This is a genomic window from Levilactobacillus hammesii DSM 16381 (assembly GCF_001434395.1).
GTDB lineage: Bacteria > Bacillota > Bacilli > Lactobacillales > Lactobacillaceae > Levilactobacillus > Levilactobacillus hammesii.
The window spans coordinates 1-46,262 of the sequence record NZ_AZFS01000052.1; the positions used below are offsets into that span (position 1 = coordinate 1).

The following is a 46,262-nucleotide window of genomic DNA, read 5'->3' on the forward strand; positions in this document are numbered from 1 at the left end:
TGAATAAAGAACTGGTCTAGTAGAGCAGGTGTTGCACTTCAATTTTAAATCGAGGTGCATTTTATTTTTAATATTCTGTGTCTTAACTCTTTTCTCATCAGCAGTCAAATTGGAATTATTATTAATGCTGTCTAATTGATCTTTCCATTTATCCTTTCTCCGCTCCAAGTTCTCAGCATAATCTGTCTTATTTTGATCTCCCATCGACCTGTTAATGCTACGATCCGTCAAGTGCAAATTCGAATCATTATTTGCTAGACTATCCGCATCAATACCAGCAAGCTTTCTTCCAAGATCATCATTAATTTCTTTTGTCGAAATTGTATGATCTAAATCTGCTTTTGCATTTCGTTTTAATATCTTCCCTGTATTAACATCTTTCAGCACACCATCTTTTTTTTGCTCCGTTAATTTGCTATTAATTGAGCGATATGTCTCACTGCCACCATGCAGTTTTTGTTGTGTCTGCTTGTCATACGGATCATCATTTGTAAGTCTATCCTTCTCTTGCTCACTGCTAAACACGCCATTTCTTACATTATGAACCGTATCAACTCCACTTCCTTGTTGATAATGATCAAAAGCTCTTCCAAGTGCAAATTGAGTCATTAAATTACTTTTAATTTGGTCTTCAACTTCATCGATCATTTCCCTTTCATGAATGTACGAAGTATCGGTATTATCAAGCGTTGCTAACTGACTAAGCTGATTTTTAGCTTGCATCTTACAATCACCCCACAATTATTTTTGTTGCTAAATTTTATTATAATCTTTTTTTTACAGACTTTGTTACCGCTTTCATTATTTGTGGTTAAAATTTTTTAACCTTCATACCCCCTCACAACATATTAATTAAATCAAATTATCTTCTTTGATTTAGGAAAATCATACCGCAACACCTAGATGAAATACGTCTATTTACAACAATTAAATAATTTAGCAAAAAAGCCTGAGACATTTCGTCCCAGACTTCTTAATTCACCTGTTTAAGCTTGACTCGTCTTCAACTTCTCAACCAGTGCCTTAACCTGATCGCTGCTTTCACAGTCATTAATGGCTGCTTCCGCCAAATCGGTCAGGGTCGAGGCATCGAGGTGCTTCATCAGGTTCCGCGTCTTCAGTACGGACGTGGCGCTCATGGAGAACTCATCGAGTCCCATCCCCATCAACAGGGGTACCGCCGTTTGATCCCCAGCCATTTCCCCACACATGGCAACACTCGTCCCATGACGGTGTGCCGCCTTAATCACGTGGTTAATCAGGCCCAGGAGACTTGGGTGGTACGGTTGATAGAGGTAGGAAACCCGTTCGTTCCCGCGATCGGCCGCAAACGTATACTGAATCAGGTCGTTGGTGCCAATACTAAAGAAGTCAACTTCCTTAGCAAAGTGATCGGCAAAGATGGCCGCGTTAGGAATTTCAATCATCATGCCCAACTTAATCTTCTCGCCAACCTTAACGCCAGCTTCAACCAACTTTGTTTTCTCTTCGTTAAAGATGGTCTTGGCCTGCCGCAATTCCTCCAACGTGGCAATCATAGGGAACATAATCCCCAAATCACCAAACGCTGAGGCCCGAATCAAGGCGCGTAGTTGCGTTCTGAAGATATCTTGGCGTTTCAAGGAAATCCGGATGGCCCGGTATCCCAAGAAGGGGTTCATTTCCTTAGGGAGTTTCATGTAAGGCAGGTCTTTATCGCCACCGATATCCATGGTTCGGATAACCACCGGCTTGCCATCCATTTGCTCAACAGCGGCCTTGTAGGCCTTGAACTGCGTCTCTTCGGAAGGTAACTGATCGCTATCCATGTAAAGGAACTCGGACCGGAATAAACCAATGCCCTCGGCCCCCGACTTCAGAACCGCTGGCAGATCCGCTGGCGTGCCAATATTCGCTGCCAACATGAAGGATTGCCCGTCTTTAGAAACGGTCGGCTGATCCTTCAGCTGCTCCCAAACGGCCTTCTCTTCAGCAAAGTCCGCCGCCTGCTTTTGGTAGTCCGCCAATTCAGCGTCATCTGGCTCAGCCAAGGCGACCCCATGCAGACCATCCAAAATCACGGTTTGGCCATCTTGAACCGTGGCCGTCGCCTTTTCCGTCCCCACCACTGCGGGAATTTCCAAGGTCCGTGACATGATGGCCGAGTGACTGGTCCGGCCACCCAAATCGACTAAGATTCCTTTAACAAACTGGCGGTCCAACTGTGCCGTATCCGAAGGCGTCAGGTCATGGGAGACCACGACTACCGGTGAGTTCACCAAGGCCAGGTTAGGCAGTGGCCGATTCAAGAGGTGACTCAGCACCCGCTTCGTCACATCCCGCACATCCGCCGCCCGCTCTTGCATGTAGGCGTTGTCGGTCATCGCTTCAAGCATAGCGGAAAATTGATCGGCAACGTCCTGTTGCGCCGTTTCGGCATTGCAAGACTTCTGCGTGATTTCATCTTCAACTTGCTTGATAAAGTCGGGATCATTTACCATCGCCAGGTGGGCATCAAAGACTTCGGCTTCTTTAGGGCCTAAGTTCTCCAGTGCTTTGGCTTTGATTTCTTCCAATTCGGAGACGGTAATCTTTCGGGCTGCAGCTAGCCGATCGATCTCCGCTTGGGGATCCGTTACCGTCTTTTTCTCGAAACTCAAATCTGGGTCAACTAACGTGTAGGCTTTCGCGATGCCAATCCCATCGCTCGCCGCAATTCCTGTAATTTTCGTCGACATACGTCATTTCTCCTTGAGTAATTCAGTCCGTCATCAGCGCTTCTTTTCCAACACCTTATTGACCAAGATGCTCGGGTTGTGTTGCACCCCTTGACGTTGGAGTTCTTCGAAGATGTTGAGAAACTGCTTCTGGCGGAACTTAAACCCATCGATCATGATGGAGTAGAAGGCCATGTTCCCATTGCTCACCAGGTTCCGGGCTAAGACCACACTCTTCTCGTCCTGACTGACTACGGTCTTGCGGGCCAGAATACCAATCTGCATAACCGCATTGTTCGGGGTCATTTCAATCTTTAAAATATCCGACCACGGGACCACCACAGTGGGTTCCTGCGTATTGTCCGTAATCCCCCGGTCATCAAAAATGTAATCTGGCCGTTTACTCAGCCCCTTCTTCGCCGTCTCAAACGCGGCGTAAAAGAAGAGCAAGCCAAACCCGACCGCCACAATCTTCATAATCAGCCACGTTGCCGTGAAAACAACACCACAGATGGCGAGACCAAACAGAATAAAGACAATCGTTGTCATATAGATTCGTAACCGACTGGGATAAACTTCGTACGCATCTTTCATTAGCAATTCCTCAAATCATTTCTGAACTAACCCACCACCAAGTGCTACTTGATGGCTGAGTCGTATTCTACACGCTTAGAGTCTGGCACCGTCTGGAAGAAGATTTCCAAACCATTGTCATGGAATTCCTTTAAGAGTGCCTTTTCAGCGTCGCCAATGGCAACCGTTGGGATAACGAACTTCGTGTTGGCCTTCTTGGAAACCCCACCAACGTTCAGGGATTCTAATTCCAAGCCGGCGTCCAAGGCTTCTTTAACTTCCTTGATGTACTTGAAAACGATCACAACTTTATCGTCGCCAAATTGGTTTTTCTTCCATTCTTCAGCAACTTCAGTGGCACTGTAGACTTTGATGCTCAGGCCACCGGTAGAGTTCGTGCTGACGTAGATGTCCTTCATGAAGTCATCAGCAGCCGTGGCGTTGTCCACCACGTAAACAGAGTTCGTTCCAAAACCCTTGGTCCACTTGGTCATAACTTGGCCGTGAATCAAACGATCATCGACCCGTGCTAAATTAATTTGTCCCATAATATTTATCCTCCAATTTTAACGTACTTAATTTTTTATGATTGGTATAAGAAGTTCTTGTCGATTAACTTCATCCCTTCGGTTGCAACACCGATAGAATCCGTAATCAATTTGTCAGTATTTTCTTCAGCATCGGAGAAATTCAGGATGTTGACTAGTAGTGGCAAGCTTAAGCCCGTCACGATCTTCATGTCGTGATACTTGGCTAAAGTTGACAGGGACACGTTAGAGGGACTCCCGCCTAGTAAGTCGACCAGCAAGACAGTCTCATCGTAATCGGCTTCGTTGGCTTGTAAGATATCATAAACTTTTGTCCGCAAATCATCAACCGATTCGCCGGGGTGTAGGCCCAACGCCTTCACGTTTTCCTGTGGTCCCATCAACAATTCCATACTTTTAACTGTTTCAACACCCATATCACCGTGGGTAATGACTAGAAATGCACGCTTCGCCATAATGATTTCCTCCTTTAGATAACGTAGAAGATACTAAGCACAACCAACGCGATGGTTAAGTAAACCAAACCACGGGTAATCTTGAGACCCTTCTTCTGGAAGTACCAGTACAGCATCAAGACGGCAAACAGTGGTAAGATCCCTGGTAAAATCGTGTTCAAAATATCTTGAACGTCGAAGGTCTTCTTACTAATCGTGAACTTCAGGTAACTTTGAATCTTGATATATTGACCGGCTAAGATCCCCATCATGTAAAGCCCGAGGACCCCTAAACCATCAATAATTCCAGCCATTCGACCACCAGTCATGATTTCCTTGGCGGCTGCCCGTCCAAGAGAATACCCCATCTTCGTGAAGTAATAACCATAAGTGAAGGTTGCAATCGCGAAACAGAGGAATGGGAGTAACGCCCCCATGAAGTTCCCCTTCTGGGCGAAAGGTAAGAAGATGGCGATGAAGATGTATTGCACCGTCCCAGAGTCAATGGAGTCCCCAATACCAGCCAGCGGACCCATCAGCCCAACCTTGGTGTTGTTGATCATGTCTTCTGAGATTGGTTCTTCACCGTTAGCTAAGGCCTTGGCCCGCGCTTCTTCTAGTGAAATCGTCACACCGGTTAAGGTCCCACCACCCCAAGTCGCTTGGGTGTTAAAGAATAACAGGTGACGTTGGAAGGCCTTGGCCAATTCGGCTTTGTCCTTGTATAACTTCTTTAAAGTTGGAATCAGCCCGAAACAGAAGGCTGGTGCCAGCATCCGGTCAAAGGTATGAGGAACTTCGTTGGCCCACCACCAACCGAACCAGGATTTCATTAAGTCTTTATTCGTAATTTTATCGGGTTGCGGAATCCGATGTTCTTCAGCTTGAACGTCTTCAGGTGCTTGAACGTCAGCGTTAGTTGCAGCTACTTCTTCACTCATTGATTTCTACCTCCTTAATCCTTAGTTTTCTGATTTCTTAGATGTAAATGTCACGTAGAGGATGGCGAAGATGGCACCAAAGATGGCGTAGATCGTCATACTGATGTCCAACTTGGCAAAGGCCACACTCATGAAGTAAGCCAGGAAGAAGAATGGTAAGAGTTGTTTCTTCCCAATAACTTGCATGATTACGGCAATCCCCAAGGCGGCCAACCCACCACCGACACTGTTCAAGACGTGAATCAACGTCCCGTGTTCGATGTTGGCAACTAAACCAGAAATAACGGGTGCCCCGAAGTAAAGGGCGATAAACATCAATGGAATAAATAAGGCGAAGGAAATCAGTGTTGGAATCCCCATGATAGCAAATCCTAATCCTCGGGCATTCCCTTCCTTAGCGTATTTGTCCATCGGCTTCAAGGCGAAGGTGTTCAGGAAGAATCTGAATTGGTAGAGGTAACTACCGAGTAACCCCACAGGCACCGCAATCGCGATGGCCCCTTGAGGACTCATATGACCTAACAACGCAACGGGCACCGCAATGGCCGTGGCAATACATGGTTCGGCAGGTAAGGCTCCCCCTGGCGCAACGAATCCCATGTAAACTAATTGAATAGCAGCGGTTACAATCATGGCTTGTTTGATATCACCCATGATAAAACCAACCATCATCCCTGTCATCAGCGGACTAAACCGCATCGTCAGAGTTGAGAACCCTAAAATCCGTGATTCTACCAAAGCGACCCAAAGTGCAATCAGTAACGCTTGCCAGATAGATAACGTCACATGCATTATAAATGCCTCCCTAAATTAAAGATATAATGGCTACAAGAGATAATCATTCTTACCTGTCCGGTAAAAACATCTGCCTCTATTATAAATGAAATCGGTTTCATTACAACCTTGAATATAATCTTTTTTTCGAATAGAATGGAATCAAACCATAATGGGGGTAAAAATAGCATGACAGAAATCACAATCTACGTTGTCCGCCATGGTGAAACCTTACTGAATTCCTTTGATCGGATGCAAGGCTGGGTCGATTCTGAATTGACCGCTAAGGGCCAACAACAGGCCGTGGCTACCGGCAAGCATTTACAACAGATTCCCTTTGATTATGTTTGCTCGTCAGACCTGAACCGCGCTATTCAAACGCGTGACCTCATTCTCTCGCAGCTACCCAATCAGCCACAGGTGATCGCCCCGAACCGCACCTTTCGTGAGGTGATGTTCGGCTACTACGAAGGCTTGAACGCCCCTGCCACTTGGCGCGACGTTGCGAAGTCCACCGATTATACCGGACAAGAGGCGCTAATCCAACACCTGGGGTTCCCGAAAACCCGGCAACTCATGCACGACGCGGACCCTGCCAACATGGCAGAAACCTATGATCAGGTGATTGCCCGCTGGCAGCACGGGTTTGACGTCATTCGTGACGCCTGCCCGGAGCGTGCCACCGTGCTCCTCGTCACCCACGGCACATTTATCCGTACTCTGGCGGATCATCAAGGGATCGACACCGTTGGTAACTTTCCGCTTAATGGCAGCATTTCGGTTGTTAAAGAAACCGATGACACCATCCAACTGGTAAGCTATAATCAAACTACAGATACGGATTAGGCTCTTGTCCCACCTGGGCCTAATGAAACAGCTTCTATGACAAAATTGGAGATAGACTCATGAACTCAGAGCTTTTGCAGACCTTTTTAAAAATTGTAGAATACCGGCAAATCTCGCAGGCTGCAGATTCTCTGTATATTACGCAAGCCGCCGTAAGTAACCGGTTACACCGGATAGAGAGCCTACTGGGCGTCAAGCTCATCAACCGGGTGAAGGGTAATAATACCATCTCGCTGACCCGCTATGGCGAGCGATTGGTGCCCATTGCCCGCCAATGGATTCAGCTCAACGATCAGGTTGATAGCCTCAAGGAGATGGGTGACTACCACGTTCTGAGCGTGGCCACTTCCCTGGATATCAACACGGCCATTCTCTCAGAAATTGCGCCCACTACATTGATGGATGATTCTTTGCTACGATTCAATATTCACACCACTGATGATTTGAATATTTACGACCTGATTGATAACGATCTCGTGGATATTGGATTTTCATTTGTCGAATCCACTCGCCACAAGATTGAGACCCGTAAGATTGGTCAGGAGCGGTTGGTCTTGGTCACGAACCCCAATAGCGCTTACCCAGACTTCGTGGGGACCACGATGCTCTCGCGCTACGATGAGATCATGATTCCTTACAACGACAGCTATCGCAAGTGGCACATGCTGTGCTGGGAAGATAAAATTCCACCATTCGTGCGCCTCGATGCCAGCCTGCCCGTTCCCCAATACCTGGTCAATGACCGGAACTGGGCGCTGATCCCGGAATCCATGGCTCGGTTCTTCCTGAAACATGGCCAACCACTACGCATCCTACATTTACTGGAGAAGCCACCGGTATTGCCACTGATTGCGGTCAGCCGCCCTCAACGGCTCAACGCGCCGGAAGCTAAAAAATTAGCGGTGAAGTTGCAGTCTGAACTGTTTAAGCTGCAACAGGACGACGATTTTATTTAAGTAAACCAAGAGAGCTGGGTACCTGCCGAAAATGGTGTGTGCCCAGCTCTTTTTGGGTGCTTAACTAAAAGGCTGAAAACACCATCTAAGCCGACCGGTAAGGCAGCAGTTTTCCAGCATTACCAATACCAGGCACTTCAATTATTTTCATTTTTAACCAATAAATGACATCAAAAAAGCAACGGCCTGACTAAGTTCAGCTTAGTCGGCCGTTGCGTCATGGTACATCGTTTTATTCTTGATTGTCGCTGGTAGCTTGATCATCTTCAGCGGTGTCGGTCGCTGTATCACTAGCAGCCTTGGCTGGTTCGTCAGGTAGGTCGGCGACTTGATCACTGCTTAAGACAATATCATCGGCGGGTTCGTCGGTAACATCATCGGGCACCGTCTTCCAAGCTGGGGCATCATTCTTGGCTTCCAACTTATCATTCAAGGCTTCCTTGAAATCATCGGCTGCGTCAGCCGCGTAGAAGGCATAATCAACGGCACGGTCTTTGAAAGCATTGTAGCGGTCACGTGCGGCGTCTTTTAACGCTTCACGTTGTTCCAAATCTAAGGCGTGATAGGCGGCGAAGGCTGCCCCACTTACCAATAATCCTGCTAATAACTTGTGTTTTGCCATAGTCATGACTCCCTTTCCGTGATTAGTCTCTATTTTTGTGACTTCGATTTCTGTAAAGGTCAAATGCCGTCTTGCCCATTCTAGCGGCTAGCGACGTCTTGGCCGTCTGTTTGGCTGTATCCGATACCCGCCCCGTTAGGTTACGCGTCGCCGTATTCAAATCAGAGACACTTTCACCCAAATCAGCTGCGGCTTGGAAGACCGGATCGATGGTGGCCACTTTCTGGTTGACGTCTTCCAATAATTCATTTGCGTTGGCCATAATGTTTTCAGCCTGATGACTAATGACATCTAAATCCGACGTCATGGTCTTCACAGACTTATTCACTTCACCCAACGTTTTATTCATCTTGACTAAGAACATGCCAATGAAGAGGACCAGAATCAAAAACGCAATCGCTGCGATCAGGCCCGCTACTTGTCCACCGGTCATGACAACCCCTCCTTGTACTCAGTTACTTACCAATAGAATAGCATTCTCAGGGGACAGGTGCAATTAAAACCCCAAATCTGACCGGCTTTTCTCGCCCAAAGGTGGGCGCCCTCTCCAAAATCTGCTAAACTAAGACTTAAACACGCTAGAACGGGAATACTGGTTAGCATTTGCCGATTTTAAAGGGTATTCTCGTCTATTAAAGGAGACACGTTTCTTGATGGATTTAGTTACAACTACGGCCACTTCTTCCAAGTGGTTTCAAAACTACGTTAGTTCCTTCGACTGGGAAAAATTCGGCCACTTAATTGCCAGTCGTTTCATGTCCCTACTCTTTCTAACGGTTCTCTTCTTTGCCATTAATATCGTCGGCAAGTTCATTCTGCGGCGGAGCTTCAAGCGCTACCTCCAGCCCGACGCGGGATCCAGCAACCGGATGCAAACCATCAGTATGCTGACGATGAACCTTTTCCACTACACCATCCTCTTCTTCTGGATCTACGCCATCCTGTCCACGCTGGGTGTTCCCGTGGGTACCCTGATTGCCGGTGCTGGGATCTTCAGTTTAGCTTTAGGGCTCGGTGCCCAGGGGTTTGTGAGTGATTTAGTCACTGGGATTTCCATTCTGTTCGAACAACAGCTGGATGTTGGCGATGTCGTTCAGATTGGGACCATTGAGGGCACGGTCACCTCGGTTGGTCTGCGGACGACGCAGGTCACCAGCACCGATGGAACCCTCAACTTCATCCCCAACCGCAACATTACCATTGTCTCCAATCGGTCGCGGAACAATATGCACGCCGTGGTCAACATTCCCATTGCCCCCACAACGCCAGTCGAAAAACTACCGGCAATTATCCAGGATGTTAATGCGAAACTGCTCCCCCAGCATCCCAGTGTGATTGGCGACCCCATGATCACCGGGGTCGTCACTCTGCCACCCAATGAGTTGGTCTTCCAAGTTGGCCTCACCTGCAAAAGTGGCACGCAATTTACACTACAGGCCACGTTCCTAACGGCCTACCTCAAGGCCATCCGGCAGGCGGGAATTCAATTACCCACCCACGCCACGATGCCAAATAGTAAGTAAAAATAGCGTCTGAATCCCAATTTACGGATTCAGACGCTATTTTGATTAACGCTTACTTTTCCACTTCATCGGACACCGCTTCTTTAGGCGTCACCGTGTAATATTTGTGCAAGTTATGCGCCATGAAGTTGATGCGCTTCAAGAGCTCGCGCCGTGTGATGATTCCCTGGAAGACTTTTTGATCGTCTACCAATGGGATAAATGGCTCATCCACTAAGTAGTTTAAAATGGTTTCTAATTTCGTCGGATCACTCACCCACCGGTTAACCGGCAGCATGGCATCGGCCACCGTATAGCGGCTCAGCTGATCCACTGCAGCGCCTGGAACGTGTAACAGATACTCCGAGATTGCGGCCAAGGAAATCATCCCCTGTAAGCGATCATCGGGGGTCAACACCGGAATTCGGCTATAGCCGACTTTTGAAAGAACCATAAAAGCATGCTCCAACGTATTGGTTGCCGTGACGTTCGCCACCACATCCGCTGAAATCACGTAACTCTTAGGGTCTTTAAGCAGCATCTGCTCAACGGCTGGATCAATCATGCCTAGTTCATCCTTTCTGCGTTTCTGAGCGGGAAAATGTGAATTTTAAAGCTGGCACGGGCTGCCCATCCCGTGTGACATACTGCACGACCCATTGCGTTTCGGTCACCGTAATCACGGCACAGGTTCCCCCGAGGCGTTGAAATTCTCCCCGTGGCTGACTGATGCTGCCAGGATTGACGAACAGGTGGCCGCCTACCATTTCCGCAGCCAGCTGATGGGTGTGTCCGTAGAAAACCGCTTCAGCCTGGGCGGCATCCGCCCGAAGTTTGAGTTGCGTTAAATCCCAGTTCACCCCATCGTGGTGGCCGTGGGTCAACAGCACTTGTCGACCGGCCACCCGCGGCGCCAGCACCTGTGGCAAGTTCTGGTCAAAGTCCATATTCCCCTGAACCACGTAAACACCTTGAAACCAGGGATCGTCAGCCGCCATTTCTGAATCGCCACAGTGAAAAATAGCATCTGGTTTGAGCTGCTGTTTCAGGCTGACCAGAATATCGCGGTCCCCGTGATTGTCGCTCACCACTAACCAACGTTCCATGCTAATCCTCCCACCAGGCGTCAAACTGCGGCAACATAGCGGCCGTAGCTTTTGCCCTGTGACTGTGTTGATTCTTCATCGCGAGTCCCATCTCGGCAAAGGTCAGCTGCTCGGCTGGCACGTAGAATAAGGGATCGTAGCCGAAGCCATCAGTTCCCCGTGGCGCCGTTAAAATCTCGCCGCGCACTTCACCCGTAGCCACCAATTTTTTGCCATCCGGTTTGATTAAGACCAACGACGTGTGGAAAGCTGCCCCGCGCTTTTCGGCAGGTACCCCGCTCAAATTGGCCAGTAGCTTGGCGTTGTTCTTGGCATCATCATGGTCCCCGGCATACCGAGCGGAATAGATCCCAGGTTCACCGTTAAGGGCATCGACCATTAGCCCAGAATCATCCGCTAACACGGGAAGCTGGGTTTCATGGGCGACCGCCGTTGCCTTTAGGGTCGCATTTTCAGTGAAAGTTTTCCCCGTCTCAGCAACCTGTTTTAAGTCAGGAAAATCCGCTAACGTTTTAACCGTCAGCCCCTTGGGTTCAAAGATAGCACGAAATTCACGGGCTTTGCCGGCATTTTTAGTCGCAATGACAATCGTGTTTTCCATTCGTTATTCAACCTCCGTTGTTTGGATCAAGTCTGCAACGGGTAGATGGTGCGCCCGCACTGGTGTCTCCTCTAACCAATTATCGGCTAGTTTGTTAAAACGGTCAACGTCGCCCGTCGTGTAATAGTCGCCTTGAGGATGACGAACGCCACTTGGATTGGCTAAATTCCAATAATCCAGTAACGAGGTCGCCATATCAGCCGTCGCGGTGCCGGGGTCAACCAGCGTCACGTCAGGCCCCATGACCTCTTGGATCAGCGGCCGCAGCAATGGAAAATGCGTACAGCCCATGACCAGCGTATCAATATTCCGATCCAACAATGGCGTCAGACCCGCCTTGACGACCGACCGCGCGTGCTCTGAGTCCAAATCATTGGCTTCCACCAATTCAACGAAGTCTTGGCAGGCTAGGCTAAAGACCTGGTTGTTGGGATCCTTAGCTAAGATGTTTTGCCGATACTGGTCGCTTTTAATCGTCCCCGTCGTCGCAATCACACCGATTCGGTGGTTGCGCGTCGTCTGTACGGCTGACCGTGAACCAGGGGCAATCACCCCGACCACCGGAATCGTCAGCTCTTGCTGCATGGTCGCTAAGGCCGCTGCCGTCGCCGTATTGCAGGCGATAATCAACATCTTAATATTAGCCTGTCGCTGTAAGAAACCCGCGATTTGCCGCGTGAAGGTTGTGACCTCCGCCGCATCCCGTGGACCATAGGGTAACCGCGCTTGGTCTCCTAAAAAGACTGTCTTTTCGGTAGGCAGTAACCGTTGAACTTCTTTTAATACCGTTAAGCCGCCGACTCCTGAATCCATTAACCCAATTGGACTGTTTTGCATGAATCAACGCTCCTCTCGATTACTTGAAACTATATTATCGCCTTTTTATGAAGCGGATTCAAGTTTCTTGCTATGAAAAAGGCCAGCAGGTCATAAAAAAGCGTTAAATTTAGGGTGACGTCGGTGTTGCCACCTTTTTAAGGTATAATAAACGTAGTATATAATTCGGACAAAGGAGCCAACTATTTTGAAAAACTTATACCAGACCGTCATGAACGATGCTCACGGGGCCGCCTACCTTCCCCAGATGATTCTTCGTGACGCCCTCATTCCAGAATTACTCGGTGAGGACAAGGGTGCCATCGGCTATTGGGCGGGGAAATCCCTGGCACGGCGGTTCCCTATTGGCAATCCCACCGACGCGGCCATCTTCTTTGAACAAGTTGGCTTTGGAACGCTGACACTCAACAAACAGACGGCCCAGATGACCCAGTGGCAACTCAGTGGGGACCCCGTTCGTCTCCGTCTCAAGACCATCGGTGACGCTGACTTTACCCTCGAAGCCGGCTTCCTCGCGGAAATGATGGCCCAACAACTGGGCGTTGTCACGGAGGCCGAACTGGTAGAAACCGGTCGCAAGCTCAAGGATCACGCTGTCACCTTCGCCGTTTATACCGACCCCGAAGACGTCATCCCGGAATACGATGCGCCGGAACCCCTAAAGCTGGTTAAACCAGCCGAAGCAACTGATGAACCGGAAAAGTAGCTGGCTTCATTGACGACTAGGCGCCGACGACCATTCTGCTTAATCAAATAGACTTATTCAAAAAGGCGACTGCTGCGGAAAATCCGTAGTAGCCGTCTTTTTGGCAACCAACACCCTAAGCTTCAACGTATTGGTCTAAAATTTTCTTCAATTGATCCTTGGAGTGGTAACCCACGATGGAGTCCACCACTTCGCCATCCTTCTTAACCAGTAAGGTTGGAATACTCATGATACCAAAGGATTGTGGCGTGTTAGGGTTGGCATCAACGTCCATCTTGTTAAAAGTGACGCTGTCCATTTCCTCAGCCAATTGTTCAACTACTGGTGATTGCATCCGACAAGGACCACACCACGTTGCCCAAAAGTCAGTCAGGGTAACGCCCGTAGCAGTATCTTGTTCAAAGGTTTTGTCCGTTGTTTCCGTAACCATTGTATTGCCTCCTTATCAAATTCGTCATTTAACTACCAGCAGCATGCTTTGTTGCTTCACTGTTCAGTCTACCAGACTTCAGTAAAATCACAACTAAGTTGCTCACAATCTAATTGCCGCTTTATTTGAAACGAACAACCGTTGACCCATCGCCCCCGGCATTCGCCGGAGAAAAGCCAAAGCTCTTAATTCGATTATTGCGTTTCAGGTAATCCGTGACGCCCTTACGCAAAGCCCCGGTACCCTTACCGTGGATAATCGTCACGGATGGGTAACCAGCGAGCAGTGCGGAGTCAATGTAACGGTCCACCTCGGCCATGGCTTCTTCGTAACGGTGTCCTCGCAGATCCAAGGTTGGTGACATCCCACTCGAGCCAGAGCGACGAATTGACGCCCGTGGTTGTTTCTTGCTCTTCGCTGGATCCTTGGCCTTTTCAAGATCATTGTTCGCAATCTTCATCTTCAAGATTCCCAGTTGCACTTCCCAGTGGGCATCGTCCAATTGCTGCATCAAGACCCCGATCTGTCCATAAGACTTGACCAAGACACTGTCACCCTTGTGGAAATCATGCTTCTTCTTTTCATGCCGCAAGACACGGTTCTTTTTCAGCTTCGTGTCTTGTTGCAGAGCATTTAACGCCCCTTGTGCGGCAATCAACTCGTCTTCCTTCACCACACTGTGGCCGGCCGCCAACTGCTTCTTACGCAGATCGGAAATGATCTGGTTGGCCCGCTTCCGTGACTCATCGACCAAGCGATTGGCATCCCGCTTGGCATCCGTCATCAGTTGATCTTTTTGCTTTTGATATTGTTCGAACTGCTTCTGCAATTGGTCGTGAAGTTCATTGGCTTCCTTTAACTGCGTCTGCATTTCTTCCGCGTCACGATCGGCCCGCCGCTTTTGTTCCGTCAGGTCGCTAATCATGGCATTCAAGTCTTGACTATCCTGGTCGGTCAATCCCCGGGCGGCGTCAATGACCTGCGCCGGCATGCCCAAACGAGAGGCAATGTCGAGGGCATTACTACGTCCAGGAATCCCAATCAATAGGTGGTACGTGGGTTGCAGCGTCTCACCGTTGAATTCCATACTGGCATTAATCGTATCCGGCCGGTTGTACCCGTACGCCTTCAACTCAGGGTAGTGGGTCGACGCCATCACGTAACTGCCCAGCGTCCCAATCTCATCCAAGATGGCAATTGCTAAAGCGGCCCCTTCTTGGGGATCGGTCCCCGCACCCAGTTCATCGACCACGATAAGGCTGCGTTCATCGGCCTGCTGAAGAATGGCGACAATATTTTCCATGTGCCCGGAGAACGTACTCAGGCTCTGTTCAATGGATTGTTCATCCCCAATGTCGGCAAAGATGTCATCGAAGACCCCAATCACACTGTTTTCATTCGCCGGGATAAATAATCCCGATTGCCCCATCAGTTGGACCAGGGCCAACGTCTTCAGTGTGATGGTCTTCCCACCGGTGTTTGGCCCCGTGACGATGATGGCCTTGTAGTCGCGACCAATGGTAATGTCGTTGGCCACAACCTTCTTTTGGTCGATCAACGGGTGGCGCGCCTGACGCAGGTTCACGTGATTTTCTAGCGACAACTTGGGTTCACTCGCCTTAAGCTGATGGGCGTACCGGGCCTTCGCGTTCACAAAGTCAAAATGACCTAGAAGCTCGGCGTTACGCAAGATCTCATCTTGATATGGTTCCAGCAGTGCCGTCAGTTCGGCGAGAATCCGCTGTTCCTCGTGGCGTTCGTCAATCTGGTTTTGCCGGAGCCGGTTGTTGAGGCCCACTACCGCCTGTGGTTCGATGAATAACGTTTGCCCACTGGCACTTTGATCGTGAACAATCCCACCGAATCGTTGCTTGTATTCGGCCCGAACGGGAATCACATACCGATCATCCCGAATGGTCACGATGGTTTCACTCAGATACTTGGCGTCCTTACCGCGGGTGTATTGATCCATGGCACTACGAATAGCCGCCTCGGTCTGCGTAATGTGCTGCCGAATCTGTCGCAAAGCCGGTGAGGCCTCGTCGGTGATATGGCCGTCGCCCTCCAGTGACGTCCGTAACCGCCGCGTCACGTCGGGTAAGGTCACGAGCTCCTTCACCACGCGGTTCAACCGGCGCAGGTCAATTTCCTTGTCCTCTAAGTCCCGGAAAAACTTAACCACGGAACTCGTCGTCCATAAGACCCGACTGATCTGGGCCAATTCAAGTCCATTCAGCGCGGCCTCCATGGCTAACCGATGCAAGTGCGGCCGAATATCATCGAGTTTTGGTAATGGAATCCCGTTTTCTAACCGGTAAATGTCCGCACCATCTTTGGTTTCATCGAGCCAAATTTGTAGTTGCTTTACATCCGCCGTCGGCTGTAACTGGTTTAGCTCATGCTGTCCAGCCGCGGAGACTAAATACCCGCGCAACGCCTGTTTAATGCGGTCGTACTCCATAATTTTTAACGCTTTTTGATTCATAGGATGCTCCTCTCTAACGTATCGTCAGAATTAATGTTCTGTCAGCCACCAGTTATAAACCTGTTTTGATAGGACCGGTGTTTGCTTAACAATCCACTGGGCAACTGGTGACGCCTGATAACTATCTTGGAATCCCTTAGCTGGCAACAGGACCATTAAATTTAAAATTAAGAAAATAACCACGTACCGAATCAGCAAATTAATCAGCCCACCGGCCAGTGAATTCACCTGATGGATCACGGGTAACCAGGTCACTTTATTGACCCCATACGCGATACGATGGACGATAAAAAAGCCCACGGTTAGAATCGCTGAAAAGGCTAGCCCGTTCAAAAAGAAGCTACTGCTCTGAGCTGCCGTCACCGCACTCGCCGAACTGTCTAGCGATAGGTTGCCAATAAATTGACCAATACCAATGGCCAAGGGTTTAGCCAGAAACCGCGCCACAACCCAGACCACAATGTACCCAATCGTATTGAGAATCTGTAGAACCAGCCCCCGGCGATAGCCCCGCCGGAACCCAAAGATCAGGACAATCAGAATAATTAAGCTTAAAACCAAACTACTCCCCCGTTTCCGGTGAGTCGGTAGTCTCAGTATCCGCGGTGGCCGACTTCGCTTCATTCGCCGCCGCTAACTTCAACTGATCCGAGATGGCATTGAAGGCCATCAAAATAGCGGCATCTTCCTTCGACAAGTTCGGTGAAAGTTGTTTTAATTGTGAAAATTGTTGGTTTAATACTTCAGTAACCGCACGCATATGTTCATCGGAAGTCTGGCCCACGATGGTGTAGGTCTTGCCGGCGATGACGGCCTTGAAGCGGTGTGTTTGTTCCGTCATTTCTCATTCCCCCTGCTTTTGCATTGGCTGCTTGGCAGACTGGTCGTTGGCCTTAGCTAAGCTTAGAACCAACGACGTCACCGGCTCAAGTGGCACAGTGCACAATACTTTATTTTACCATTGTTTCCCACGATGTTGCACGTTTTGCATCCCGCTTCACGGTAAACTTCACGTTCCCACCGACACAATTCGGCGTAACAAAAAAGAGCGGAAAACTTCCGCCCTTTCATCTCGTCAATGACTAGCCTTGCTTACCGGCGTTAGGATCAATCGTCCCGTCCGCTAAGAAGGTGTTTAATACGGATTCAACCATATCCCATTCTTCATCGGATTCGATCAATTGTAAATCGCCACCAGATGGGTTAGCTGGATCATCGTCGGCTGGTAAAGCGTAGGCTTGAATATCAACTTCTTCGTCTTCGCTCTTGCCGGCTGGGTAAATCAAAATGTATGACTTACCAAAATCGTCAGATTCAAAGGTAAATAGGACATCGTATAATTCTTCGTTGCCATTTTCATCAACTAATGTGATTTGTTCTTGGTCGTCGTTCATGGGAAACCTCACTTTTCTCGGGTTAATTTACCCTGCCGATCTAAATAGTTCTGCAGAATTAACCCGGCTGCTAATTTATCAATTACTTTTTTTCGCTTGCGGCGTGACGTATCAGCCTGTTCCACTAACATACGCTCCGCCTCAACGGTTGTCAACCGTTCGTCTTCGAAGTCAACGGGTAAATGGAAACGTTCCGTCAACATCTCGCCGTACCGTTTAGAAGCTGCTGCCCGTGGGCCTAACGAATTGTTCATATTCTTAGGTAAGCCGACAACAAAGCCATCGACCTCATGCTCGCTGACCAATTCGGCCACACGATCCAACCCAAAAATCTCGGACTCTTCGTCAATAGGAATGATTTCAACCCCCTGAGCCGTCCAGCCCAGAGCATCGCTAATGGCAATCCCTACCGTACGTGAACCGACATCTAACCCCATTAATTTCATGAAGGCTTCACCGGTCCATTCTGGTTCAGATAAACGCGAACCAATTCTTCAATAATCTCGTCCCGTTCATGCTTGCGAATCAGATTCCGCGCATCATTGATCCGCGGAATGTACGCAGGATCGCCTGATAGTAGGTAACCGACAATCTGATTAATTGGGTTATAACCCTTTTCTTCTAGTGCTTGATAAACCGTTACCAGTGTATCATGGACGTCCTTTGGCTGGTTAGCGCCAAAGTCGAAATACATCGTTTTGTCTAATGAACTCACTATAAAACACCCCCGCACTTCCTCACTTAGCCTCAATTTTACTCGATAATTCGGCAAACTACAACGACCGACACCCAATGTAATCTATTCGTAATACTGTCGCTATCAAAGGAGCCGCCCATCACGGACCGCTCCCTCGTTAAAAGACACTTTCAACTACTCACGATAGTCGTTGTCAGCGCCTACCGCTTACACTGAATCATGACGATTTGACGGAATCGGTTGCGATGCGGCGTCACTGCACGCCAGTCGGGCCCGTTTCAGACAGAAAGACTAATTAGTCTTGGTCCTTCAACCAGTCGACCGCTGCCGTCATTGCGTCTGGTAAACCTGCTGGGTTCTTCCCACCGGCTTGTGCCAGATTTGGACGACCACCACCGCCACCGTTGATCTTAGGTGAGATGGCCTTGATTAAGTCACCGGCCTTGACTTGCTTTTGCTTGTCTGCGCTCACAGCGACGATCAGGTTGGCCTTGCCGTTCACTTCAGCCCCTAATACTAACACATCTGAAAGGGCTTGGTCACGCCAAGTGTCCGCTAAAGCCCGCAGTTGATCCATCTTAGACACTTGAACCGTCCCGCTGATCAGCTTGTAGTTACCGGCTTCCGTGACTTGATCAAATACGGCACTGGCTTCTTGACTCGCCAACTTGCCTTCTAAGGCCGCTTGCTTTTGTTCTAAGCTCTTGACTTGGGCTTGCAGGCTCGTCACCTTTTGTTCCACTTCGGCGTCCTGAGTGACCTTTAAATCACCGGCTACGGCGTCTAAGATTTCACTACGTCCTTGTAGGTACTGGTAAGCCGCTGCGGAGGTCACGGCCTCAATCCGCCGAACACCGGCACCGACTCCGGATTCTGAGGTAATCTTGAATAACCCAATTTCGTTGGTGTTCTTGACGTGGTTCCCCCCACAGAATTCAGTGACAAAGTCGCCAGCACTCACAACGCGGACCACCTTACCGTATTTTTCGCTAAACAAGGCGATGGCGCCCATCTTCTTAGCGGATTCAATATCGGTTTCCACCGTGGTAACGGGCAGTTCCGCAAAGATCTTCTCGTTCACGATCGCTTCGGCCTTGGCTAAATCAGCTGGATCAACCTGACCAAAGTGGGTGAAGTCAAAGCGCAGGTAATCCCCTTCAACCAATGAACCGGCCTGTTGGGTGTGTTCGCCAAAGACTTCACGCAAAGCTTTATCCAACAAGTGGGTTGCGGTATGGTTCTTCTCAACCTTGCTATGGAACTTGCGGTCAACCTTCAATTCGTAAGTGGTCCCCTTCTTCAAAGGCGTTACCACCGTTAACGTATGCAGGTTTTGGCCATTAGGCGCATGTTGCACATCGGCCACGTGAGCCACCACGTTACCTTCAAGGTCGTAGATATCTCCCTTGTCGGCAACTTGGCCACCCATTTCGGCGTAGAACGGCGTGGTATCAAACATGGCTTCAGCGGTTCCCGCTTCAGCTTCATCAGCCAATTGGTCATCAACGACTAACTCCGTCAATTGACTCTTGGTCTCAAGCTGCGTGTAGCCCACGTATTGACTAGGTGTCGTCACGTTGATGAGTAGATCGTGTTGTAAGCCCATGGCCTTTTGCTTGCCACGCGCATTCCGGGCACGGTCCTTTTGCTTTTGCATTTCGGCCTTAAAGCCGTCTTCATCAACCGTAATCCCTTGATCGTCCGCGTATTCTTCCGTTAACTCTACGGGGAAACCATACGTATCGTAAAGCTTGAAGGCATCGGCACCAGCAATCTGGCTCCCGCCTTGCTTCTTCAAGTCAGCAATTAAGCTGTTTAAGAGGTTCAACCCGCCGTCCAGCGTTTCGCCAAACCGGTCCTCTTCGGAACGAACGACCTTGGCGATGTAATCGCTCTGCTTGAGCACGTCAGGGTAGTAAGATTGCATGATCTTACCCACAACGGGAACCAGTTGATCGAGGAAGGCGCCTTCGATCCCCAGCTTTTGACCATTAACGATTGCCCGCCGAATCAGACGCCGAATCACGTAACCCCGGCCTTCGTTACCAGGTAATGCGCCATCACCAATGGCAAACGTAATTGCCCGTGCGTGATCGGCAATCACCTTGAAGGACACATCGTCTTCGTGGTTTGCGCCATACTTCTTACCCGCGCTGAGTTCAGCGGTCTTTTCAATGATTGGCAAGAACAAGTCGGTTTCAAAGTTCGTCTTAGCGTTTTGGAAAATAGAAACGACCCGTTCCAGGCCCATCCCCGTATCAATGTTTTTCCGGGGCAGTGGCTTGTAAGTGCCATCTGGTTCATGGTTAAACTGGGAGAACACAATGTTCCAAACTTCCAGGTAACGTTCGTTTTCCCCACCAGGATAGTTCTCAGGGTCATCGGCAGCCAAATTGTTGAAGGACTCGCCTCGATCGTAGAAGATTTCGGAATCGGGACCCGAAGGACCTTCACCAATATCCCAGAAGTTATCTTCCACGGCAATGATGTGGTCTGGCGCAACACCAGCGGCCTCCCAATCTGCCTTGGCATCCGTATCCTTAGGGTAAACCGTCATGTACAGCTTATCGGGATCCCAACCGAACCAGTCTGGGGACGTCAATAATTCCCAGGCCCACGTAATGGCTTCCTTCTTGAAGTAATCACCGACAGAAAAGTTCCCCAACATTTCAAATAACGTGTGGTGCCGTGCGGTCTTCCCCACGTTTTCAATATCGTTGGTCCGGATACTCTTCTGTGAACTGGTCAGCCGTGGATTTTCGGGAACCACTTGGCCGGAGAAATACTTCTTCATGGTGGCAACCCCGGAGTTGATCCACAGTAACGAGGGATCATCCTTTGGGACTAATGATGCACTGGGCTCGATGGTGTGGCCCTTGGACTTAAAGAAGTCCAGGTACATCTGCCGGATTTGACTACTACTTAGCTCTTTCATCTCTAAATACCTCCAAAAAAGTATAAAAAACACCGTTGCCCGTAAAGACGCCGAAGCGCGGTACCACTTTACTTGCAACGATGTTTTAATCGTTTACCTCTTAAACTCATAACGCTGAGTCGCGATGTAGCTGAGGGAGCGCCAGTAACCAACCGAATCGTTTTTCGCAGCAACCAAAACGTTTCTGAAAATCGGCGGGTTACGGTATGTCCTCAATTTATTATTTAAATGTCCAATAGAAATTATAGGTGGCGACCGCCGCCTTGTCAATCAAGGTTTCCGATTAACTGAGATTCCCTAATTATTTAAGGCTATTGTTGTCGTTACAGCGCCTCCGGGATGGTGAAAATAGGCCGGAACGCTGAGGGCGGACGTCTAAAGCCACAGAGCGGTCTTTAGACTTGGCTTCAAGCCTCAAAGAACGAGTCTCGAAACCACCAATGGGCTAATCGGCTACGCCGCTAAGCCCATTCCCACAGCTGGACCTATTTTCACCATCCCTTCACCTAGCTGACAAGCGTCAATGCGTCACGACATTTCGCAACCAAGTCACTAGCCTTCCACCGTTACCCCAAATTTTATTGGTAACGGTCTGACTCGCGCTTGCGCCGTTTCCGTTCGTTACGGGCACTTTGACGTGCTGCGACTCGTTTTTCTTGGTCCTTGCGACGGTGAATTTCTTGCTTGATTTGGTGCTTGTACCCAGGCTTGATCTTCTTTTTCTTCTTCATCACGTAACCGATCAAAGATGGGTCTAGCTTTTCCGTACTCTTGTTCCGCTTCGTCCGCCGGTTACGGTCGTAGGAATCCACGATTTCACCGTTGCTGATGCGCTTTGGTTGGAACTTAATGCCCATCGCTTCGATTTCGGAAATCTTGGCTTCCTCATCGGGTGAGTAAAGGGTAATGGCCGTTCCTGGCATACCCTGACGTCCCGTCCGGCCAACCCGGTGCACGAAGAAGTCCAGGTCTTCCGGAATGTCATCGTTAATGACGTGAGAAACCCCTTCGATGTCAATCCCCCGGGCAGCCAAGTCAGTGGCCACGACGAATTGGTACTGGAGGTTCTTCACTTCACGCATGACACGCTTCCGTTCACGCGGCTTGACGCCCCCATGAATCATGGCGACCTTTAACCCTTGCGCCTTTAAGAAGTCGTTGATCTGTTCAACCCGCGTCTTGGTGTTCGCAAAGATGAGGACCAGGTAAGGTTCCCCCATCGTGATCAACTGCAAGATCAATTGATTCCGGTTCTGACCCTTGGTTGAGATTAACCAATTGTCAATCGTTGGCGAAATCACGGTCGTCGTTGGAATCTCCTCAACAACGGGATGGTTCATGTACTTTCGCAAGAACGGATCGAGCCGTTGTGGGATCGTGGCTGAGAACACCATCATCTGTAAGTTCTTAGGCATCCGACCGGCAATCTTATCGACTTGATCCAAGAAACCTAAGTCCAGCGTCATGTCGGCTTCATCAACCACAAACTGACGCGTCGTGTGCACGTCCAGCGCTTGTGACTGGATCAAGTCCAGCACCCGCCCTGGCGTTCCGATGATCAGTTGGGGTTGGTAATGCCGTAATTTGTTGACCTGGCGTTGCTTATCCGTTCCCCCAACGTAGTTTCCAATCCGAATCTCAAAGGGGGCCTCTGCGGCCAATTGTTCAGCCGCTGTGTGAATCTGGTAAGCCAATTCACGGCTAGGCGTCGTGATGACGGCTTGTACCTGATTTTCAGAGGTAAGTTGATTAAAAATTGGCAGTAAGAAAGTGTGGGTCTTACCACTCCCGGTTTGGGATTGGCCAACCACATCTTTGCCGGCCGCAATGGTCGGAATTAACTTTGACTGCACCGCAGTAGGCGTGGTGAAGCCAATCTTTTGCAAGGCCGTCATTAAATACGGTTGCAAGTTGAAAGCTTTAAAGTTTTCGGTCATTCATTTTCTCCTTTATACTTAGCCACAAGCTCGTCGAGTTCGTGGATTACCTGATCGATTTCGGCCTGGTCTTTGGCACCAGCACCGCTGGCTAGGGCGTGACCGCCCCCGCCATGATTCTTGGCTAACTCGTTGATGGAAGGGCCCTTCGACCGCAAACGAATACGGTAGGTGTGATCCTTCGATTCCACAAAGATCGCCCAAGCGACCACTGAGGTGATCTTGCCTGGCAATGGCACAACGGCGGACGTTGAATCCCCTTCGCCTAAGCCAAAGGGTTCAATCACCTCGTCACTCAACTTGAGGTAGGCGGCCCCACTGGGTAAGATCGCCAAATTTTGGTACACATAGGCGGATAACTTGGCCACAGCAGGTGACACTTCATCTTCGGCCTGGTTAACATCGGTGGCCGAGAAGTTATACGTCATTAATTTGCCAGCAACGGCCATCGTGTTCGCCGAAGTTGCGGGGTACATGAAGCGTCCCGTATCCCCGACAATCCCAGCGTACAACAAGCGGGCAGCGTCATCCGGCATGGTTAAGGCGTCTGCGTTCGCCGCAAACCAGTCGTACAACATTTCGGATGTGCTGGATGCTTGGTCCAGTACCCACTGCAGGTCACCAAAGGCATCCTCGTTAGGATGATGGTCAATCTTGACCACCGCTTTACCCGTTGACCACCGTTCGTCGTCAACCCGTGGCTGATTTGCCGTATCAACAACGATAACTAAGGCATTCTGATAAGCGTCATCAGGAACATCCTGGTCCGCCTTCCCCATCCAGTCAAAACCCGGATAGTGCTTGCCGACCGCATACACGGTCTTGTCCGGAAAACTCGTCCGTAAGATATCCCGTAAAGCCAATTGTGCGCCAATACAGTCGGGATCTGGTCGTTGATGCCGATGAATGATGACGGTTTGATACTTTTTAATTTCTGCTAAAATCGCATTTTCTATAGCCATTTTGGTGTTCACCCATTTTCTATCCGATTTTCCAACGCAACTGCGTTCATACCGCGTTTCAGTATACAAGTTTTACGGGGTAATTTCAAAGGAAGTCTTTCACCGTGGCTGGTCACCCTCGAATAAGGGCAGCTTCAATTCTTCAAATGTTTGCGGTGCCAACCCCGTCAGCGTAATCCCTAGCAGGCGTACCTGTTCGTCGTCACGCGCGACACTTTGATAAATTTCCAGCGCTAATTCGTAGTAAACGGCCGCCTCGTTGGCAATGAAATCGGCTTGGGTGACCCGTTTGGTAATCGTATTGAAGTCGCTGTCCCGCAATTTCAGCACCAGCGTTTTGCCATGCCGCTGCTTTTGCCGAACCGTCTGTGCCACCATCTCTGCCAGTCGCCGTAGCTGATTTTCCACCTCACCGGTCGTCGTCAGTGGCGGCCCGTATGTCCGCTCCTTACCGATAGACTTGCGTTCACGCTGATACTCTACCGGCCGCTCATCAATGCCACGGACCCGCTGATAGAGGACGTAGCCGAACTTACCGAAGTCATGAATTAACGACAGCTGACTGCGCTGATACAAGTCGGCCCCGGTCAGGATGCCCAACTCATGCATTTTGGGCACGGTCTTCTTACCCACTCCCCGGAAACGCGCGATGGGGAGAGCCATTAGGAAGTCATGGGCGTCCTCGGGTAGGATCACACAGACGCCGACCGGTTTACGAAAATCAGAGGCCTCCTTAGCCAAGAACTTGCTATAGGAAATTCCCGTCGAACAGGTCAGATGGGTCTGATCAAAGATCTCCGCCTGAATGGCATGGGCCACCTGCACGGCCGAGTGAATGTGATGCTTATTCTCCGTAATATCCAAGTAGGCTTCATCAAAAGCCACCGTTTCGATCTTATCGGTATATTCATGGAAAATCGCATGGATCTGATCGGACACCTGTCGATAACGCGGAAAGTCCGGCGTCTTAAAGATCGCGTTGGGACAAAGCTTCAAGGCTTCATTGGCGTTCATCGCGGAATGGACGCCGGTCTGGCGGGCAATGTAATTGGCGGTCGTCACGACACCCCGTCCCCCGGTCTTCCGCGGATCCTGCGCCACAATCAGGGGGTGGCCCTTGAATTCCGGATGATCGCGTTCCTCAATGGATGCATAAAAAGCATCCATGTCGACGTGAATAATCTTACGTTGTGTAAATTTAGCTGCCGGCTGCATCAGGCCACCTCCTCGAGTAAACCAATCTCTTCTAAATTATAATCGAACAGACGTTTGTTCTCAACCAAAAGTGATCGGCAACGCGTACCTTCCGCCTTACCGTTCGCCAAACGCCAAGTTCAACTAAACTAAACTGGGAGAACTAAGTGAGATATGGATTCTCACCTGCGGCTGCCAGAGATTCCAGCTGCTGTGGGGACCGCCTGCGGCCTGAGAAGCGGTCCTCCGGCTCGGTTTGAAGCCTGGCAAAATTCGCCGGTCTCCAAACACGTCCCACGCTGTAAGCCGAAGAATCGGCTAACACCGTTGTCACGGCTGCCTCCATCTCTGGCCTCCTCCGGTTAAGAAAGTTCTTCCCCCTAACATTGGTGTAAACATCGTTGAGCTGGCAACGTTCATCCCAGGTTATGGACAACATACCGTGGAGCCGTGAGTGAACTAAATTGGGGCTCAGCCGTGGGATTTTTGCGACTTCAGGCAACACAGTCGAAACGTGTTCCAGCAGGCAGCTGGTTGCGCTTAACCCCACTAGACTAAAAATCCAGGCCCGGGATTTTCAATCTAGCGACGTTAATGCTCGCCAGCTAATCGCCTTCTTCCACACTCTTTTCCGTTCCAGCCCAAATTTGGTGAACGGTAAGGCGGCATTTTTTCCACAATATGGCAGCACAAATCTGACCAAAAAAGTGAGACTGAATCGGCCGAATTTTCGTTAGTACTAGTGGGGGGACCCATTCCGAGCGACAAAAAAAGACCAACTCGTCATGAGTCAGTCCTTCAACTCCGCCGACAACCCCGTTGCCAGTGAGTCACTCTAAACCTTATTTAGCTGCGTCGTCCTTGTCAGCACTGTCATCAGCGGCTGCACTGTCGGCCGTGTCTGCTGAATCATCAGCAGCACTTTCAGCAGGTTGGGCTTCACTGGTAGCTTCGCTCGTTGCAGCGGCAGCGGGTGCCGTTACAGCAGCGGGTGCTTGGGCAGTTACTGAAGAGATTGCCCGCAAGTCGAAGACCAGATAGATCCCGTCACAGTCTAAGGTAACGGTCTTATCAGTATCGTTGATTTCATCAATCACACCATGTAAGCGACCAATCGTTACAACATGGTCACCCTTCTTTAATTCACTCATCATATCACGGTGCTTCTTTTGTTGCTTTTGTTGTGGCCGCAACATTAAGAAGTACATGAGGCCCAAGAAGATAACTAAGATACCGATTGTGTAGACTTGGCTACCCCCGGCAGCGGCAATTACAAAATTCTCAAACACTTTCCTTCACTCCTTCGTATTCTCTACTGAACCACTTTACCAGAACCAAGGGATTCCGTCCAATTATTTCTAGAACTTCTCCGGATGTTCGGCATTATAATTATATTTTTTCAAAATAACTGGTTACCGTTCCAACGGATGATCATTCACGCAAGCCACCATCGTAGAAGGCTCGCACTTCAAATCAGATTCGGTGTCCCTACGCATTATTCTGGGGTGGCATCGCCAAGCCCAAATGTTCGTAACCCGCAGCCGTAACCACGCGCCCGCGCGCCGTTCGTTTCAAATACCCCCGTTGCAATAGATAGGGCTCATACATCGCCGCAACCGTTTCGGTCTCCTCACCGATGTTGGCCGCCAACGTGTTCAAGCCCACGGGACCGCCATCGTAATAATCGATCATCGTGCGTAACAGCTTGATATCGGTCGGATCGAGGCCCGCTGAGTCCACGCGTAACAGCGTCAATGCGTGATCCACGATCGCTCGGTCAATGGTCGAGTGATCCGGTGAAACCTCGGCAAAATCCCGAATCCGTTTCAACAACCGGTTGGCAATTCGTGGGGTCCCCCGCGACCGCAACGCCACCTCATGGGCGCCCTCGGTGGCAATCGTCGTGTTGAAAATGTCGGCCGACCGTTCCACAATCTCCTGAAGATCCTGTGTCTGGTAATACGCCATGTGTTCCACGATGCCGAACCGATCACGCAGCGGTGCCGACAAGAGGCCGGCACGTGTCGTGGCCCCAATCAAGGTAAACGGTGGTAGTGGAAAGTGAACGGGATGTGCCGTGGGACCCTGTCCGACCACAATATCAATGTAAAAGTCTTCCATTGCGGAATAGAGCATTTCCTCAACAATCTTCGGCAGACGGTGAATTTCGTCAATGAACAGGATGTCCCCCGGTTGTAACTCGTTTAGGAGAGCCACCAAATCACCGGGCTTCTCGATGGCCGGCCCACTCGTGGTCCGAATGTGCACCGCCATCTCGTTAGCAATCACCATCGCTAACGTCGTCTTACCCAGGCCCGGTGGCCCGTACAAGAGGACGTGGTCCAGTGACTCCTCACGCTGTTTGGCTGCCTGAATGTACACGTGCAATTCATGCTTGATGGGATCTTGCCCAATGTATTGCGCTAACGTCTGGGGACGCAGTGATTTTTCAATCGAGTCTTCGTTATCGTCCTCGGGTTCGGGCGATACGAGACGGTCGTCATCAGCCATCGTTCAGCCTCCTTTCAGATCATTCCAGCTTCTTCGCTAGACGCTTCTTTTTACTTGGTTAATAATCGCAAGCCTTCACTCAGGTAATCATTCGTCGATTTTCCAGCAAATTGTTTGAGTTTCGGTGTGACCTTCTTCACGGCGGCTTCACGATAACCCAGGGCAGTCAACGCAGCCAATGCATCGTCTAGCTCTGGGTTGGTACCATCGGTTGTGGCCACTTCCGGTGTAAAGAGCGCACCATCATCAGCGGGCGCCAGGTCATCCAACTTGCCTTGTAGATCCAAGACAATCTGCCCCGCCGTCTTCTTACCCACTCCGGGAAACTTGGTCAGGAAGCTCACATCGTTCGTGCGAATCGCCTGCATCAGCCCCTGGTGGTCGGGATTGGCTAGAATCGCTAAGGCACTCTTGGGACCAATTCCGTTCACATTAATTAATTTCAAAAATAATTGTTTCTCCGCAAAATCTAAAAACCCATAGAGGGTCTGCGCGCTGTCACTGACGGCTTGGTAGACGTAAATCGTCACAGCCTGCCCATCGGTGGTCACTTGATAACGATACGGATTGGCCGTGTTGACCAGATAACCCACACCGTTGACGTCAATCACCACATGGTCAGGATACACCGCAGCAATGACCCCATGAAGGTATTCGTACATGACCAGTCTCTCCTTTAAGAAAACATATGTTTGCCTGTTAAATTGTACCATATTCCCTACACGCCTGCAGCGAAATCAGTGAAAACTTGAAAAGATCCTATTCGCCCCAGTCATCGCCACTGTGATGCGGATCCTGAATCCGCTTGAACAGCTTTTCCAAGTCTTGATCCGTCAAATGAACCAAGACGGGCCGACCGTGGGGGCAATTGAATGGATTCTCCGCCGTTGCCAGCTTCTTCAACAGGGCTCTAGCCTGCTGATCGTCCAGGTGATGGTTGGCCTTGATGGCGCGTTTACAGCTCATCATGATGGCTGTCTTTTCCCGGAAAGCCGCCACGGAAATCTTGCCATCCTTGAGCACCCAATCGACCATTTCCTTAATCGTATCGGTCTCCTGACCTGCCTTGAACCAAGTCGGATGTTCGTGCACGATGAAGCTGTTGGGCCCAAATGATTCCAAATGAATGCCGACACTTCCCAGCGTCTCAATATGATTGCTCAACTCCAAGACGTCGGTCGTAGGGTAGTCCAAAACAATGGGCACTAGCAACTTTTGCTCGTCATCGCTGACCTCACCAATGGCCTGACGATAAAATTCATAGTTCACCCGTTCCTGCGCCGCGTGTTGATCGATCAGATACAGCCCATCGTCGGCTTCCGCCAGCAGATAGGTACCGTGAACCTGACCCAAATAACGCAGTTCGGGGAATCGCTGCTGTGGCTGCGCCTGAGACAACTGCGTCGCTTGCGGCACTGTCTCTACCGATTGTGTGGCCATCTCAGGTTGCGTGGCGGCCGACTCGGCGGCCCCGCCCAGGGGTGCCGCCGGTTGTTCCGTCCGGTATTTTTCATCAAACGCCTGCATGGCGGGGAGCTTGAAGTCCGTCCGTTGGTGCACGACGACTGGTTCGACGGGCACCTCTTCGGGCGTTTCCAGCGGTTGTGGCCCCGCTGCTGGCGCTGGTGTCGTTGCCGGCTTAGACGCTGCCGGTGCGGACCGCGTGGCACTGGGCTGACTGGCCATCGTTGTGCCCAACGTATTGGACCGGTCATACTTGGCGGAAACGTCATTTAAGGCCATGGTCAGCTGATCGGTCGCTGGTTCCGATGTCTTTTGCTTCGGTAACTCGTTGTAGACATCCGGAATCAGATTCTCCGTCGAGAGGCGTTTGAACACGGTCTCTTGAATCAGCTGCGTCAGCTCCGGTTCCTGACTGATCCGAACTTCCTGCTTGGTCGGATGCACGTTCACATCGACCAGCAGTGGGTCCATCTTAATGTCCAATACGGCCAGCGGATAGCGACCAACCATCAGCTTCGAGCCATAACCGGCGATCAACGCCTTGCTCAGCTGAAAGTTGTGGATATAACGGCCGTTCAGTAACAGTGAAATATACTGTCGACTGGCCCGCGTCAGCTCTGGTAGGCTCACGAATCCGGTCACCTTAAAGTCCGGATTCGATCCGTTGATGGCAACCATCTTCCGGGCACTCTGAACACCGTAGATTCCGGCAATCACCTGTTGGAGATCGCCACGTCCCGCCGTTCGAGTCAGCTCACGGCCGTTGTGCACCAGCGAGAAGGCGACGTCCGGATAACTCAGCGCTAATCGGTTCACGATATCCGTAATCCGTGCCAGCTCGGTAGCGGGTGACTTCAGGTATTTCAACCGTGCCGGCACGTTGCCAAAGAGATCCTTAACCGTCACCGTGGTGCCCTTTCGAGCGGCCGCGGCGGTATGTTCCTTAATGATGCCACCCACGTTATGAATCAACGTGCCGACACCCCCGGTCGAGGTGGTCAGGGTCACATCAGCCACGGAGGCAATACTAGGCAGCGCCTCACCCCGGAACCCCAAAGACTTGATCCGAAAGAGGTCCTTGCGATCCGTAATTTTGCTGGTCGCATGGCGTTTAAAGGCCATTTCGGTATCCTCATCGGCAATCCCATCCCCATCGTCAACGACGGAGATGCGTTGCAGACCGGCCTCCTCCACGGTAATGTCGATCTGCTTACTATTCGCATCAACGGCATTTTCGACCAATTCCTTGACCACGGATGCGGGCCGTTCGACCACTTCACCCGCAGCAATTTGGTCGGCCAATACCGACGCTAGTTCATGAATTTTTGGCATGTACGACCCTTCCTCTCTGCTGTATGACGCGATTACTTAGACAACTTTTGCTGCCACTTGTAGACCTGACTCATCACATCCATTGGGGTCATCCCCATCAGGTTCAACTGGCTTAACTGTTCGATCACCTTCGCCTGGGCGGGATTCATCTCCGGCTCCTCGCTAAACAGGGACAACTGTTGATCCGTATCCGTCGGTGTAACTGCGGCCTTAGTCGACGTATCCGGTAAGGCTGCTGGCTCTGGTGTCGTCTCCTGTGAATCAGCGGCCGGTTGTTCGGTCGGCTGTGTTGATGCCGTCTGACTCGGTACCGCCACAACGGGTTTGGCTGCAGCCTCATCTTCCAGATCGGTTAAAATGACTTCTGCGCGCTTCAACAGCGGTGTCGGCATTCCCGCCAACTTGGCCACGTGAATCCCGTAGGACTTGTCGGCCGGTCCCGGTTGCATCTGATGCAAGAAGACCAGATCGCCGTCCTGCTCCACCGCGCCAACGTGCACGTTTCGCAATTCCTTTAAGGAATCCTCAAGCGCCGTCAACTCATGATAGTGAGTCGAGAACAGCGTCTTTGCGTGCACCTGATCGTGAACGAACTCAATGATTGCCTGGGCCAGCGCCATCCCATCGTACGTCGCCGTTCCCCGGCCAATTTCATCAAATAAAATCAGACTGTTCGCGGTCGCGTGACTTAGCGCCCGATTGGCCTCCTGCATTTCAACCATGAAGGTACTCTGACCGGAAATCAGGTCATCGGCCGCCCCAATCCGGGTGAAAATCTGGTCAAAGACGGGCATCTGTGCAGACTCTGCTGGCACAAAACAACCCATCTGCGCCATGATCACGGTCAGTGCCAGTTGCCGCATGTAAGTACTCTTCCCGGACATGTTGGGTCCCGTAATCAGAAGAATATTCGTCTGCTCATCCATGGAAACGTCGTTGGGCACGTAGGTTTGCCGACCCAACACCTTTTCCACAACCGGATGCCGCCCTTGCTTGATTTCCAAATCATGACCGGCAATCAAGGTTGGCTTGACGAAGTGATAGTCCTCACTGACAACGGCAAAACTTTGCAAAACATCCAGACTGGCAATAATCGCCGCTAGCTTTTGTAACCGTGTAATGGCCTTCTTGACCTGTTCTCGCAGATCAACGAATAGCTTGTATTCGAGTGCGGTCGACTTCTCCTCGGCTTCAAGAATTAACCGTTCCTTTTCCTTGAGCTCGGGCGTTGAGAACCGTTCGGCATTGGCCAACGTTTGCTTGCGTTCATAGCGATCGGCTGGTAATTTGTTCAAGTTAACCTTGGTAACCTCGATGTAGTAGCCAAAAACGTGATTATACCCAATCTTCAGGTTATTAATTCCCGTCACTTCACGCTCGTGTGCTTCCATCTCGGCGAGCCATTGTTTCCCGTTGCGCATCGCGTCGCGGTATTCATCGAGTTGATCGCTGTAGCCATCACGAATCACGCCGCCATCCGTGACGGACAGTGGGGGTTCAGGAACGATGGCATCGGCAATGGCCTCCGCAACGTCTTCCACGGGATCAAGATGCTTTAAGGTCTCATCGAAAACCGGTTCACCGAGATCGCCAAGCGTATGCGCAATCTGGGGCACCTGCTCCAGTGAGGTTTGCAGTTGGATCAGGTCGCGCCCGTTAACACTGCCAAAGGCGACCCGACCGGCTAGGCGTTCCAGGTCATAGACTTTAACCAATTCGGCTTGCAGGTTACTGCGTTCAAAGTAGTGGTCGAGTAACACCCCCACCTTTGCCTGCCGGGCCTCGATTTGTGCACGATCAATCAGTGGCCGGTCCAACCATTGTTTGAGTAAACGCCCACCCATGGCCGTCTTGGTCTCATCCAATAGCCATAGCAGCGTGCCCGATTTCTTTTTAGTTCGTAAATTTTGTGTGATTTCAAGATTGGATTGTGACGAATGGTCCATCTTCAAAAATGCGGTGGGTTGGTAAGCCACGGCTCGTTGCAAATGCGCTAGGCTACGCTTCTGTGTCACCGTCACGTAGGTCACCAACACCCCAACCACCTGCGTTAACCGGTCGCTGGTCAGGTCTTGTTCCACGTAACTCAACTCTGAACTGGCCTGAATATCGGCCTGCGTTGAGATCATCATGCCCAGTTGTTTGATCCGGTCCTGCAAGTCTTGGGCCACCGTGGTGTCCACCACGACCTCTTTGGTTTGCAAGCTCATGAGTTCGTTAATCACCGTATCGGTCGTACTCAGTTCGGCGGCCTTAAGTTCCCCCGTCGACAGGTCGGTATAGGCCAAGCCGTAGTGCGCATCATCGGTCTGAGTCAGCGCCGTTAGGTAGTTGTTGCGCTTGGCCCCAGCGGCCCCGGTATCCGTTTGCGTCCCAGGCGTCACGAGCTGAATCACTTCTCGCTTAACCATCCCTTTGGCCAGCTTAGGATCTTCCATCTGTTCACAAATGGCGACCTTATAGCCCTGATCGACCAGAATATCAATATAATTCTGAACGGCCTTATGAGGCACCCCACACATTGGGATGGGATTCTTGGCACTGTGACTCCGCGTGGTTAACGTGAGTTCCAACAATTGGGACCCCTTCACAGCGTCCTCATTGAACATTTCATAAAAATCGCCCAGTCTGTAGAACAGAAAGGCATCGGGATACTGATCTTTAATCTTTTGGTATTGGGCCATCATGGGCGTCGTTTTCGTCATGGAAATTGGTTCATCCTTTCACTTCACTAAAAAATTAACTTTGATAAGGGTGTTGCGGGCTGATCAGGATCGGATGAATCCGCGTGGCATGACCGTTCTTATCATTCAAGTCGATCACACAACCGGATAGTAATCCCGCGCCCTTTTCTTGCACAGTGTAACGGGTCGGTCGTTGATTTTCAAAGCGTTCAATCACGCTGTCGGCCTGCATCCCCAGGACACTGTCGGCTGGACCGGTCATCCCGGCTTCCGTCATGAAAGCCGTCCCGTGCTTGAGGACCTGCGCATCACTAGTCTGAACGTGCGTGTGCGTCCCCACCACTGCGGACAACTGTCCGTCGTAACGCATGGCAAAGGCCCGTTTCTCACTGGTCGTTTCGGCATGGAAGTCAACGAAAACAAAGTCGGTATCCAATTCTGGCAGCAGATCCTTCATCATCGCAAAGGGATCATCCATGGGGTTCATGAAGACCCGGCCCTGCATGTTAACGACGGCCAAGACCTGTTGGTTCACTTTGACTTTCGTCCAGCCCTGTCCCGGTGTATCGCCGGGGAAGTTAGCCGGCCGGACCAAGCGGTTGGCACCACCAATAAAATCATACAGTTCGGCGTTGTCCCAGGTATGGTTCCCCATGGTTACCACGTCCGCACCGTCTTTTAACAATTGCTTATAGATATTTTGGCTAATGCCCCGACCAACGGGGGTTGAATTTTCCCCGTTGACGATGGTGACTTGTGGCTTCAGATCTCGCTTAAGCTGTGGCAGGTACTCGTGAATCATGTCCACACCAATATTTCCAACAACATCACCAACAAAAAGAATACGCATCTTCGTTCCCCTATCTGTGACCCCACGTGGGTCCTCATTGACCGGCATTGCCGATTATTTTAATGATTGCACACCGTCATTCGGCTATCGTCGCCGGATGACCGCAATCTCACTAATTCTGTCAATTACATACGGTCTATTTTACCATGGATTCAACCCGAATGACGTAAAAAAGCTAGGACCAAATTGGCCTAGCTTCTCTGACTTATTTCGCATATTCAACTGACCGGACTTCCCGGATGACGGAAACTTTGACGTGACCTGGATAATCCAAGTCGCCCTCAATCTGCTTCTTAATGTCTCGTGCCAAGACAACGGCATCTGTATCGGAAATCTTCTCTGGCCGCACGATGACTCTCACTTCACGTCCTGCTTGGATAGCGAAACTGTGGTCAACCCCATCAAAGGCGTTGGCAATCGTTTCTAACTTGTCTAAGCGGTGGATGTAACTTTCAAGAGAATCAGAGCGTGCGCCTGGACGGGTTGCTGAAATCAGATCAGCAGTCCCTACCAGTTCCGCAATCACAGACTGCGGAGCCGTTTCATCCGCTTGAGCGGCAATAGCATTGGCAACCACGGCACTCTCACGATATTTCTTCGCGAGTTCCGTTCCTGTTGCAATATAGGAGCTATCGTCCTCATGTTCAGCGGCACGGCCAATATCATGTAATAATCCTGCACGTTTTGCTAACGTAACATCCTCACCGAGTTCAGCGGCTAAGACCCCAGTGATCTTGGCAACCTCAATTGAATGGGCTAACGCGTTTTGCCCATGAGAAATTCGGAAATTCAAGCGGCCGACCAACTTAACTAATTCGGGATGCATGGAATGAATCCCGAGGTCGAAGGTCGTTTGCTCGCCAAGCTCCCGGACATGCTCGTCCAGTTCTTTCTTGGCTTTAGCCACCATTTCCTCAATCCGTGCCGGATGAATCCGACCGTCTTGAATCAACTTCTCTAAGGCAATCTTCGCAACTTCTCGCCGTAAGGGGTCGAAGCCGCTTAAGACGACAGCTTCCGGTGTATCATCGATAATTAAATCAATACCGGTCAACGTTTCCAGCGTCCGAATATTCCGGCCTTCACGACCAATAATTCGACCCTTCATGTCGTCATTTGGTAACGTCACCACAGAGATTGTGGTTTCCGTCACCATGTCGGCGGCACTGCGCTGAATCGCTGACACAATCAGGTCTTTGGCATTAGCCTCGGCCGTCTTGCGTGCTGACTCTTCGCTTTCCTTGATCATCTTTGCCCGTTCGCCTGCCAGAGCCGTCTTGGCCTCTGAAATAATCAGGTCCCGTGCATCGTCCTGGGATAAGGCGGCTACAGCTTCCACTGCATCCTGCCGTTTTTCAATCAGTGAGTCTGCTTGTTGCTGCTTCTTGGCTAGATTCTGTTCTTCACCACTAAGCTTCTTGTCCCGGCGGTTCAACGAATTTTCCCGTTTTTCCAGAGAGTTGTCTTTCCGGTCTAACGTTTCTTCCCGTTGAATCAAGCGATCTTCTTGCTTCTGAACTTCGGCACGTCGTTCTTTCAGCTCCTGTTCAACTTCCGCACGGTACTTATGACTGTCCTCTTTCGCCTCTAAAAGCGCTTCTTTAGTAGCAGTCTCAGCTTGTTTTTTGGCTTCGGCAAGCACACCTTCAGCAGTGTACTTTGCAGCATCTAGCTTCCGTTCGTGGACCGATTTACGATAATAATAACCGCCCACGACACCAACAACGATAGCGATGATTGCGAGGATTATAATTGGAACAACCATGATTCCACCTCCGCATCATCAAAAATGACTAATTTAAAATCAGACTTTTCAAGATGTTGATATGATAACTGACGCAACTTCAATTTTAATGGTTGCCATCAACGCTGTCAACTAAACTCCTCGGAAACTGGCGTCAATTTCAGCCCCACCGATTACCCGACCTGTAAATTGCCCGATAGCGCATTCAAATTAGCCATTTAAGTCCCCAATTGGTCCAATGAAAAAGGCTTGAAGTCAGCACTTCAAGCCTCGTCCTTACTTGCCTTGCGGCTTGTTCGGAATTAATTCACTTTGTTGGTTGGTTGTTTTCTTGTTGTCCTTCTTGGACTTCGCGTCGTCCTTAGTGGCGTCATCTTTCTTCGGTGCTGGTGCTTCATCACCGTCAACATTAACACCATAGGCCGTCCGAACCCGAGTGTTTACCTCAGCCATCATGTCCGGATGATCAGCCAGGTACTGCTTAGCATTTTCACGACCTTGACCGATTCGGTCTTCACCGTAAGAATACCAAGACCCACTCTTATCAACGATATCTTTTTCAACCGCCATGTCTAAGAGTTCACCGGTCTGAGAAATCCCTTGACCATACATGATATCGACTTCGGCCCGCTTGAATGGTGAGGCCACCTTGTTCTTGACCACTTTGATCCGCGTACGGTTCCCGATGACATCGGTCCCGTCCTTAATCTGTTCAGCCCGGCGAACTTCCAACCGAACCGTGGCGTAGAACTTCAAAGCCCGACCACCAGGCGTGGTTTCGGGGTTACCAAACATAACCCCAACTTTTTCCCGAATTTGGTTAATAAACAGGGCAATGGTCTTGGTTTTATTAATGGAACCTGAAAGCTTCCGCAAGGCTTGTGACATCATCCGTGCCTGTAACCCCACGTGAGCGTCACCCATTTCACCTTCGATTTCAGCTCGAGGAACCAATGCTGCAACGGAATCCACGACGACAATGTCAACGGCACCACTAGAGATCAGTGCATCGGCAATTTCTAGACCTTGTTCCCCAGTATCTGGTTGGGACAAGAGCAAGCTGTCGATGTCGACCCCTAATGCTGTGGCATAGGCAGGATCTAAGGCGTTTTCAGCATCAATATAGGCTGCTGTACCACCGCGCTTTTGCACTTCGGCAACCGCGTGTAGAGCAACCGTGGTCTTCCCTGAAGATTCAGGACCGTAGATTTCTACGATTCGTCCACGTGGATAACCACCGACCCCTAAAGCCACATCAAGGGCTAACGAGCCAGAAGGCACGGTCTCCACCTGCATATTAGTATTGTCACCTAACCGCATAATGGAGCCCTTACCAAAGTCTTTTTCAATTTTCTTCAGCGCTTTATCTAGCGCCGCTTGTCGTTCGTCAGCCATCAAAATCCTCCTTAGGTGCGTTACATTTCAAGTAACACTATACCGATTTGTTGGGAAAAAAGCAAGCAAAAAGAGAACAAAAGTTCCCCTTTATTTTTGATCACGCAGAATCCGCCGCAACCAGTCTAACGCCTGCATCACGGACCGTTCCCGGATCTTTGCTCTGTTTCCCGTCAAGTGCAGTTGCTTCGCCTGGGGCGCCCGATCACGTTGTGCCAATCCGAGCCACACCGTGCCGGCCGGTTGCCCTTCCAACGCATCCGGACCGGCCACGCCCGTAAAGCTAACCGCAAAATCCGTGTCTAATTTCTGGCGAGAGCGTTCGGCCATCTCCTTGGCGGTCGCCTCACTAACCACGCCGTCCGTCGCGATCACCGCTTGTGGAACCCCCAGTAGGTCATGTTTGGCGGCGTTCGCATAGGTCACAAATCCCCCCGGGAAGATTGCAGAGACCCCGGGGACATCCCCGAGCGTACTTTGAAACTTCCCCGCGGTCAAGCTTTCAGCGGCCGTAATCGTCAAGCCACGGTCAATCAGTGTGTTAACCACAACCTGAGCCAAACTATTGTCGTCACCATACCCGTAGAGATAATCCCCAACGCGGTCTTGAATCGTGGCCGTCATCTGATCCAGCAAGTGTTGACCAGCCGTCTCAGAAGAGGCAGCCGCCGTCAAACGAAGCGTGACCTCATTGACCTTTGCGTACGGTGCAATCGTCGGGTTCGTCTGCTGATCAATCAGATCGGCAAGTTGCGTGACCAGCTCTGCTTCCCCAATGCCGAAGAACCGCAGTACGCGTGAGACCAGAAACTCTTGCCGGTGGTAAGCCGCCTTAAGTCGTGGCAACGCCTCGTTTTCAAACATGGGTTCCAGTTCACTGGGTGGTCCGGGCAGTAACATGAGGTCAGCCCCATGAGGATCCCGATAAAATGACCCCACAGCCATTCCAGTCGTATTCTGGAGTCGTTCACTCCCAGCTAGATAAAGCGCCTGTAACCGGTTGTTAGGCGTTAATTTCTGCCCCGTTGTTGCAAAATGTTGTTGAATCTTTGCCATCGCTGGCTGATCCTCAACGAGTTTGACCCCCAACAATTGGGCCACCGTCTGCTTAGTCAGATCATCTTTAGTTGGTCCCAAACCACCGCTGATCACCACTAGATCACTCCGCGACCGCGCCTGATTCACCACGTCCGTCAGTCGGTCGGCGTTATCACCGACCAAAGAATGGTAATAGACTTCGATCCCCGCATCTGCCAATCCCTGTGCAATATAAGCTGAATTCGTATCAACGACCTGGCCCAGCAGGATTTCCGTTCCCACCGCAATAATTTCTGCTTGCATGTTACCCCTCCTGGAGGTTCCTTAACTTAACTCCGTAAAAAAGTCGGAAATATTTGTCAAAACCTCAATATTTTTTAAAAGTTTATTTCTCATTTGCTGTGACACGAGCCAACCTCAACGATTGCCGCCAAGGATTGCACGCTTTCAGTGACGCATTCAACAACCCCTGACTCGTGTCCTATTTTTTGACTACAGTTCCCAGCATACCACCGGATGGCCAAATTGGCCGCCAATTACCTTTGAAAATTGCCGAGCAAAGACCGGTCATTTCGGTCCTTAAGCCAAGACAACCCCCGTCGCTCAAGCAACGGGGGTTGTCAAAACTTTATTCAGCTGATGAGTCCGCGAAGACTTGCCGGTTTTGCACGAAATAGTCGATTCCCGAGTAAATCGTGAAGAACAAGCAAATGTAGAAGAAGATCAGGGCCATTGGCACGTTAATCGCACCAAATCCAATATTATTCAGCAGTAGCAGAATGATCCCAACCATCTGCGTCGTCGTCTTAATCTTACCCGGCCAAGCCGCAGCCAGGACACGGCCACCCGTCTCAACCACAATCAGACGTAAACCAGTAACCGCCAGTTCCCGGCAAACAATGATGGCCACGCCCCAGGCGGGAACGGCACCCATGTTCACCAACAAGATAAAGGCCGTCATCACGATCATTTTGTCCGCCAGCGGATCAGCGAACTTACCAAAGTTCGTGACCAAATGTTGGCGCCGCGCAATCTGACCATCCAAGAAGTCCGTAATTGAGGCCACGGCAAAGACGATCGCCCCGAGAACCTGCGTCACGGGAATGGTGGTTCCTAGCCACACAACACTTCCCCACTGCAAAGGCAGGACCAGTAACAACAGAAAAATAGGAATCAAGATGATACGCATAATGGTTAAGCGATTTGGAACATTCACAACGTTTTCCTCCTTAAACATATCTCACGAAAAAAGCGCGCCAGTCGCAACGGACCGACCCGCTTCTACATTATTTAAATTCTAGAGTAACCGTCTGAACTTGGCTAGTCGTGCTCGTGCTGGAGCTCGTCGTAGTCGTGGTATCAGAGGTTGAACTGCTTGAAGCCGCACTCGTAGCGGTTGCCGACGTGAAGTCAAACGTCTTGCCGTCAACCTTAACCTTGGTTTCTGGGGCATTCCCGAACTTAAAGGTCACACTGGTTGCGGAGCTTGGAATGGTCATCGTGTGTGACGTTGACGAAGACAGCATCCCCTGCCAACTCGTGGCACCATTAACCGTCACTGAAGCCCAAGCACTGCCACTAGCAGATAAGGCAACCTTTGGCTTGGAAGCCGCGTTCTTCATTTCCCAAGTTGAGCCCGAAGTCGTCGTGCTTAATTGCTTGAAGCTAGCCGTCTTCTTCTTGGAAGAGGACTTCGATGACGTGCTGCTCGACTTCGATGAACTGCTGCTTGAAGTCTTGTTGGAGCTGCCAGAAACACTGACCGAACTACTGTCAACGTTATCTTTCTTGGTACTGCTCCCATTATGAGAAGCCGCCACCCAGATTCCGACCAATACGACCAGCACCACGATGACAATCCCAACCACGGGAATCGTCCGCCGTAGCTTGACGTAGCGGTCATCGACCTTACGTTGTTGCGAACGTGTCTCCGGATTGTTTTCATTAACCTTATCCACATATTCTTGTGTCTGGGTACTAGGTAACGCACTATCAAATTGCTTTAACAGTTCAGCCCCATCCAAATCGACCATGTCAGCGTACTGCTTAATAAAGGCCCGCACGTAGAAATCGCCGGGAAGTTCATCAAAGTTTTGATCCTCAATCGCAATGAGGTAACGCTTCTGAATCTTAGTCGTCTGTTGCAAGTCGTCTAACGTAAAGCCCTTAGCGATCCGGGCATCACGCAGTGTTTTCCCCAATGTTATTTTATTTTCACTCATTTTTAATTCTCCACCTGTTCAAAATTTCTCTACTAGCAGTATAGCATAGGCATCCCGTCATTTTCAGCGACAGGCCCCAGAATTCATGATTTAACTGTTTCTTAACTAAAGGTTTAAAGATGAAGCATCCACCATGTCCCAGTATTGGTCAGCATTTGCGCCATTAAATTCGCCTAAGTTGGCCGCACTCCGGCCGTCAGGGATTCCACCTGCTGTGGGGACGCTTCCGCCTGGAAGGTCGCCAGTCTTCTCGCTCGGCTGGGGCCATTCCAGGCCTCCTCCGGTTAGGGCAGAATCGTATAAACTGTCTGCTTACTCTGCGCCAAGAAATCATGGGCAGCCGCCAACAGTTCGTCAAAACTCAGCTGTTCCAAGACCGCTAACTCATCGAAAATCGTGGCCTCATCAAATAGTGGGCCATCGTACTGGTTCGCGATCCCCTCAACTGAATTAATGGCACCCACGATCCGGCCCACCGCTTCCCGCTTAACCAGGTCAAACTGTGGTTTAGCCGCTGCCAATTGAGCCGGGGCGTCCGTTAAGATCGCCGTCAACTCGCTGGCAAACTGCTCCGGCTGGTCGGTATCCCCGGCCAATTGGGCAAAGTGCGCGCCCCGCTGGACTTGGAAGTCGTAGCCAAAGCTATCGTCAATCACATTGGCATCGTAGAGACGAAGATAATTATCGCTGGTATCGTTAAAGAGCAGGTCAAACATGAGCGATACCGCCACGCTATACCGCAGCCCTGCCCGACCGGCGGGAATAGTATCAAACCCGCGTAGGCCGATGCTGACCTTAGGCCGTGAAACCGTGAGCTGCCGTGTGGTTGTGGCGACAATATCACTGGGTTCAGCCTGAGGCGATGGTATCCGCGTAATTGGCTCATTGGGCGCAAACGTCTTGCCCGCCTGATTAGCCGTAATCCAGGCCAACGTCTCTTCTGGATCCAACTGCCCCACTACAATCAAACTCATATTACTAGGATGATAGAAGGTGTTGTAAGCCGCATACAGGTCATCGGTCGTGATTTGATCAATTGAGTCGACCGTCCCCGCAATATCAATGTGTAGGGGTTCCTTGGGATACAAGTGCCCAATCATCCCAAAGTAGCTCTGCCAACCCGGATCATCATCGTACATCTGAATTTCCTGGCCAATGATTCCCTTTTCCTTGTTCACCGTCGCCGGCGTAAAGTACGGGTCCTGCACAAAGTCGAGTAAAATTTCTAAATTCTCTTTCAGATGGCTGGTAGTCGCAAATAAGTAGCTGGTCTGCGTAAAGCCAGTGAAGGCATTCGCACTCGCCCCATACTTCCCAAATAAATCGAAGGCGTCGTGATCCTTCTTTTCAAATAATTTGTGTTCCAAGAAGTGGGCAATTCCATCGGGGAACCGCACCGCTTTTTGCTGACCACGCGGTACGAATTCATTGTCCATGGCCCCGTAATCCGTCGTCATGATGGCAAAGGTCTTGTGGAAACCGGCCTTGGGTACCATTAACACTTTAAGACCGTTGGTTAAGGTCGTTTGGTAAACCGTTTCGCCTAACCGGTCATACTTTTTCTTACTTAGCACCCTGCGCACCTCCATGTAAACAATACGTCGCCTGCAGGGTCACCTGTTGGGCGACCCGTGTGACATCAGCAACGGTAATCGCATCCAGCTTTTCCTGCCAGGATGTCAGTGGCTCATGTAAATGGGTCAACTGGGTGTTGAGTAACCCTGTTAACCGCCGCTGTGGACTATCCAGCGCAGCTAACCGCGCGTTCAAGAGACCCGCCTTCACTTCGGTCAGCAGTTTCTCAGACAGCTCGCCGTTTTGCATCGCCGTTAATTGCTCCGCGATAATGGCTTCCACACGTTGCTGGTTCTCCGCCTGAATCCCCGTCTGGACGCTCAGCGTTCCCGTAAACGGATTGTACCCGCTGCTAGCGTAGTAGGCCAAGCTGGCCTTCTCACGCACATTGGTAAACAGTAGGGACAACGGGGTGCCCCCAAAGGCCGCATTAAAGACCACCGCCGCCATAAAGTCAGCGTCATCGCGATAGATTGGCAGTTGATAAGCCAGGTTCAGTTTAGCCTGAACCACGGGTGCTTCGTCGTCACCAACCTGCACGTGGTCGCGTAACGACCACCGGTAATACGGCGTGTCGTCGGTAATCGTGCGATCGGCTAATGGCCAGTCCGCGATAGCGGCCTGTGCCCGTTCTTCAGTCACGTCCCCGACCACGGCAACGTGGACCGCATCGTGGGCCAACATGTCATGATACGTGCTGAGGACGTCCGTTGCCGACAACTCATTTAACACGTGAATATCACCCAAAGCACTCATCGCCTGCGTGGGCTGTCCCGTAAATAGAAGTTCCTGCAATCGGCGGTTAGCCAAATATTGTTTGTCATCATCTAATGACTTAATTGCGGTTAATAAGTTTTGACGTTGTTGCGTAAACGTCGTGGGATCAAAGTTCCCCTTTGGCAGTAACGGCGCAAATAGGACTTCCTTTAATAGCGCCATGCCCTGTTCAAACAGCGGCTGTTGTGTCCAAAAATTGTTGAGGTACTGCTCATCAACTAGCGAGCACGTCAAACGAATCACGTGCTTGGTCCCCAGCTTAATGACGCTAATGCCAAAGCTAGCCCCATAAAGCCGCGATAATTCGCGGGCCAAGGCCGTCTGCGTTGGATAAGCTGCCGTGCTGGTTTCTAACACCTGAGCCAATAGTGCACGAGCAGTGATGGCTGTGGCCTGCAATGGGGCCACAAAGTCCACCTTGATTCCAATTGTCTTAAATTGTTTCGTGGGCAACAAGTCCAAGGTTACCCCGTCTTTTATGCGAAAGTGCACGTGCAATTGCCTCCTCTAGCAAAATACTAATCGGTGTTTAATTCTAAAGGAACCGCGCGTTAAATACAAGCAACGACTGCGGTGAATTACGGGTTATAACACCCATTAAACAACCCGATGACGCCTCAGTGGTGGTTAACAATCTCACCCGGACATTCTCAATCAACTTTTTTACGGCACCTCCTAACTAAAAAACTCGCCGCCGACAGGGCAACGAGTTCTTAACTATTTAGTCTTCAGCAATGGCGTATCCACATGGCTACCGAACCATTTTTCATTAATCTTCTGTAACTGACCGTCCGCTGCCAATTTTTTCAAACCGGCATTAATCTTTCGACGCATGGTCACATCACCCTTGCGCATCCCCACGGCAAACTTTTCCTTAGGGAAGCTGCCGACCGTAACCCGGTAGTCACCGGGGTGAGCCTGGTGTTTGATGTAGTAATTGGCATAGGTGCTATCAATCAATAACCCCTTAATCCGCCCCACATTCAAATCAATGAAGGCATTGGTAAAGGAATCGTAAGTCACGGCATCGTGATTCTTGATACGATTCTTCAACAGCTTGGGATAGGTGTCAATATCATTAGCGCCAGACGAACCCGTCTGTGCCCCTAGCACCTTGCCCGTCATGTCTTTATAAGAAGTAATGTTATTCTTCTTCAGCGTCACCAACACCTGATCGTTGTTCAGATAGGTATCCGAGAACGCCACCTGTTTGGACCGCTGCGGCGTGATTGAAAAACCATTCCAAATGAGGTCAATGGTCCCGTTGTGAAGCTCCGTCACGTTCATGTTCCAGTCGATGGATTGGAAATCCACTTTGATCCCGTACTGTTTAAAGACGGCTCGAGCTAAGTCGATATCGTACCCGACCAGCTGACCGCTCTTTTCGCGGAATCCCATAGGCACAAAACTATCATCCAACCCAATGACGACCTTCTTTTTCTTTTGAATGGTCGACCAGGTATCCTGCGTATTTGCCCGCTTCGTTACATTCGTGCCACAGCTTGCCAAAGTGACCGTTAGCCCCATCAAGAGGACGACCAACGCGATCCAACGAATCTTTTTAATGGTCATTGCGTGGTTCCTCCTTACTCTTTGGGTTCAACGCGTAACATCTGATCGGCAATAGATTCCGCAAACGGGATATCGTGGGTGACGACGATCTGGGTCATGCCTTCACGCTTCAACTTCAAGATGATCTCTTCCACTTCGCGGCGAAGGTCGGGATCCAACGCCGATGTGGGTTCATCGTAGCACAGAAGCTTGGGGTGCATGGCCAAGGCGCGGACGATGGCTACCCGCTGCTTCTGACCCCCAGAAAGCTCATACGGGAACAGGTCGGCCTTGCCACCTAGGTTCAAACGTTCGAGTAAGGCCTGGGCTTCCTTTTTGGCCTCAGCGGCGGACTTCTTCAAGACCATCGTGGGCGCCAACACGACATTTTGTAAAACCGTCAGATTGGGGAAAAGCTGGAAATCCTGGAACACGACCCCAATCACGGCATCGTTATCCCGGTTCGTTGCGGGGTCAAAGGCTTGGCCGTCCAGTAGGAATTGCCCACCGTCAACCATTTCCAATCCGCTAATGCACCGGAGTAACGTGGTTTTACCGGCCCCGGAAGGCCCTACGATCGTCAAAATCTGACCATCGTTCACCGTTAAATCGACTTGATCCAAGATGGTTTTGCCATCAAATTTTTTGGTAATCCCTTTAAGTTCTAACATGAGTCAACCACCCTTTCTCTAACGCCAGTAACTGTAGTGTTTTTCTAATCGCTTTAAGACCAACGTGCAGACAGCCGTCAACAGTAAGTAAATCACGCCGACCAGCAGCATTGGAACCAACGTCACGTCGCGTGCCATGGCCACATTTCCGGCCCGTAACAGGTCACCTAACCCGATGACGTAAACCAATGAGGAATCCTTGACCAGATTAATGACTTCGTTACCGATTGACGGTAAGACGATCTTAACCACTTGGGGAATCACAATCTTACGTAGCGTTTGCCACTTCGTTAGCCGCAACACCCGGGCACTTTCGTACTGACCAACTGGAATGGCTTGCAGGCCCCCACGGAAGATTTCAGCGAAGTAAGCCGTGTAGTTCAAGATGAAGGCGAAGAGCGCGGCATCATACCGATTGAAGACGATGCCGATGATAGGTAACCCATAAAAGACGAAAATTAATTGCAATAACAGTGGGGTTCCTCGCATCAACCAAACGTAGATGTTAATTAACCACGTCAACGGCTTAAATCGGGTAATCATTCCTAACCCGACTAAGATCCCCAACGGTACGGAGATAATCAACGTCCAAAAGAATATGGATAACGTCATTCCGGTTCCGGAAATCAGTGATGGTAAAATCTGACTTACATAGTGCATAGCAATTCTCCTCCTTCTTCAACACAAAAACGCCCTCTTAAGATTTCTCTCAAGAGGGCGTTAATCACGCGGTGCCACCTCATGTACTCGGTGCCGCTCACGCCACACCGACTCACGGAGTTCCTCACAACACCCATGAAAATAAAAAAGTCCTCTTAGACCCTAACTGGGCCTAAGAGGACGATCACATCGTGGTTCCACCTCTAGTTTGTTAAGTCATCACTGCCTTAACCTCGGTGAGTTGCAAGCAACTCCAGCTATAACGGGCTATCCCGGATCATCCTACTAGATTCAGACAATCAACTCACAGATGTGTTTCGGACAAATAAGACCACCCGTTTCCATCAATCGGGCTTTCTGTTGGCACTTAGTCGACCTACTCTTCTGTTCAACGTTTTTCGTTTCGTTGACAATATACTACTTTTAATTTTCACAAACGTCAAGCCCTATTTGAAAATCCCTTGAAAAATGCGGGACCATCTGAACGCCTGCTTCGGCCTGGCACAACGACTACCGTCCCTTTTCAGCGGGTACACCTAACTCATCCGAAAAATTTGGTTCTAAAATATCTGTTGTTGGTAATCAATCTATTTGATTACTGGCAGCAGATAT

At 50.3% G+C, this 46,262-nt stretch carries 44 protein-coding genes and 1 other annotated feature; of the genes, 4 read left to right on the plus strand and 40 right to left on the minus strand.

Annotation, left to right across the window (positions count from 1 at the left end):
- From FD28_RS05830 to FD28_RS13380, 7 genes are all read right to left on the minus strand, one after another.
- A partial coding sequence (locus FD28_RS05830) for a hypothetical protein (protein ID WP_202813058.1) occupies positions 1-723 on the minus strand: 723 nt, incomplete at its 3' end.
- Positions 724-986: 263 nt separating this feature from the next.
- Entirely contained in the window at positions 987-2,717 is a 1,731-nt protein-coding gene (ptsP, locus tag FD28_RS05835) for a phosphoenolpyruvate--protein phosphotransferase (RefSeq protein WP_057733543.1), read from the minus strand.
- A 33-nt stretch (positions 2,718-2,750) separates the two neighbouring features.
- The gene (locus FD28_RS05840; RefSeq protein ID WP_057733545.1) at positions 2,751-3,290 is read right to left on the minus strand and encodes an STM3941 family protein; all 540 of its coding nucleotides are present in this window, start codon (positions 3,288-3,290) and stop codon (positions 2,751-2,753) included.
- Between the two features lie 44 nt (positions 3,291-3,334).
- A complete protein-coding gene (locus tag FD28_RS05845) occupies positions 3,335-3,817 on the minus strand; it encodes a PTS sugar transporter subunit IIB (RefSeq protein WP_057733547.1) in 483 nt (160 codons plus the stop codon).
- Between the two features lie 35 nt (positions 3,818-3,852).
- On the minus strand, positions 3,853-4,272 hold the full coding sequence (locus FD28_RS05850) for a PTS sugar transporter subunit IIA (protein WP_057733549.1): 420 nt from the start codon (positions 4,270-4,272) through the stop codon (positions 3,853-3,855).
- A 14-nt stretch (positions 4,273-4,286) separates the two neighbouring features.
- On the minus strand, positions 4,287-5,192 hold the full coding sequence (locus FD28_RS13375) for a PTS system mannose/fructose/sorbose family transporter subunit IID (RefSeq protein WP_057733551.1): 906 nt from the start codon (positions 5,190-5,192) through the stop codon (positions 4,287-4,289).
- Between the two features lie 21 nt (positions 5,193-5,213).
- The gene (locus tag FD28_RS13380) at positions 5,214-5,984 is read right to left on the minus strand and encodes a PTS mannose/fructose/sorbose/N-acetylgalactosamine transporter subunit IIC (protein ID WP_057733553.1); all 771 of its coding nucleotides are present in this window, start codon (positions 5,982-5,984) and stop codon (positions 5,214-5,216) included.
- A 171-nt stretch (positions 5,985-6,155) separates the two neighbouring features.
- On the opposite strand from FD28_RS13380, the gene FD28_RS05865 reads away from it, so the two are divergent.
- The gene (locus FD28_RS05865) at positions 6,156-6,812 is read left to right on the plus strand and encodes a histidine phosphatase family protein (protein ID WP_057733555.1); all 657 of its coding nucleotides are present in this window, start codon (positions 6,156-6,158) and stop codon (positions 6,810-6,812) included.
- Positions 6,813-6,871: 59 nt separating this feature from the next.
- Positions 6,872-7,768: a LysR family transcriptional regulator gene (locus FD28_RS05870; RefSeq protein ID WP_057733557.1), complete on the plus strand. Its 897-nt coding sequence runs from the start codon at positions 6,872-6,874 to the stop codon at positions 7,766-7,768.
- A 232-nt stretch (positions 7,769-8,000) separates the two neighbouring features.
- Here FD28_RS05870 and FD28_RS05875 read toward each other — a convergent pair whose 3' ends face one another.
- The gene (locus FD28_RS05875; RefSeq protein WP_057733559.1) at positions 8,001-8,390 is read right to left on the minus strand and encodes a hypothetical protein; all 390 of its coding nucleotides are present in this window, start codon (positions 8,388-8,390) and stop codon (positions 8,001-8,003) included.
- A gap of 22 nt (positions 8,391-8,412) precedes the next feature.
- Complete coding sequence (locus FD28_RS05880; protein WP_057733562.1) at positions 8,413-8,823, minus strand: DUF948 domain-containing protein; 411 nt, start codon at positions 8,821-8,823, stop codon at positions 8,413-8,415.
- Positions 8,824-9,040: 217 nt separating this feature from the next.
- Here FD28_RS05880 and FD28_RS05885 point away from each other — a divergent pair, with 217 nt between their 5' ends.
- Positions 9,041-9,913 (plus strand): mechanosensitive ion channel family protein, encoded by an 873-nt coding sequence (locus tag FD28_RS05885; protein ID WP_157059858.1) that lies wholly within the window; start codon positions 9,041-9,043, stop codon positions 9,911-9,913.
- A 52-nt stretch (positions 9,914-9,965) separates the two neighbouring features.
- On the opposite strand, the gene cbpB is transcribed toward FD28_RS05885, so the two are convergent.
- From cbpB to racE, 4 genes are read right to left on the minus strand one after another with little or no spacing between them, the layout of a single operon-like run.
- Positions 9,966-10,457 (minus strand): cyclic-di-AMP-binding protein CbpB, encoded by a 492-nt coding sequence (gene cbpB / locus FD28_RS05890; protein WP_057733566.1) that lies wholly within the window; start codon positions 10,455-10,457, stop codon positions 9,966-9,968.
- A gap of 7 nt (positions 10,458-10,464) precedes the next feature.
- Entirely contained in the window at positions 10,465-10,998 is a 534-nt protein-coding gene (locus FD28_RS05895; RefSeq protein ID WP_057733568.1) for a YfcE family phosphodiesterase, read from the minus strand.
- 1 nt (position 10,999) lies between these two features.
- Positions 11,000-11,599: an XTP/dITP diphosphatase gene (locus FD28_RS13410; RefSeq protein ID WP_057733570.1), complete on the minus strand. Its 600-nt coding sequence runs from the start codon at positions 11,597-11,599 to the stop codon at positions 11,000-11,002.
- A 3-nt stretch (positions 11,600-11,602) separates the two neighbouring features.
- A complete protein-coding gene (gene racE / locus FD28_RS13415) occupies positions 11,603-12,436 on the minus strand; it encodes a glutamate racemase (protein WP_057733572.1) in 834 nt (277 codons plus the stop codon).
- A 187-nt stretch (positions 12,437-12,623) separates the two neighbouring features.
- Between racE and FD28_RS05910 the strand changes: the two genes are divergently transcribed.
- Positions 12,624-13,142 (plus strand): YslB family protein, encoded by a 519-nt coding sequence (locus tag FD28_RS05910; RefSeq protein ID WP_057733574.1) that lies wholly within the window; start codon positions 12,624-12,626, stop codon positions 13,140-13,142.
- Between the two features lie 115 nt (positions 13,143-13,257).
- On the opposite strand, the gene trxA is transcribed toward FD28_RS05910, so the two are convergent.
- The 27 genes from trxA to FD28_RS06050 form a co-directional block, all read right to left on the minus strand.
- Positions 13,258-13,572, minus strand: coding sequence for a thioredoxin (trxA, locus tag FD28_RS05915; protein ID WP_057733576.1), 315 nt, complete (start codon positions 13,570-13,572; stop codon positions 13,258-13,260).
- A 121-nt stretch (positions 13,573-13,693) separates the two neighbouring features.
- The gene (locus tag FD28_RS05920; protein ID WP_057733578.1) at positions 13,694-16,057 is read right to left on the minus strand and encodes an endonuclease MutS2; all 2,364 of its coding nucleotides are present in this window, start codon (positions 16,055-16,057) and stop codon (positions 13,694-13,696) included.
- 30 nt (positions 16,058-16,087) lie between these two features.
- Positions 16,088-16,618, minus strand: a complete 531-nt coding sequence (locus FD28_RS05925; protein ID WP_057733580.1) for a CvpA family protein — start codon at positions 16,616-16,618, stop codon at positions 16,088-16,090.
- Between the two features lies 1 nt (position 16,619).
- Entirely contained in the window at positions 16,620-16,898 is a 279-nt protein-coding gene (locus FD28_RS05930) for a cell division protein ZapA (RefSeq protein ID WP_057733582.1), read from the minus strand.
- A 241-nt stretch (positions 16,899-17,139) separates the two neighbouring features.
- Positions 17,140-17,451, minus strand: coding sequence for a DUF1292 domain-containing protein (locus FD28_RS05935; protein ID WP_057733584.1), 312 nt, complete (start codon positions 17,449-17,451; stop codon positions 17,140-17,142).
- A gap of 8 nt (positions 17,452-17,459) precedes the next feature.
- The gene (gene ruvX / locus FD28_RS05940; protein ID WP_057733586.1) at positions 17,460-17,897 is read right to left on the minus strand and encodes a Holliday junction resolvase RuvX; all 438 of its coding nucleotides are present in this window, start codon (positions 17,895-17,897) and stop codon (positions 17,460-17,462) included.
- Positions 17,894-18,166 (minus strand): IreB family regulatory phosphoprotein, encoded by a 273-nt coding sequence (locus tag FD28_RS05945; RefSeq protein ID WP_020088343.1) that lies wholly within the window; start codon positions 18,164-18,166, stop codon positions 17,894-17,896. The genes ruvX and FD28_RS05945 overlap by 4 nt, the downstream gene beginning before the upstream one ends.
- 277 nt (positions 18,167-18,443) lie before the next feature.
- Positions 18,444-21,083 carry an alanine--tRNA ligase gene (alaS, locus tag FD28_RS05950; RefSeq protein ID WP_057733589.1) on the minus strand — a complete coding sequence of 880 codons (2,640 nt, stop codon included), beginning with the start codon at positions 21,081-21,083 and terminating at the stop codon, positions 18,444-18,446.
- 578 nt (positions 21,084-21,661) lie between these two features.
- Entirely contained in the window at positions 21,662-23,020 is a 1,359-nt protein-coding gene (locus FD28_RS05955; protein WP_057733591.1) for a DEAD/DEAH box helicase, read from the minus strand.
- Positions 23,017-23,982: a DHH family phosphoesterase gene (locus FD28_RS05960; RefSeq protein ID WP_057733594.1), complete on the minus strand. Its 966-nt coding sequence runs from the start codon at positions 23,980-23,982 to the stop codon at positions 23,017-23,019. Before FD28_RS05960 ends, FD28_RS05955 begins: the two co-directional genes overlap by 4 nt.
- Before the next feature lie 99 nt (positions 23,983-24,081).
- Positions 24,082-25,197 (minus strand): DNA polymerase IV, encoded by a 1,116-nt coding sequence (gene dinB, locus FD28_RS05965; RefSeq protein WP_057733596.1) that lies wholly within the window; start codon positions 25,195-25,197, stop codon positions 24,082-24,084.
- Between the two features lie 821 nt (positions 25,198-26,018).
- Positions 26,019-26,465, minus strand: coding sequence for a preprotein translocase subunit YajC (gene yajC / locus FD28_RS05975; RefSeq protein ID WP_157059859.1), 447 nt, complete (start codon positions 26,463-26,465; stop codon positions 26,019-26,021).
- A gap of 199 nt (positions 26,466-26,664) precedes the next feature.
- Positions 26,665-27,687, minus strand: coding sequence for a Holliday junction branch migration DNA helicase RuvB (gene ruvB / locus FD28_RS05980; RefSeq protein ID WP_057733601.1), 1,023 nt, complete (start codon positions 27,685-27,687; stop codon positions 26,665-26,667).
- Between the two features lie 50 nt (positions 27,688-27,737).
- Positions 27,738-28,349 carry a Holliday junction branch migration protein RuvA gene (gene ruvA, locus FD28_RS05985; RefSeq protein WP_057733602.1) on the minus strand — a complete coding sequence of 204 codons (612 nt, stop codon included), beginning with the start codon at positions 28,347-28,349 and terminating at the stop codon, positions 27,738-27,740.
- Positions 28,350-28,446: 97 nt separating this feature from the next.
- Complete coding sequence (gene mutL / locus FD28_RS05990; RefSeq protein ID WP_057733604.1) at positions 28,447-30,483, minus strand: DNA mismatch repair endonuclease MutL; 2,037 nt, start codon at positions 30,481-30,483, stop codon at positions 28,447-28,449.
- Positions 30,484-30,515: 32 nt separating this feature from the next.
- Entirely contained in the window at positions 30,516-33,188 is a 2,673-nt protein-coding gene (mutS, locus tag FD28_RS05995) for a DNA mismatch repair protein MutS (RefSeq protein WP_057733606.1), read from the minus strand.
- A gap of 34 nt (positions 33,189-33,222) precedes the next feature.
- Positions 33,223-34,017 (minus strand): TIGR00282 family metallophosphoesterase, encoded by a 795-nt coding sequence (locus tag FD28_RS06000; RefSeq protein WP_057733607.1) that lies wholly within the window; start codon positions 34,015-34,017, stop codon positions 33,223-33,225.
- Positions 34,018-34,222: 205 nt separating this feature from the next.
- The gene (rny, locus tag FD28_RS06005) at positions 34,223-35,782 is read right to left on the minus strand and encodes a ribonuclease Y (RefSeq protein ID WP_057733608.1); all 1,560 of its coding nucleotides are present in this window, start codon (positions 35,780-35,782) and stop codon (positions 34,223-34,225) included.
- A gap of 255 nt (positions 35,783-36,037) precedes the next feature.
- On the minus strand, positions 36,038-37,156 hold the full coding sequence (gene recA, locus FD28_RS06010; protein WP_057733609.1) for a recombinase RecA: 1,119 nt from the start codon (positions 37,154-37,156) through the stop codon (positions 36,038-36,040).
- 90 nt (positions 37,157-37,246) lie between these two features.
- On the minus strand, positions 37,247-38,497 hold the full coding sequence (locus FD28_RS06015) for a competence/damage-inducible protein A (RefSeq protein WP_057733610.1): 1,251 nt from the start codon (positions 38,495-38,497) through the stop codon (positions 37,247-37,249).
- A gap of 325 nt (positions 38,498-38,822) precedes the next feature.
- Entirely contained in the window at positions 38,823-39,410 is a 588-nt protein-coding gene (gene pgsA / locus FD28_RS06020; RefSeq protein ID WP_057733611.1) for a CDP-diacylglycerol--glycerol-3-phosphate 3-phosphatidyltransferase, read from the minus strand.
- 70 nt (positions 39,411-39,480) lie between these two features.
- On the minus strand, positions 39,481-40,416 hold the full coding sequence (locus FD28_RS06025) for a helix-turn-helix domain-containing protein (protein WP_057733612.1): 936 nt from the start codon (positions 40,414-40,416) through the stop codon (positions 39,481-39,483).
- A 284-nt stretch (positions 40,417-40,700) separates the two neighbouring features.
- Complete coding sequence (gene yfmH / locus FD28_RS06030) at positions 40,701-42,005, minus strand: EF-P 5-aminopentanol modification-associated protein YfmH (protein WP_057733613.1); 1,305 nt, start codon at positions 42,003-42,005, stop codon at positions 40,701-40,703.
- Complete coding sequence (gene yfmF, locus FD28_RS06035; RefSeq protein WP_057733614.1) at positions 41,980-43,260, minus strand: EF-P 5-aminopentanol modification-associated protein YfmF; 1,281 nt, start codon at positions 43,258-43,260, stop codon at positions 41,980-41,982. Before yfmF ends, yfmH begins: the two co-directional genes overlap by 26 nt.
- Positions 43,261-43,485: 225 nt before the next feature.
- The gene (locus tag FD28_RS06040) at positions 43,486-44,340 is read right to left on the minus strand and encodes an amino acid ABC transporter substrate-binding protein (RefSeq protein ID WP_057733615.1); all 855 of its coding nucleotides are present in this window, start codon (positions 44,338-44,340) and stop codon (positions 43,486-43,488) included.
- A gap of 14 nt (positions 44,341-44,354) precedes the next feature.
- Positions 44,355-44,990: an amino acid ABC transporter ATP-binding protein gene (locus FD28_RS06045; protein ID WP_057733618.1), complete on the minus strand. Its 636-nt coding sequence runs from the start codon at positions 44,988-44,990 to the stop codon at positions 44,355-44,357.
- 18 nt (positions 44,991-45,008) lie between these two features.
- Positions 45,009-45,650 carry an amino acid ABC transporter permease gene (locus FD28_RS06050; protein WP_057733620.1) on the minus strand — a complete coding sequence of 214 codons (642 nt, stop codon included), beginning with the start codon at positions 45,648-45,650 and terminating at the stop codon, positions 45,009-45,011.
- A 173-nt stretch (positions 45,651-45,823) separates the two neighbouring features.
- Positions 45,824-46,051 (minus strand) — a binding site (T-box leader).
- Positions 46,052-46,262 lie beyond the last annotated feature (211 nt).

Coding starts and splice junctions, on each gene's coding strand:
- FD28_RS05930 (WP_057733582.1), bottom strand. CDS start 16,898: ATGACGGAACAAACACACCGCTTCAAGGCCGTCATCGCCGGCAAGACC.
- mutS (WP_057733606.1), bottom strand. CDS start 33,188: ATGACGAAAACGACGCCCATGATGGCCCAATACCAAAAGATTAAAGAT.
- FD28_RS06015 (WP_057733610.1), bottom strand. CDS start 38,497: ATGCAAGCAGAAATTATTGCGGTGGGAACGGAAATCCTGCTGGGCCAG.
- FD28_RS05875 (WP_057733559.1), bottom strand. CDS start 8,390: ATGGCAAAACACAAGTTATTAGCAGGATTATTGGTAAGTGGGGCAGCC.
- FD28_RS13410 (WP_057733570.1), bottom strand. CDS start 11,599: ATGGAAAACACGATTGTCATTGCGACTAAAAATGCCGGCAAAGCCCGT.
- racE (WP_057733572.1), bottom strand. CDS start 12,436: ATGCAAAACAGTCCAATTGGGTTAATGGATTCAGGAGTCGGCGGCTTA.
- FD28_RS13375 (WP_057733551.1), bottom strand. CDS start 5,192: ATGAGTGAAGAAGTAGCTGCAACTAACGCTGACGTTCAAGCACCTGAA.
- FD28_RS05850 (WP_057733549.1), bottom strand. CDS start 4,272: ATGGCGAAGCGTGCATTTCTAGTCATTACCCACGGTGATATGGGTGTT.
- FD28_RS05960 (WP_057733594.1), bottom strand. CDS start 23,982: ATGGCTATAGAAAATGCGATTTTAGCAGAAATTAAAAAGTATCAAACC.
- ruvB (WP_057733601.1), bottom strand. CDS start 27,687: ATGGCTGATGACGACCGTCTCGTATCGCCCGAACCCGAGGACGATAAC.
- FD28_RS13380 (WP_057733553.1), bottom strand. CDS start 5,984: ATGCATGTGACGTTATCTATCTGGCAAGCGTTACTGATTGCACTTTGG.
- FD28_RS05840 (WP_057733545.1), bottom strand. CDS start 3,290: ATGAAAGATGCGTACGAAGTTTATCCCAGTCGGTTACGAATCTATATG.
- dinB (WP_057733596.1), bottom strand. CDS start 25,197: ATGCAGCCGGCAGCTAAATTTACACAACGTAAGATTATTCACGTCGAC.
- mutL (WP_057733604.1), bottom strand. CDS start 30,483: ATGCCAAAAATTCATGAACTAGCGTCGGTATTGGCCGACCAAATTGCT.
- FD28_RS06025 (WP_057733612.1), bottom strand. CDS start 40,416: ATGAGTGAAAATAAAATAACATTGGGGAAAACACTGCGTGATGCCCGG.
- ruvA (WP_057733602.1), bottom strand. CDS start 28,349: ATGTACGAATACCTTCATGGGGTCATTGCTGCGGTGTATCCTGACCAT.
- yfmH (WP_057733613.1), bottom strand. CDS start 42,005: ATGGAGGTGCGCAGGGTGCTAAGTAAGAAAAAGTATGACCGGTTAGGC.
- ruvX (WP_057733586.1), bottom strand. CDS start 17,897: ATGAAATTAATGGGGTTAGATGTCGGTTCACGTACGGTAGGGATTGCC.
- ptsP (WP_057733543.1), bottom strand. CDS start 2,717: ATGTCGACGAAAATTACAGGAATTGCGGCGAGCGATGGGATTGGCATC.
- alaS (WP_057733589.1), bottom strand. CDS start 21,083: ATGAAAGAGCTAAGTAGTAGTCAAATCCGGCAGATGTACCTGGACTTC.
- FD28_RS06040 (WP_057733615.1), bottom strand. CDS start 44,340: ATGACCATTAAAAAGATTCGTTGGATCGCGTTGGTCGTCCTCTTGATG.
- rny (WP_057733608.1), bottom strand. CDS start 35,782: ATGGTTGTTCCAATTATAATCCTCGCAATCATCGCTATCGTTGTTGGT.
- FD28_RS05895 (WP_057733568.1), bottom strand. CDS start 10,998: ATGGAACGTTGGTTAGTGGTGAGCGACAATCACGGGGACCGCGATATT.
- FD28_RS05870 (WP_057733557.1), top strand. CDS start 6,872: ATGAACTCAGAGCTTTTGCAGACCTTTTTAAAAATTGTAGAATACCGG.
- FD28_RS05865 (WP_057733555.1), top strand. CDS start 6,156: ATGACAGAAATCACAATCTACGTTGTCCGCCATGGTGAAACCTTACTG.
- trxA (WP_057733576.1), bottom strand. CDS start 13,572: ATGGTTACGGAAACAACGGACAAAACCTTTGAACAAGATACTGCTACG.
- recA (WP_057733609.1), bottom strand. CDS start 37,156: ATGGCTGACGAACGACAAGCGGCGCTAGATAAAGCGCTGAAGAAAATT.
- cbpB (WP_057733566.1), bottom strand. CDS start 10,457: ATGATTGATCCAGCCGTTGAGCAGATGCTGCTTAAAGACCCTAAGAGT.
- FD28_RS05920 (WP_057733578.1), bottom strand. CDS start 16,057: ATGAATCAAAAAGCGTTAAAAATTATGGAGTACGACCGCATTAAACAG.
- FD28_RS05845 (WP_057733547.1), bottom strand. CDS start 3,817: ATGGGACAAATTAATTTAGCACGGGTCGATGATCGTTTGATTCACGGC.
- FD28_RS05935 (WP_057733584.1), bottom strand. CDS start 17,451: ATGAACGACGACCAAGAACAAATCACATTAGTTGATGAAAATGGCAAC.
- FD28_RS05880 (WP_057733562.1), bottom strand. CDS start 8,823: ATGACCGGTGGACAAGTAGCGGGCCTGATCGCAGCGATTGCGTTTTTG.
- FD28_RS06045 (WP_057733618.1), bottom strand. CDS start 44,990: ATGTTAGAACTTAAAGGGATTACCAAAAAATTTGATGGCAAAACCATC.
- FD28_RS06050 (WP_057733620.1), bottom strand. CDS start 45,650: ATGCACTATGTAAGTCAGATTTTACCATCACTGATTTCCGGAACCGGA.
- FD28_RS05955 (WP_057733591.1), bottom strand. CDS start 23,020: ATGACCGAAAACTTTAAAGCTTTCAACTTGCAACCGTATTTAATGACG.
- FD28_RS06000 (WP_057733607.1), bottom strand. CDS start 34,017: ATGCGTATTCTTTTTGTTGGTGATGTTGTTGGAAATATTGGTGTGGAC.